Origin of the sequence: Pseudoalteromonas phenolica (genome assembly GCF_044788725.1) — a bacterium.
Taxonomy (GTDB): Bacteria; Pseudomonadota; Gammaproteobacteria; order Enterobacterales; family Alteromonadaceae; genus Pseudoalteromonas; species Pseudoalteromonas phenolica_C.
In genome coordinates this window covers 346,029-402,982 of sequence record NZ_CP173161.1, presented here as the reverse complement: position 1 = coordinate 402,982, position 56,954 = coordinate 346,029, and the positions used below count along the sequence as shown (strand labels likewise).

Below are 56,954 nucleotides of genomic sequence, written 5' to 3'. Positions count from 1 at the left end.
GCGTTAGCATTTTCGATTACCTGTCTGAATTCAGTTTTACGATTGCGTACTAACTCTTTGGCATGCACGACGCTTTCAACAAAATCAATTACCTGCGCTTGTAATTTCACACGGTTTAATTTGTTGATACGTACAATGCCACCTGGGCTTAATACATTCACTTCAATCAACTTACCGCCAATGACGTCGATACCAGTAAAATAAAGGCCATCGCGAACCAGTTTAGGGCCAATGTACTTACACAGCTTTTTCTCTTGCTCTGTCAGTTTATGTTTCACAACTCGGCCACCCGCATGCACGTTTGAACGAAGATCACCTGTTGCTGGCACACGCTTCATAGCACCAATTGGTTCGCCGTTGAGCATCATAATGCGTACATCGCCTTCTTCTGCACCTTCAACGTAATCTTGTAAAATAACGTAGTTCTCACCTTTACCATGCTCATCACCGCCGATATAAAAATCGAGTAGCGATCTAAAGCTTTGACGTGCGGACTTTTCAATGACAATTACACCGCGACCGCCAAACCCATCAAGTGGCTTTAAGATCATGCGATCGCTGTCAGACTCATCAAAAATACGCTCTAAGTATTCGCGGTTTTTTGATACGTGTGTTGCCGGAATAAACTCGCTCTCAGTATCTTGGAAAGACGCCGTATAGATTTTATTGTTCGCTATACGTAAACCATCTAAGTCATTCATAATGAAAGTATCACCGCGCACTGAGTCTAAGAAATTCAGTGCTAAGGTATCTAGCGGTGGGTTGGCACGCATGATAATGGCATCAAAACCAGCAAGCGGCAGTTGAGTACGCTTTAAATCGGCATTTTTGTAAAAACTCACGACATTGTCAGAACACTTTGTTTTACGAGTAAATACATCACAGAATGCACTCGCCACACTGTCGCGAATAGTCAGGTTATTCACCGTTGACATGGCAACAGTATGACCGCGCTTAACACACTCATGTATTAAACGAAGTGTGGTATCTGTCTCAGGCTCAACACGATCCCAAGGGTACATAATAAAACAAATTTTCATGGCTATATGTCTTTAAGATTTTAAATACCTATCCTCCTAACTCGATATTATTAAGGACAGGTATATCAGTAATAGAAATAAAATTAGCCAGTCGAAACTGGCTAATTGGCAATCAGATATAAAGATTGGGTCGTATGATTAATCAGCTAAACTGAAGTCATTCCCCATGTCTTGCACAGTTCGGCCGCTGCTTCTTGAGAAGCTGTGACCCACTTTGCTTTTATCGATTGCTTTTAAGTATTTTTTCCAAAGCTTGGCAGCATGTAAGGTGCTCTCACCTTCGTCTTTCACCTGCGCTACAAATAATTGCTCTTCTTCATTTTCAGGTTGCAAGGTCTCATTCGCCAGTGCACTTAACGTATGGCCGTAGCTTTCTAAAAACTCAGCCTCTTTCAACGTAAAATGACCGCTTCTTGATAACCCGTGTGAAAATGAGTGGTCGCCATAAAACAGTGTTTTACCTTTACGAATCGTCGTATTCATATGTTCCCCTAAGTGGTTTGCCATATAACGGTTAAATAAAGTTAGATACAACTGATTAATCTATACCCAGCTTTTATGAACAAATTATTGCCAAGAGCAAAGAAAGCTCTTATTTGCGGAATGTATGTAAAAATCAACGAGAAGAAAAACAAAAAATATTTGTCGTGAAGATAATATTTATTTAAATTGAGGCCATTATGAGAAGAGAGCCATGACACATGGATATTAGAGTTTTTAAAACTTTTATTGCGGTTGCAGAAAATCGCCATTTTGGACGCGCGGCAGAAACATTATATATCACCCAAGCCGCTGTTAGCGCAAGAATAAAACAGCTTGAGGAGTTTTATAATACCTCTTTATTTATTCGTGAAAAAAATAACCTTCGCCTCACCCCTGCAGGTGAAGCTCTATTGTCACATGCACATTTGATGGTGAGTCAGATGGCGCAATCAAAAATCTCGCTCTCTATTGCAGCCATGCAGAAAAATACTTTCAGTGTCGCTGCTACACCCAATGTGTGGGATGCCTTCTTTAGCTCTCGCATCAAAGATATGTTATCGCTTTTTGGTGATTTGGTGGTCGCAGCCGATCTCTCTGTGCGCGAAGCGATCCAAAGAAAGTTAGAAGACCGCTCCCTGGATGTGGGCTTACTTACCGATCCGATCAAAGACAGCGACTTTTGCAATGAATTAATTGGTCATTTTGATTTATCACTGGTCGGCAGTCGTGCTGAGTTTGATGCCGAGGTAGAAGATTATGTATTGGTGGATTGGGGCATTACCTTTCAAAAAGAGCACGCTTTACACCATAAAGTCACGCCAACCTTTAAAACTTCTGCGGCTATGATTGCACTAGAAGTGCTACAAACTCAGGGAGGGTTTGCTTATTTACCCTACCCGCTGGTTCAAGAACTCATTGAAAGCGGCGAGTTATTTGAAATAGAAACACCACTACAAATTAAGCGACCGATTTATTTGGTGTACCGTAAAAACAACCCTCAAGAGCAATTGATTTCAGAATTTAAGGCGTTGTTTTCTAAGCTTCAGTAACGAAAATGGCTACTGAGATAAATTTACAACAATCTTGTGATAAATTTGTGAATAATTAGCCATAGTTTCGCGATAACTGTCTTGCACACTAGGTTTGTGTTTAACAAAACTAAAAGAGCAAGACATGAACAAAGCAACAAGTGCACTCATCGCAGGACTAACCTTAATGGCTGGCGGTACAGCAATGGCCGCCGATGTAGAAGTAAAAATTACCAACCTCACACAAGGTATTTATTTCACCCCGCTCCTTGTCGCCGCACACAGCAGTGACGCGCACCTTTATCAAGTTGGCAATAAAGCCTCTGAGCCATTACAAGCAATGGCTGAAGGCGGTGATATTTCAGGTCTTGCCGATGTATTGTCAGGCATCAATGCAAGCACCGCTGCAAACCCTGCTGAGGGCTTATTAGCACCGACCGCATCCACTATGGCCATGGTTGAAAGCTCAGATACCAATTCAACCCTGTCTATTGTCGCCATGATGTTACCAACTAACGATGGCTTTGTGGGTCTGGATGCATGGCCTATTCCAACAAAAGCTGGCACATATCATATTTACCTAAATGCCTATGATGCAGGCACAGAAGCAAACAACGAGCTGGTTGTTGATGGCTCTGGCGCGCCTGGCTCATTGGGTATTCCTGCCTCTCCGGGCATGGCACCGGGTACGCAAGGCAGTGGCGTAACCAATGAAGAAACTAACATGATGGTGCATATTCACCGCGGTAATTTAGGTGATGACGAGGCAACAGGTGGTAAAAGCGATTTACACAACACAGTACACCGTTGGTTGAACCCAGTAGCGAAAGTGACGGTAACAGTAAAGTAAGGGGCCTAACATGAAAGCACTCAAATTATGTGCGCCTGTATTTGCAGGCCTATTACTGGCAGGTTGTGGCAGTGACAACAATGATGTGATGTTAGAAACACCTATGCCAACGCCACCAGCTACAGAAGAAATTATGCTAAAAGTGACAGCGGTTAACCTCACTAACGGACAGCCACTTTCGCCAATCGGTATTGCACTACATAAAAAAGGACAATTTTGGCAAATCGGTGAATCTGCCAGCGCCGAATTAGAAACTTTAGCTGAAGGCGGGGATAATTCAGGGCTACTCGGATTAGATGTCGTCATGATGTCGAGTTCAGCAGATGCCCCACTTGCGCCTGGCGCAAGTCAAGAGTTAATGCTCACTACTGAAAGCCTTGAAGGCTATAAATTGTCTGTAATCACCATGATGGTGAATACAAATGATGGTTTTACCGGTCTTAATGCTATGGACGTATCAAACCTAGCAGAAGGCGACAGTATTTCTATGCGTACCCATGCGTATGATGCAGGTACCGAAGCGAATACCGAAGCACAAGGGACTATTCCTGGCCCTGCAGATGGTGGAGAAGGCTTCAATAGTGCCCGAGAAACCATGGATAAGGTCGCGATGCATCCTGGCGTTGTCGGTAATGATGACGGGCTCTCTAGCTCAGTGTTAGATAGCACGCATAAATTCGATAACCCACTGATGATGGTCACAATAACAAGAATGAAATAAGCCCTACATGCCCATTACACGGCGTGTAATGGGCATTGCAAAGTAAATAACAGCCTATTAAAGGCATGATTTACTTTAAGAGGGTTGAAATATGCAGCATAAAGTATTGGTCGTTGAAGACGACCTCGATATTGCAGGGTTAGTTCAAGTGCATTTAAAAGAATTAGCACTGGATGTTGAGCACGTAAGCGATGGGGAAAGCGCCATGGCAAAATTAATGCAAGACCATTTCGACATCGTACTACTCGATATTATGTTGCCTGGCATGGACGGTCTTAGTGTTTGCCGAGAGATCAAATCTCTATTTCCTCATATCAGCGTGGTATTACTAACCTCTAAAAGCAGTGAGATGGACAGAGTGATTGGTCTAGAGATCGGCGCCGATGACTATATTTGTAAACCTTTTAGCTATCGAGAATTCCAAGCAAGGATCAAAGCGCAGATCCGCCATATTAAATTGCTCAAAATGCAGCAACAGCCAACCGATACAATCGCAACAGCGCCAACTGCCTTGATGTTAGGCGCGCTGCAAATCGATACTGGAGGTCACGAAGTCTTTATCAATGATCAACTTATTGACCTCACAGCAACCGAATTTGATCTGATCCACTTCTTTGCCAAACACCCCAATCAAGTATTTTCACGTGCCCAATTACTCGAATCAGTTTGGGGCTATGACCACTCAGGTTACGAACATACCGTTAATTCACACATAAACCGTCTACGCAGTAAGTTAGGTAACTTATGCCAACAAGACATCATAGAAACAGTGTGGGGCGTGGGTTACAAACTTAACGCCAAATCATTGCAACAGGCATCATTATGATCCAATCTCTTTATCAGCGCCTCAGTCTGACCATTTCAACGGTGCTTTTCATCATACTCATTTCGTTTGTGACTTGGACACAATGTGTGTCTGAAGTGTCTCGATCTCAAGCTGAGCAAAAACTACATTTAGGCCTTGCGGAACACCTCGCCAATGACAACCCCTTGCTAAAACAAGGCGTTTACGACTATAAGGCCCTTGAAAGCCTATTTCATACCTTAATGGTACTGGGCCCGTCTTTTGAGTTTTACTTTGTCGATCCCAGCGGCAAATTAGTCACCTACTCCGCTAAACCTGGTGATATTAAAAAGCAAAGTGTCGATTTACGCCCTCTGTTACAGCTAATAGAAGAGCCACACAACTTACCGATTTTTGGCGATGATCCGCGCAGTTTTGATCAACAAAAAATCTTCTCTGTTGCACCGGTTTATAACAACGACACGCTTCAGGGGTATTTATATGTGATTATCGGCTCTTCAGCCTATGACTCTATTTTTACCCAGATCAGCAGTTCAGATCACTTGTTTCAACACTCGGCTGGTTTGTTGATCTTAGTGATCATTTTACTATTCGTAGCGGTACTACTCTTTCGCTATATAACCTCGCCTCTTAAGCAACTGGGTGACTTTATTCACAAAGCAGAAGAGGCGAAATTTGATTTAACTGAGTTGACTATGCCACAGTGGTCAAACTCTGATAACGAAGTCCACCAGCTTGGCAACAGTGTTAATCAAATGCTGGTGACCATTAATCAGCAGATGGCACAACTCACAGAACTCGACTCGCAACGTCGTCAATTATTGGCCCACCTCTCTCATGATTTGCGTACTCCGCTTGCTTCATTGCAAGGTTACTTAGAGTTAATTGAAAAACAGCATGCTAAGCCTGAGCAACAGATGCATTACCTGCAAGTTGCGCTCAAGAATTGCACCCAATTGAAAAGCTTGATCGACCAAATATTCGAGCTTGCACACCTTGAATCAGGTCATGCCAATGTACAATTTGAAGTGTTTAATTTAGGTGAATTGATTTATGACATTTTGGCAAAGTTCGCACTAAAAACTGAGCAAGCCAACATTACTTTAACTGTGCAGCCCAAAACCTTTGATGCCCAAGTTTACTCTGACATCGCTAAATTAGAGCGGGTGCTAACGAACTTGATTGATAACGCCATTCGACATACGCCGTCTGGAGGAAACATCACCATTGAAGTCAGCGAACACAATAAACAATATACGTTAGCTGTGCGAGATACCGGACTGGGTATCAATGCCAAAGAGCTGCCTTATATCTTTGAAGCCCGTTACAAAGCAAGCAACAGTCAGGGCTGTAAAAAGACCCATGCGGGTCTAGGGTTGGCGATAACCTCTCGGCTTATTCGTTTGTTAAAATCAGAGATCAAGGTTGATAGCGAATTAGGCAAAGGCACTGAATTTACCTTTGCTGTGCGTAAAGCCACAGATGCACTTAATTAGCCTGAACCTGGATTGATTTAATTAAACAACTTTCTTAGCTCGCTGGGCGTCATACCCGTCCAGCGTTTAAAGTTACGGCGAAAGTTTGTCACATCTGCATAATCTAGTTGTTGCGCAACCTGTTCATTTGAACAACCCCGCTCACTTATATGGATCACCGCTTGCTGCTTTTGCAGCTGATCTTTCAATACTTGCAAACTGGTATTGTGGGCTTTCAACTTCCTTTTCAAAGTTGCAACACTCACCCCTAATCGCTCACTAAGCTCAGTTGCAGATTGCTTGGGGTTCAGAGCAAGCAATGAACAAACATACTGTAAAAACCCGACATTATTTGCTGAATATTTTGATTGTTGTAAATAGAAACCACGCATAGTAGTTAGCGCCAAAGTCTGCGGCCGATATAAATAAGAGGTGGGAATACTCACCATAAAACAAGGCTGAGAAAAGTGATATTGCAGCTTTAAATGCGCTTGATACTGCTCTACATGCTCAGGCTGAATATAGGGTAGTTTAACCGTGATCTGACTTACCATATCAAAGCGCCATCGACATAATTGATCAATCGAAGCAACTAGAAACTCTGACATAAACTGCATACAAGACTCTGAAACTTGGGCTATCGCTGGGTTAATAACAAAATGACGAGCATGTGCACTAGAGTAACTTTGGAAAAACATGAGTGGCCAAATTTGCGCTTGTCTGACTTGTAAAACTCGACTCATATCAAACAGGTTGCGGCAATTCAACAGAGCTTGAAATGCCGCATTCGGTTGGCTAAATAACCAATGCTGCGCTAATAAAAAACTCACACCATCGTGGCGCAAATACTTATGTACATTGTCAAAAATTTGTGCGACTTGCAGAAAGCTCACTTGCTTATTGGAGTGATGAAGATCTTCGTAAAACAGACGACTACCTTTAAGCAATTTATGGCTACTCACCCCTCTTTGCGCAGCTATTTCAATCAACGGTAATAACATTGCTTGCATCGCTAAACAGGGGCTATTATTTTCAAACACGTGTTTCATGCAGCCACCGCTTTGAGGGCATTTAAGCTTTGATTCAAACGCTGTAATAAGTTCGCTTGATCGTCATCTTTACGCGCTGCCATACATTGCCATTGCACACCTTCAAACCCCAACGCGCTGTTTTGATTATCATAAGGGATATGACTGGCAACCATGTTCGCCACCTGTTCGATCACGGCGTGTGCCTCCACTAAGTCAGTATTAGGCAACAACACAATAAACCTATCAGAGGCATAACGACAGGCCAGATCGGACTCCCGCAAGTTGAGCGTTATGATCTGACCAATATCTGAGAGCAAACTGTTACCTCTTACCCCGCCATGTTTGCGATTAAAATCACCAAACCCTTTGATATCAAGTAACGCCATACAAAATCCAGTATCGCTGTCTCGATACGCTTGTAACTCGCGCGCTACCTGTTTTTTCATATAATCAGCACGGTATAAACCAGTGATAAAGTCTGTTAAGCCATGCTCTCGGTAAAAACGCTCTTTCTTTTGCAAAAGATGATTTAATACCTGTTGCTCGTGATACCAGTAATACATCGCCAGGCTCATTAGCCCCATCCCTAAAGTCGCAGGTAACGCCTCTAAACTCGTTAACCAGTCATATTCAAGATCAAAGCGATAAAATTCATCTAAGAAGTCGAGCAACAAAGAAATGTGCAAGGCACTCAAGCCAAAAAATAATAAGTTAGTTACCTTACCTTTGGGCCGAGTCAAAAGGGTCGCGAGCAACCAAATCAATGTCATCGCAGCTATTCCCCCCTCACCAAAGCAATCGATCCAGTCAATTTCACTGCTTGGTTTAGTCTGACCCAAGATACTCACCATACAAATTGCAGAAATAATCAACAGGCCTAACAACAATAACAGCCGAGTGTGGAGCTTAATAAACGAATAGGTCATAAAGATAAATACATAAAAAGAAAGTCATACCATGCTACAGCGACATGGTTTTTATCATAGGGTCACTTTAGCTCAGTAAAGGCGTGAAAATTATGACAACCCTCACCTTTTTTTGTGGTTTTCATCAGGTTTTACCTGCCAAAACTAGAATTTAGGGGGTCATATTGGCTCAATTTAACAAAAAACACCGACTAAAAACCTCGATTTTAGCGAATTTGAACTACTTTGCTTTTGCTCTGACATATTTCTTTCATCTGAATTCTCTAGCTTTGCCTGCGTTATCACATAAGTAGCAAAACAGATAACAAACTCGACTCCCTGTGCAAACTGAGAAAACAGCAATGAAAACACATAAACCGTCTAGATTTACTCGTTCTAAAATCGCATTAGCGACCACTTGTGCATTATTAAGTTCACACGCTTTTGCCAATACCCTTGAAGGCCGTATTACCGATGCCAATAATTCGGTGTACTTTGAAGGGGCCAAGATCAGCATAAAAGAATTAAACCGCACCATTAGCTCTGAGCGCGATGGTCGATTTCGCTTAACAAACCTGCCTGCTGGTCAATATACCTTGGTCGTGGATTATCTAGGCGCGAAAAGTGTCGAACGTCAAATCACCATCAAAGAGAATGAAGTACTCACTCAACGTATTGCACTTGAGAACCAAGACGCCTACATCGAAGATGTCATTGTGGTGGGTCAACGCGCAGGACAAGCTGGCGCGCTTAATCGCCAGAAAAATGCCATGGGCGTAAAGTCTATTGTCAGCAGCGATTCTATAGGCCAGCTTCCCGACCAAAATGCGGCTGAAGCGTTACAGCGTTTACCCGGTATGTTTATTCAGCGGGACCAAGGCGAAGGCCGATTTGTTGGCATTCGTGGTATCGATCCCAGCTTGAACAATGTCACCATCAATGGCGCAAATGTGCCCTCAACTGAATCTGGCGTTCGTAGTGTCGCCATGGATGTGATCCCAAGTGAGCTGGTGCAAAGCCTTGAAGTCAGTAAAACCGTTACCCCAGATATGGATGCCAGTGCCATAGGTGGCAGCATCGAAGTAAAAAGCTTAAGTGCCTTTGACCGTGAAGGTCAAAGCTACAGCGTGAGTGCACAAGCCACTTACAACGAACAAGTTGAAGCCACCAGCCCTAAGCTCTCTGCCAGCTTTACCGACGTTTATACCCTTAACAAACAGTTTGATCTGGGTATAGCCACAGCCCTATCTTGGTCTGAACGAGAATTTGGCTCGCACAATATGGAGACCGATGGTGGCTGGCAAATGCTCGAGCTTGAAACCGACAATGGTGAAGAAGTAGAACTATTTGGTGCTGAAGAAATTGAACAACGCCACTATAAAATTAAACGAGAACGACTAGGCGCAGCCCTAAACCTTGATTTGCACAGCAATGATTTCAGCAAATACTACCTGCGCACACTGTATAGTGAGTTTTCTGATGATGAGTTCCGTCTACGTAATGAATATAAGTTTGATAAAGGCGAATTAGTTTCTGGTCAGTTTAACAACACAAGCGCACAATTTAGTGGCGCAGAAATGGATCGTGACACCAAAGACAGATATGAGTCGCAAACCATTTTGTCATTAGTAACAGGTGCCGAACACCAACTAAGCGATTGGTTTGTGGAGTATAGCGTGGGGTATTCGAAGTCTTCTGAAGAAGAGCCCAATCGCATTGATGCCGATTTTGCGGGAGAAGACTTTACACTCGGCTACAGCCACTTAGGCCAAGCCCCTGCCCTGACACAATCAGCCAATGCCCACCTGCTAGAAAACTTCGAATTAGATGAGTTAGTTTGGGAAAACAACAATACCGAAGATGAAAGCCTGAGTTTAAAGCTCGATCTAAGCAAAGACTTTACCTTAGCTGGCTACAACACCCAGCTCAAATTTGGGGCCAAATATGCGCAACGTGAGAAATTCAATGATGTGCGCACGACAGTGTTCGATGGTGGTTTTAACGATGCCACAGCTGCGCAATTTGCAGCATCATCACCTGATTGGTCACTCAGTACTTTTGGCCCGGGTTTATCGCGCTCTGAGATTGCGCGCTTTGTCGCGACCAACCGCACTGAGTTTGACGTTAATCAATTAGATTCTGATATCGAGACAAAAGGTAGAAGCTTCACTAGCAACGAAGATATTTTTGCCGCTTACGCCATGTTCACTATCGATATGGGCGCTTGGCAAGTGATCACTGGTATGCGCTATGAAGCGACTGATTACCGCACATCAGGTAACAAAGTTGAGCTAATTAAAGACGAAGTAAACGATGATGAGTGTGTTGAGATTAACACTTGGGCAGTTGATAAAGACTACAGTCATTTATTACCGAATTTAACTGTGCGCTACGATATTAATGACAAACTCGTGACGCGATTTGCCTACACCAGCACCCTAGCAAGACCGGGCTTCTCAGATTCTGCGGCATTTCAAATCATTGAATCAGAAACCACCGAAGAAGACGGCCAGATTGAAACCGAGCGTAAGGCTGAAGTCGGTAATCCGCATTTAGACCCATATGAATCGACAAACCTAGATTGGTCAATTGAATACTACCCGGGCCATATTGGCGTAATTTCAGCCGGTGTTTTCTACAAAGACATAGATAACTTTATCGCCACAGAAGAAGTGCAAGATAACGGGCAATGGGATGGCTTTAAAGAAGTGATGCAAGCAGTCAATGGGGGGGAGGCCAGCCTCTCAGGTGTTGAACTTGCTTATACAAAGAACTTCAAAAATGGCCTTATGCTGTCAGCAAACGGGACTTTTATTGATGCCGACGACAAGCTACCCAACCAGTCTGACACCGTTGCGAATTTAATGTTCGGCTATGAAAGCGATCACTTTAGTACGCGTTTAAGCGCAAGCTATAAAAGCAAAAGCTTCTCTCATGAAGATAACGATGCCCGCGTGATGCAAGACGCACACACTCAGTTAGATTTTAGCGCCAAGTACTATTTTAATGACCAAACGCAGATCTACTTCAATGCGGTCAACTTAACCGATGAGCCTTACTACCTTTACCACGGCCAGAGCCAATACAACTATCAATACGAAACCTATGGTCGCTCATTTGAGCTGGGCTTCACGCTGACATCGTTCTAATTTGTAACTTTATGGAGCCGCAAGTGAAAGCTTGCGGTCACACTATGAAAAAATCACAGTTAACTTCTCTCATTAGCGCTACTGTACTTGCTGCAGGATGTAGCTCTATTGCTTTACAAGCCAAAGACCAACAACAGAACATCGCCTTCTTGGCTTTCGGTGATGGCGGCTACCATGTCGATTACCCAAAACAGAAGCACATTGATAAACCGAAAACAAAAGAGGAGTTTATCGCCGCTGAAAAAGCCGACTGGCTTGCTGAGCATCGCCCGATTGACGAATTTGGCCATGCACCTATTTATGTTTATCCCGGTACAAATATAGCCACAGAGCAAGGTGGTGCGTTACCTGTCGGCAAAGCCATGGCTGAATTTTGTAAAACCGCAGAGTGCCTGTTTGGCATTCAGTTGGGCGACAACATTTATCCCGATGGCGCTGATGCAAAGGATGGTAAAGACGATCAACAACGTATGAACGATCTGATCAAAGCACCATTACAGCCTCTATTTGATCAAGAACCGGATCTTGTAGTTTACTCTGCGCTCGGTAATCACGATTGGAAAACCTCTCGTAAAGGCGTTGCACTGCAAACAGAATGGATGAAAACACAACCTAACTTTTACATGGCTGAGCGCGGCTATTACAGCTATAAAAAAGGCTCACCGGGTAATGATGTGGAGTTTTTTGTGCTCGACACCAATATGTTGCTGTCGGGTCAACACTACTATGAGGTACCACTGTTACCCGATGGCTCAGAGCAAGGACTCGCCTCTGCGCTGGCTTCTGGTGCTGCCAGCGTGGAAGACATTGAAAAACATGAAGCGCCTGTAAATGGAGAAGATCACAAGCAGCTTGCTTGGCTTGCCGAAGGATTAAAGAATTCAACAGCTAAATGGAGAATTGTCTACGGCCACCATATTTTATGGTCCATCGGCGGCACCAAGTACGATGAAGGCCATGTCTTACGACGCTTGATTTTGCCTGAATTGTGTCAGTATGCCGATGCTTATATTGCAGGTCATGAGCACGACTTAGAGCTTCTGACCGATGATTGCTCACGCGTACTACCGGGTAATAGCAAACCTAAGCTACCACTTATCATCAGCGGTGCAGCCTCAAAGATGCGTGGCACACATACCCCCTTTGCTGAGCAACAGGAGAAACGTTATCCAGAATATGATTTAGTTTGGTCGAAGAGTTTTACCTGGGGCTTTGCCCACATAGAACTAGATAATCAGGCGGATGAACTGAAAGTACAATTTTATTCAACACCCATTAATGGCAGTGGCAAACCAATAAAAGAGCAAGGTTTTAGCTTCAAGCATCGTAGTGACTAAGCGCAAACATTGACCTCTGCTAATCTCCACAGAGGTCAAATATAAGCTATTTAGACGCATCATGGTAAATCAGTAACTTGGGCTCACTCTGAACAACTTGTTTGATGGCTATGTCTAATTGCTGCAAGAGGGCTTGAGGCACTTGTTTATTACATGCAAAGCCTAGTTTTGAATTTAATAGTGGCATGAGTAAACGATAGTTTTTCGGGTTGATATTAGCGCGCTTAAACTGAAACCGTGCGATAGCATCGCCATAAGCAATCAAATCAACCCGCTTATGATCTATCATCTGCACCAACTCTAAGCCTGTTTTTAAATACACAAACTGAGATTCTGAAATACCATAGGCAAGCAATGCTTGATGACCAATATCGTTTTTAACAACCCCATAGGTTAAAGACTTATCTTGCTTTAATTGCGAAATGCTAATGTCCGTTTCTTTATGAGCTATTACTGCTACCGTGTTGGGAATGACCAAACCCACAAAGTTGAATAATTTGTTGCGCCTCTCTGTAAATGTCATAGAAAACACGCAAGTATTCGCTTGCTGTTGCACACTTTTATACACTCGAGGCCAAGGCGCGAGTACGATTTGCGATTCATCTAAATACCAATCTAGGTGTTGATACGCTGAGCGAAGCACGTTCAAAGCTAAGCCATGCAACTGACCTTGGTTTTGATAATTAAAAGGCGGGTAATCTTCGGTATACCACTGAATATTAGGTGTAGAGAGTTGTAAGCTTGTAGACAACATTAGTGTATTGAGCATTAAGCCTAACATGCACCTTTCTCTAAAAATTTAACCATGAGAAAAGTATAGGACATGCATCTAAATAAAGGGCAAAGATCCTGAATTTTCATGCATTCACTGCCACTTCATTGCTCATCCAAATAAATGCGGAGATTAACGTTTAATCACCTCACCTCTCATTGGTGCCAGCTTGGCGAGTAGCAAATTTTGCTCACGGTAACTGACCCCAGCATCTTCCATAGCTAATACCAATAGCTCTACCACACGATTAAAATCTGCTTCATTGATATTCATACCAGTGTGAATATCAACCATAGAGTCTCCGGTATATTCACATGGACCACCGCTGATATCGCACATGTGAGTAATAAAGCCTGCACGGAAGTGACTGACACTCGATTTAGCAAAATACGGTAAGATCGTTTTATCTTTTGCAATACGCTTAATAAACGCATCAACAATGCGCTCTATTCCCTGCTCAGAACCAAGTTGCTGATATAAGCTAGCTTTAGGCTGTGAAGCACATCCGCTCAGAACAATCAGCAACACTGCGCTGATGATTAAAAACACTTTGCTCATTATTAAAAGTATCCTGTCACTGATAAATACCAACCTGTTTGTTTTGGTAATGCTGCAATCGCGCCTAAATCAATATATGCCGCCGTCACACTAACATGCTTATTGGGAAACCAAGCCACAAACACATCGCGCCAATTGCTTTCTTGCAAGTCAAGGTTATCTGGCTTCTGGCGATATTCAACGCCCACCGCTAAATGCTGGTTAAGCAAAACAGCCGACGATAACTCAAGCTGTACACTGCGATCATGGTTGGCCGAGCCAAAGCCAAGTAATCCCATTTCGTTTGCAGACGTACTGCGTGCCGTCGCATTCCATAACAGGTTATATCCAAATGCCGCGCCTAAATGTAATTTACTGGCAGAAAGATAATAGTCATAACCTGATGTATCAGCTGCGCCCAGCGCATTGGCAACCGCTGGAGTATCAAGCTTTTTATATTGCACACCAAATGTCAGTTGCGGCCATTGACTATAAACCAAGTCGCCATAGAGTCTGACCTTAGCGCCAGTAATACTCTGTGAAAGCTCGGTATTCAGCGGGTTAACCTTAAAATCTTGCTCTGCGTAACTTAACTCAAGCCTATCGAAAAAGTTTGCTTGCGCGCCACACACATTCAAGGAGAAATCATCAACATCGGCTTTAGTGCAAAACCCCGATATTGCCCATTCGTCTTCTGTAGCATAGCCCGCTAATTGTGCCCAAGGGACTAAACCGCCCCCCGCAGATCCCTCAACTTGTGACACGCCGGGCGTGCCGAGCAACTTACCACTCGCTTGCGATGCAAAACTCACCGAAAGACAGGCAAGTAACAGTGTACTCGCTACCGTTATTTTCATAACTTATCCCCTTGAGCTAAGTCAGAAAATAGATTCTCGAAGCTATCTCTTTTCTCTGGCGGGTTCACTTCAAGTGTAATCTCAATATTGCCATCAACCAACTTTAGGTCATCGAGTTTGATTGTACGCAGACGATCAACACCAATTTTTGCTCTCGCGTGCCAAACGGTGATCGCCTCAAGTTGCTCTTTGGCATATGGCATAGTCACCAAGCCTAACTCAGAGCTTTTTATTGCAGGCTTATCATCATAAACATAAATGTAGCCCACCATTGAATCATGAATATTACAGCCAAGTACCACAATGCCCGATTTTGAAAAGTCTAACGGCGCTTTTGGTTGGCCGTGGTAGAGCCTCAACTCAAATGTTTTAGCTTCAGAAAAAGAATACACATGATGGCGGATATCATCACTATTAGGAAAACTTACCTGAGCTCCTTTTGGAACAACGAGTACATGAGGTAAGAACGCCTTACTCACTTGATCCATAATATAAGGAGTTGGACTTACAGATGTAGCAGAAGGCGCACCTTTAAATACAAAACTAACCACAGCATCTGCAAGTGGCTGATTAAGTTGGTCAACAACCTTAATGGTGGTTTGCGCTGATGCAAAAACGCAAGTGAATAGCAAAAACGCAGAAATAATTAGACGGGTCATAATGTGTGCTTATAGCGCAAGAATAATAAAAGGTTAGAAGCTTATAGATAGAAAGTCTATAAAAGTGTGTTGAACCACAATAATAAAGAACTGTTCGATTATAAGATATTACCTGAAATTCCCCTCGGGATAGTCTTTTCTTTTGGGTACGAATGGTATATTTTATGCTCGATTTACAACAATATGGATAATTCTTATGGAAGAAATAAACCTATCCGCTCAATCCGAGCAAAAAACACATCAAGTGCTATTCACTGGTAATGCGAAAGACTACTTTGGCATTTGGATAGTCAACATCTTACTGAGTATTGTCACGCTTGGTATCTATTCGGCTTGGGCAACGGTAAGAACAAAGCAATACTTCTATGGTCACACATCAATTGACGGCCATCGCTTCAATTATCTAGCAACACCAATGCAGATCCTTAAAGGACGAATGATTGCTTTTGCTATTTTTGCATTATATGCCATCGTAACGACTTATAGCCCAGCTGTGGCACTGGTATTTTTTGTAATTTGGGCCGCAGCCATTCCTTGGTTAATCAATCAAAGTTTACGTTTTAATTTAAGAATGACGAGTCATCGCAATGTTCGCTTTGGTTTTAAAGGTGGCTACCTAGATGCATTAACCCACTTTGTATTACTACCAATTGTCGGTGCATTAACGCTTTATATTGCGATGCCTTGGGTAATGAAAAAAATCGACACTTATATTCACAATAATATTGAATACGGCAATAAAGCCTTAAAAGTCGAGCTTTCAACTGGTAGCTATTACGGTGCAGTACTAAGGTGTATTGTTGTTGCGATTGGTTTTGGTGTGCTTAGTGCGATTATTACTGGCATTACTGGCGGTTTTGGTAACCCTGAATCACTTGGGTTAACTATGGTATTCATCTCTCTGGGCTTTAACTTCTTAGCGATTAGCCTACTTGCGGGTATTTACCAAAGTAAGATCCGTAACCATATTTTTGCGAATGCGCAACTTGATGATGTTGCTACATTTGAATCAAAGTTAGATGCTGTTAATTACTCACTGCTTCTAGCGACCAATGCATTAGCCATTATTTTCACACTAGGTCTCGCCTTCCCTTGGACAAAAGTACGCAAAGCGAAAATGCTCGCAGCAGCAACCACAGTGACTTTATCTGAAAATGCAGAACAAGTGATGGAAGTATATAGAGAGTCACAATCTTCACTCGCTGAAGAAGCGGCAAACGTATTTGACGTAGATATTTCTCTAACTTAAGCATATGAAGATATTTGGTACTTTATATCCGGCAGGTAGCAGCAAAGCTGTTACCTGCTCAGCTTCGGTATTTGACTCAAAGTTGATGTTGAATCATGAGGATGGCGAGCAAAAAAGCTACGACTTTGCGAGTGCGATTTTAGGAGAACCTATTTTAGGCCAATCTCAAGAAATCACATTCAGTGATGGTAGCCGCTTTTTACCAGCAGACGTTAAATTTCGCTGGCCAACTGAGCGTAAGCGTTTAAAACTGGTTGAAAAGTTAGAGCAAAATCTATTCGCCGTACTTGGCGCCATCGTTCTTAGCCCTATTCTAATCTACGGAATTATGTTCAAGGTAGTTCCTGCATTTGCAGTGCAAACCTATGACTTAGTACCCGATTCAGTGGTGCAAGAAATGGGTGAGCAATCTATGTATGCCATAGAGCAAGCCGTGCTTGAACCGACCACTTTGTCAGCGCAAGAACAGCAAACAGTGACTCAGCTTTGGGACGATAGTTTACAAAAGCTGTCTCTATCCAGAGATCAGTTTAAGTTGAGCTTCTATCAGTCTGATTTCTTTGGCGCAAACGCCTTTGCGCTCCCGCATGGTCAGATTGTAGTGACCGATGACCTTGTAAAAAGCATGCAAGATCACCCTCTAGCACTACAAGCCGTTTTACTTCATGAAATCGGTCATGTTGAAAAACAACATAGTATTCGTATGGCAGCGCAGGCTGCTGCTGGTGCTATTGCATTTGCCATGATCTTCGGCGATTTAGAAGGTTTTGCCGAAGTAGTGTTGGGTACAGGTTCAACAATTTTGCAGCAGCGTTTTTCGCAAGATATGGAAAAAGAGGCGGACGAATTCGCCCTGCAGCATATGAAGCAACACGGTATCGACCCCAAAGAGTTTGCCAAAGCATTAGAGATTATCGTTGAGCAAGCAGGCATTGAGCTTGAGAATGACGAGGAAGGTGCATGGAATAAGTACTTATCTACTCACCCAAGTATTAAATCTCGCATTGACTATGCCAACGCTTTCTAAGACACACAATGAAATGCCACCCAAAACGCGGTGGCATTTTTACTTCATTCACCGTAATTATTCGTCACTAACCCCAAACATATAATTAGTTATTTGTAATTAATTACCCTTATGGTAGGGTCACGTTATCAAGCATTTATTGGCTTTGTTGCCTGCCTTTGAGTTCTCATATGCTAACTACGCTCCTGTATGACTACTTTTTTATTTCTCCTGACAGTATTCTGATTTACGGTAATTACAATGATTGGCTAGTAATTCTTTCTATTTTCATTGCTATATTTGCATCATTTATGGGGCTACAAGTTGCCTCCCAAGTAACGACAAAAACCACCCCATTTAGACGTCACAGTATGCTACTAATTGGTAGCATTGCGCTCGGCGGTGGCATATGGAGTATGCACTTTATTGGTATGCTGGCTTTTGACCTCTGCACCAATGTTGAATACAACGGTCCGCTGACCTTTTTCTCTATGCTACCCGGGGTGTTTGCCTCTTGGGTTGCATTGAACTTTTTGACCAAAAACCATAAAGGATTTTTACCGCTTTTAATTGGCGGCGTATTAGTTGGCGCCGGTATAGGCGCCATGCACTATACAGGCATGGCGGCGATGGAAATGGCCCCATTGCTACGCTACGACCCACTGTTTTTTGCACTGTCTATTGTCGTTGCGGTAACACTGGCAATGCTGTCATTGTGGATCCACTTCGGCCTTTCATCGTTACGTAAAAAGGGCTTCAAGCGACCTTTCCCTGAACTACTGGCTAGCATTGTAATGGGTTGTGCAATCACAGGTATGCACTACACAGGCATGGCTGCGGCTAGATTTGTTAAGCCGCCGGGCTTAGAACTGAGCGAGCAGACCTCTGAAATATCAATGTATCTGGCTTTAGGAATTTCAATTACCACCATAGTGATTATTTGCTTAGTGCTTGGCCTAAATATGATCTTAAGATACAAAGACGTATACCGTGTTGCATCAGAAAGTGAACACCGTCTGAGAGCCATGATGGAAACCGCCGTTGATGGCATTGTCAGTATCGATAGCACTGGTATTATTCTCAATATAAACCAAGCAACCGAAAAACTGTTTGGTTGGCAAGCCGATGAACTAATTGGTAAAAACGTCAATATTCTTGTTCCTGCACCGTTTCATGGTGAACATGACGGCTATTTAAAACGCTACTTAGAAACCGGTGAAGCCAACATTATAGGTAAAGGAAGAGAAGTCAGTGCAGTGCATAAAAATGGTGAGCCTGTCGCTATTCGTCTTGCTATTGGCCATGTGAAGCTAAGTAGTGGAGATATTTTCGTCGCATTTATCTCTGACATTCGCCCTCGTCTTAAAATGGAGCAAGCGCTTCGCGAAAACGAAGAGAAATTCCGCTCTTTGATCACCAACATCCCGGGGATCGCTTATCGCTGTAAAGATACGCCTGATTGGCCAATGATCTATATCAGCAATGCCGTTGAATCAATCACGGGCTACACTGCTGACGAGTTTTTACTACCTGACCCTAAAGTAAGCTTTACCGAACTTTACCATCCAGAAGATAAAGAGAAGATCATCGACAATTTATCATTCGATGGGCCTTTTAAACTTGAATATCGCATCATAAACCGCAACGGCGAAGTACGCTGGATGATGGAGCAAGGCACACACATTAAAGATCTTGATCGCAATGAAACTTGGATCGATGGCTTTATTATGGACATCACCGAGCGAAAAGAAATGGAACAAGCTCTGCGACAAGCAAAAGAACGTGCCGAGCAAGCTGCATCTGCGCGCGCTAACTTCATGGCAAATATGAGCCATGAAATTCGTACCCCGATGAATGCCATCATCGGCTTTAGTGACATTCTCATCGAGAGTAATACTCAGCCAGAGCAACAGCATCACTTAAAAACCATCAACAACTCAGCTAAATCACTATTGCATTTACTCAATGATATTCTCGATAGCGCCAAGTTAGATAAAGGCAAACTTGAGCTTGAAAAGCGTAACTTTTCATTGATCCAAGAAGTAGATGAAGTGATATCCACACTCTGGCTGCAAGCGCGCAATAAAGGACTGCAACTCATTGTTGAAGTGTCTCCTGAACTCAAAAGCGCTTATTGCGGGTCGCCTGAACGTATTCGCCAAGTACTCACAAATCTGATCAGTAACGCCATTAAGTTTACTGAGCAAGGGACCGTCAAAGTGTCGGTGACACCTCAGCAAAACAACCTGATTGACTTTGTTATTTCAGATACCGGTATTGGCATGAATGAGCGCCAATTGAGTAAAGTGTTTGATGCCTTTACTCAAGCGGATGCCTCAATGAGCCGTCGCTTCGGCGGCACAGGCTTAGGCACCACAATCAGTAAACAATTAGTTGAGCTAATGGGCGGTACTATTTCAGCACAAAGTATTGAAGGTATGGGTTCAAAGTTTAGTTTTAGCCTACCGCTTGAAGTGATGAACAACCTAGAGGTTGAGCAAGAGCAAGATCGCGCAAATCTACCTCCAATGCACATCTTGGTTGTTGATGATATTCAACAAAATATTGAGTTACTCACCTTATTGCTTGAACGAGAAGGTCATCACGTCGTGACTGCTCGAGATGGTCAACAAGCGCTGATCAGGATGGGAAGTGAAGAGCACCTAGACTTAGTGATCATGGACGTACAAATGCCTATAAAAGATGGCTTAACCGCAGCCAAAGAGCGCCGCGAATTCGAACACCAAGGCCAATTACCAAGGCTACCCATAATCGCCTTCACAGCCAGCGTACTTGAAGATGATAAACTAGCAGCGCAGCAAGCAGGTATGGATGGCTTTGCCAAAAAGCCGGTTGACCTTGACGCCCTATTTAAAGAAATTGCCCGCGTACTGAACATTGAATCTGTCCCGCAAACCTCAGCTATCATAGACAACTCACAAGGCAAGTTAATTGATGAGCGAAAAGGCATAGCCTTATGGGGAAGCAAGGACGATTTCTATAAGCAATTACAGCAGTTTATAGATCAATACCAAGCAGATTTAACACAATTACATAGACTCTTTGAGCAACAACAGTGGCCAAGCTTACAGTCTGAAGTACACAAACTGAAAGGTATTTGCGGCAACTTATCACTTACCAAGCTTATGCGTCAGTTAGAAAAATTAGAAACCTTACTGCATACTGATCCAAAGCAAGCACAAGAGACTATTAATGACATTACAGAGTCAACCTCTCAGCTCATAGATGAGGTAGAAGCTCAGCGACAGCAAACCGATTTAACGCCCCAAAGCGATGCCCAAAGCAATACGGCAGAGCTACATGAGGCGTTACTGGCGCTAAAAACCACTGCAGAACAAAATGAAATAGATGAAGCCTTGTTACACGCTTTAGCAGAGCATCAAGCGAGTGCTTATGGTTCTGATATCGAAGCAATTATTACGGCAATTAACGATTTTGAATTTGCCCAAGCCGTGCAGCTAACCGAGCAGTTAATTAAAAGGGTTTCTTAAATTATGGCGATGCAAGACACAAGACCACTGATATTAGTGGTCGATGACGAACCAGCAAACCTGCGAGTATTAAAGCAGATCTTACAAGATAACTACCGCCTCGCATTCGCTAAAAGCGGTGAAGAGGCTTTACGCTTAACCGCCAGCAAACAACCTAACCTGATATTACTCGATATCATGATGCCTGATATGACAGGGTTAGAGGTGTGTAAAACCCTAAAGTCCTCACCACTAACCAGCGCGATACCAGTTATTTTTGTCACTGCGCTAAACCACGAAACCGACGAGGCCCAAGGCTTTGAACTCGGCGCTGTAGATTATATTACTAAGCCCGTTTCAAGCGCGGTTGTAAAAGCGCGAGTAGCCACCCACCTTTCATTAGTCAGAGCCGAAGAACTCAAAGAAACACGCCTACAAATAATTCAACGCTTAGGTCGAGCCGCAGAGTATAAAGACAACGAAACGGGCATGCACGTCATGCGTATGAGTCATTACGCCAAAGTCATTGCGCTCGCTTATGGTTTTGATGAAGCGCGCGCAGATCTATTACTACACACCGCACCAATGCATGACATCGGTAAGATTGGCATACCAGATCACATCTTATTAAAACCCGGCAGGCTTACTCCAGAAGAATACGAGGTAATGCAAGCACACCCACAGATTGGCGCAGATATTTTAGGGGAAGACGAATCTGAGCTTATTTCGTTGGCAAAAGTAGTTGCCCTCACCCACCACGAAAAATGGGATGGCAGCGGTTATCCAAATGGACTCAAAGGTGATGATATTCCAATTGAAGGTCGCATTGTCGCGATCAGTGATGTATTTGATGCCCTAACCAGCAAACGCCCTTATAAAGAAGCTTGGAGCATAGAAAAAACACTCGCGTTTTTAGATGAACAAAGCGGACAACACTTCGATCCAAAACTGGTGGAAATATTTAAACAACAGCTAGATAAAATTTTAGAAATCAAAGAAAAGTATCAAGAAGAATAAAGAAAACCCAACCGTAAATATTTAAATCTTAAACATTTACGGTTGGGTGTGAGTCAGCCTATAAGCCGGGTTCTGTCCCTCTTGCGAGGTGATAATCATTCGTCTAGGCCTAGCATTGCTACTAGGCTCAAGCAACCTACCCGGTTCCGATGTGGGCCACACCATAAGGAACCCTATTTGGTCTTGCTCCGGGTGGAGTTTACCTTGCAACCAACTGTTACCAGTGGCCCGGTGCGCTCTTACCGCACCCTTTCACCCTTACCAACCGAAGTTGGCGGTCTCCTCTCTGCTGCACTTGTCGTAGGCTCACGCCCCCCAGCCGTTAGCTGGCACCCTGCCCTGTGGAGCCCGGACTTTCCTCCCCCTGATCATTTTCGTCACAGGCAGCGATTATCCGGCTGACTCAGGCGGGCGATTATACGCAAGATGCAGTAAAATCACACGCTTTTTTAAGATTATACCAATCCTTAATAATACTTAATCAATTTGAGGGACTAAAACTGACGTTAGCTTCGTTGAAAATTTCTCATTTAGAACAACTAAATAACAAAATTTTCGCCTTGCTATCGACACGTTTTACTTGCCTCAAAATAGATCACTTAATTAAAAGGACTGGTATTAATCGTCTTTATCGGCAATCACCGCTTTGTAAAGCGCATTTTTCTTAAGGCCAAAGTACTCAGCAACAACCCCACAGGCTTTTTTCAATGGCATTTCAGATTCTAAAAGACTCAACATTTTACGAGCTTCGGCTGGTATTTCATCTTGCTGTTTGGCTTTACCAGGCAGCATTAATACTAGCTCGCCACGCTGCTTCTCAGGCTCATTGGTTAAGTATTCAATTAACTCGCGCACAGAGCCACTAAAAAAAGTTTCGTATGTTTTAGTCAGCTCTTTCGCAAATACCACTTGTTGCTCTGCGCCTAATGCTGTTTGCATATCTTCGAGGCTAGCCATGATGCGGTGTGTACTTTCGTACATGATACTGGTAATACCGCTTTCAAACGCATCAACAAAGAACTGCTGACGGGCTTGGCTTTTCGCTGGGGTAAAACCAATAAACTGGAATCTATCTGTCGGTAGCCCAGAACAACATAACGCAGTGATAGCCGCACATGCACCAGGGACAGGCGTTACCGCTGCACCTTCATTGCGGCATAAGTTAACAACCGCATAACCAGGGTCGCTAATCAGTGGAGTGCCCGCATCTGACACTAATGCAATATCAAGCCCTTCATTTAGCCAGTCTAAAATCTGTTGAGCTTTTTGTTTTTCGTTGTGGTCATGCAAAGCAAAGGTTTTGGCCTTGATATTAAAGTGGCTCAACAACTTACCCGTGTGACGCGTATCTTCAGCGGCAATTAAGTCAACTTCTGCTAAGGTTGTTAAAGCACGCTCACTGATATCGGCCAAGTTCCCGATTGGCGTTGCGACCACGTAAAGGGTACCAATTTTGTCTGTATTCTGTGCTTTTGTCATTGAGCTCTCCAGTTTCAGTCAGTAAGATATCCCTTTGAAGAATATTTATCGTTAGGAAGTTGCGGTGCGACTGAAAGTAATTTGTCTTGTAATAGGTATATTGTCGGGTTTATCGGCCTGTAGTACAACCGAAAAATCTTCTTCTCAACCTCTTGTTGTGCAGAATAAGCCACAAACTCAAGCACCAGAAGTACTTGATGCCGAGGGGCTTTTAAACAAAGCACGTACTAAAGAGGGAGCATCTCGAATTCAGCTACTTTACAGTGCTCGAGAGAGTGCGATAACAGAGCAGAACTGGCCTATTCTGGAGCAAGCTTGTCTAGCATTAGAGCGCAATGAAAGCGTCGACTATGTACAGAATAAGCTTTACATCGCACTAGCAAGAACTGAGCAAAATAACTACGGTACAGCTCTAAATATTCTTAAAGCCCTCACATCAAGGCTATCGCTGCCCGAACATAAAGCATGGCACCAATATTTAATGGGTCGTATTTATGCTTCTCAAGGGATGCCTAAAAAAGCTTTAACTTATTATTTTCAAGCAGCTGATATCAGTTTCGCCGACAACATCAGCGTTGCCAATTTAAATGATGAAATTTGGCAAGCTCTGCAACAACTTTCTTCATATGCACTTGAGCGCTTTGACAAAGGCACTGTGATCCAAAGAGGCTGGATTAAGCTTGCGAAGTACCAACAAATTTATATTGGCTCTGGCGTGCAACTTCACCAAGCTCTTAATAACTGGCAGCGCAGATTCGTTAACCACCCTGCCACTTACATTTTACCGAAAAAAGTACAAAACTCAGTTAGTCTTGCACCTTACCATGCTAAACGTATCGCGGTGTTATTACCACAAAGTGGCAGTAGTAAACGCCTAGGTAGCGCCCTTAAAAATGGTTTTCTAGCGGCCATGGATCATAGCGAAATTGAAGAGATTACTTTCATTGATGAACAATTAGGTCTTGAAGATATAGAGAAGCAACTTGCCGCGCAGCCATTTGACTTCATCATTGGCCCGCTATTAAAAGACAACATTGAAAAAGTCAGCACCAGCAGTGCAATTCAAAGTACCCCCACCCTACATTTAAATAATAGTGACACCGCGAATTTGAGTCCTGAGCAATACTTTTTTGCTCTAAACCCTGAACACGAAGTAGAGCAAGCAATGGTGCATTTTTTGGCGCAGCAATACCAAAAGCCTATGCTGCTTGCACCGGATACCTTGTCAGGATTAAGACTGGTTAATCATTTTAAAAATCAATGGCAAAAATACAGCCTAATCGAACCTGAAGTTGGCTTGTATACCGACAGTAAAGACATGGCCAAAGTCGTGGCGAATTTATTAGAAGTTGATGCATCAAAGAGCCGTATTAAAACGGTGAAAAGTCTATTTAGAAAAGAAGTTGAAAGTGAAACCCGCTCAAGAATGGATATTGATGTCATTTATATCCTAGGTGATGCTATCGAGACTCGTTTGTTAAAACCATACTTAGATGTGAATGTCAGTACTTTCGCTGACCGCATCCCACTGTATGCCAGCTCAAGAAGTTACTCGAAGCGCATGGACCATACCGATAAAGGCGATTTAGAAGGACTGTATTTTACCGAGCAACCTTGGATGCTAAATAAGTCTGTTGATAGCTTTAATTTGCGAACTCAATATAACCAGCTTTGGCCTGAGCAAGCCGATATAGAGCAGCGTCTGTTTGCTATGGCATTTGACGCAGTTCAACTTATTCCAGAATTAAAACAGCTTTCAAAAATACCAGGTAAAGCTTATTCAGGGTTAACAGGACGATTAAGCATTAAAGACAATAACATCGTAGAAAGACGTTTAGAATGGGCTCAGTATAAGCAAAAACAGATCCAGCTTGTGCAGCTTAATGAGCAGCAACCAACGCCGTTGTTTATGCAAAACCAAAACCGTTTTCAAGATAATTTGAGAGACTAATAAACTAAAAACTGTAAAGGACAACAGAGTGCTAAAAGGATTATTTGCCAATACTCGCGCCAAAGGGATGCATTATGAGCAACTCGCGGAGCAATATTTACAAGCACAAGGATTGCTTGCTGTATCTCGAAATTATAATTGCAAGTATGGTGAAATAGATCTCATTATGCGAGAACAAAACACACTTGTATTTGTCGAAGTAAAGTATCGTAAAAATAATCGCTTTGGTGGTGCTATTTCGGCCCTAAGCCAGAGTAAAATACAAAAGCTGCGTCGTAGTATTTATCATTACTTAGAGTGCAACAAGCTACAAAATAGCCTAGTACGGATAGACTTTATTGCTATCGAAGGACTAAGTTCAGATAACATTAAGTGGATAAAAAATATATCTTAGTTATGCAAGAATCTATAAAAACCATTTTCACAGAAAGTATTCAAGCGCAAATTGCAGCAGGTGAAGTTTTACCCGACGTTCTAGAAGCTGCGGCCATGACCATAGTTCAAGGCCTTATCAACGGCAATAAAGTTATCAGTTGTGGTGAATCTAGCTGCAATATGCTGGCAGAGCACTTTGCTGGGCTCTTAGTGAATCATTATGAAACCGAGCGACCTTGCTTGCCCGCGATTTCACTTTCACAAAATCATATTCATTTGGATATGCATCAAAACGACCATGATAATGACAAATTTTCACGCCAAGTGCGTGCCTTTGCTCAGCAAGGCGATTTGCTTGTCGTTTTTGCTATCGACGGTAATGAGAAAAACATTATTTCTGCGGTAGAAGCAGCGCTTACTAAAGACATGAAAGTCATTGCGTTAGTGGGTGATGAAGGGGGAGAATTAATTGGCTTGCTTGGTCCAAACGATGTAGAAATTCTAACCCCGAGTAAGCGCCCTAGCCGAATTTTAGAATCACACCTATTTAATATTCACTGCTTGAGTCAGTTAATCGATAACACTTTATTCCCTCAGGATGATCAATAATGCCGTATAAACACCTTGCTGTTCTAGCTATTCTAATACTTCTTCAAGGTTGTGCTGCTGCAGTTGTAGCTGGCACTGCTGGGGCTGTGTCTGCTGCCAATGATAGACGCACGATTGGCTCTCAAATCGACGATAATAACATTGAAATTAAAGCTACTTTAGCACTGAAAAAAGTACCAACATTAAGCGATAAAGCCAATATCAGCGTTGTCAGTGTCAATGGCACCATTTTACTAGTAGGTCAGGTACCATCACGTGATTTACTCTCTCAAGCTGAGCAAGCTGTTAGAAACTCAGTGTCAGTGAAGAACATCCATAACCAGTTACGCATTGGTACTCGCATCGGCATTACCACTCAAACCCACGATACTTGGCTAACTTCAAAAGTTAAAACTAAGCTGTTAACCGCAGAAACCATTACCGGTAACAATATCAAGGTCGTGACTGAGAATAGTGAAGTGTTCTTAATGGGTTTAGTATCAGAAACTGAAGCGGATATGGCAGTTGAAATCGCTCGTCATGTCAACGGTGTAAAAAGAGTCGTAAAAGCTTTTGAATACCTTTAGTGCAAAGGGTTAATGACAAGTGCGTAGCACTTCATTTCCTTTGCGCAAGAGTGGTGTAAAAGGTTACCGACTGCGAACGAAGTGAGTACGGTTCTTTTACGCAAGGTGAATTGATTTCGTGATGAAGTCACGCTAAACACCATAACATGTATCCCTAATGTATGATTCAGAACTTTGTAATCAGCATGTATCTACCTTTTACTGTTCCATTGGCTCTCTCACTACTCCAGACCTCAACATTTTTTATAATGGCTCATTTCACCTTGCGCAAACAGCGCGTGCTTCGCACGCTAGTTTGCACCGAAATAAAAAACCCGCCGAAGCGGGTTTTCAAATAACAATAAGCTGTTTTAAAGCAATTATTTAATAACGCGAAGATGAGCGCCTTTTTTCTTTTCAGGCTCTTTTGGCTTTTCTTCAGTGGCTTCAACAACCTCTTCAGGTTCAACCTGCTGCTCTTCTTCATACTCAGGAAAAGTTTCTTGAGTAAATACGGTGCCTTCACCGTTTTCACGCGCATATATTGCCAGTACAGCACCCATTGGTACGTAAACCTGCATAGGTTGACCAGAAAAGCGCGCATTGAAGCTGAGCTGCTGGTTATCCATATCAAAGTGAGTCACGGCACTAGGGCTGATGTTTAAGACGATTTGACCATCTTGTACAAACTGCATTGGCACTTGAACTGCTGGATACTCAGCATTCACAACCAAATGTGGTGTGCAGTCGTTATCAACAATCCAGTCGTAAAACGCTCTTAGCAAATATGGGCGATTAGGCGTCATTATGCTCTAATCTCACGCTCTGCTTCTGTTAAAGAAGCTTGGAATGAGTCACGCTCGAATAAACGAAGCATGTATTCTTTAAGCTCTTTAGCACCCGCACCATTAAGGTCGATACCCAGCTCAGGTAAACGCCATAGTAACGGCGCTAAGTAGCAATCTACTAAGCTAAACTCTTCACTCATGAAGTAAGGCGCCTCAGTGAAGATAGGTGCAATTGCTAATAATGCTTCAGTTAACTCTTTACGAGCTTGGTCAGCATCACTACCACCTTGCTTAATCTTTGCAGCTAATGTGTACCAATCGGTTTCGATACGGTGCATCATTAAGCGGCTGCGACCACGCATTACCGGGTAAACTGGCATTAATGGTGGATGCGGGAAACGCTCATCTAAATATTCCATGATGATGTTCGCTTCATATAAGCCCAATTCACGATCGATCAACGTCGGTACTGTGCCATATGGGTTAATTTCGTGAAGCGCTTCAGGCAGGTTATCTTTTTCTGCTAAGTGAATATCTACACTCACACCTTTTTCAGCTAAAACGATACGTACTTGATGGCTGTACATACAGTTTGCACCAGAGAAAAGTGTCATTACAGGGCGCTTATTGGCAGCTACGGCCATGCCTACCTCCATTAAAATTACAATAAGTAATAAATCATTATAAACAGCAATAGGGGCGAGTGCCCCTATTACAAAATTACTTTAAAAATGCGTCACCTTATTAGTGAACATCTCTCCAGTACTCTTTCTTCAAGAAGAAGGCTAAGATGAATAGGATCACTAGGAAACCTAATACTTTGTAGCCCATAGCCTCTGATTTTAAGCGAGTTGGTTCACCAACATAAGCCAAGAAGTTTGTTAAGTCACGCACTGCATGGTCATATTCGTCAGAGCTTAGCTCACCCGAACCATCCGTTGTGATTTCAACTACTTTCTTAACTTTAACACCGTGCTCTTCAACTTCTTCAAAACGTGCAGTTGGCACACCTTGAAGTTCTTGAAGTACGTGTGGCATACCCACCGATGGGAATACTGAGTTGTTTACACCAAACGGACGGCTTTCATCAACATAGAAAGACTTCAGGTAAGTGTAAATCCAATCAGCACCACGTACACGTGCAACTAGTGTTAAATCTGGCGGTGGAGCACCGAACCATGTTGCCGCATCATCAATCTTGATTGCGTTTTTGATGTGGCTACCAACTTTTGAATCATCAAAAATTAGTGTTTCTTTACCAATCTCAACCGGAATACCGATATCACGGAAAGTACGCTCATAACGCTGGTACTGCATCTGGTGACAACCAAGGCAGTAGTTCATGAACAACTTTGCGCCACGCTGTAAAGAAGCGTTATCTGTCAAGTCATGGTTAGACTCTAGTAGTGGTACCGAAGGACCCGCTGCCATTGCAAAAGTAGGCAGCAATGCGAATAAACCAACAATTAGCTTCTTCATCATTTCGTTAACCTCTCAGGCAATGGTTTTGTTTTCTCATTCTTCGAGTATACGAATAGTAGTACGAAGAACATGAAGTAAGTCACAGTTGTAATTTGCGATAAGATTGTTTTGAAATCTGTCTGTGGTGTAGCACCAACCCAACCTAAGATAACAAACGTCACAACAAACTGAGCAATATTCAACTTGTGCATACCACAACGGTAACGAATTGAGCGAACTTTACCACGGTCAATCCAAGGTAGTAACGCAAGTACTACGATTGACGCACCCATCGCTACAACACCCATTAGCTTATCAGGGATAGCACGTAGGATTGCGTAGAATGGCGTGAAATACCAAACCGGGAAAATATGCTCTGGTGTTTTCAGCGGGTTAGCCGCTTCAAAGTTTGGTGCTTCTAAGAAGAAACCACCCATCTCTGGTGCGAAGAAAACAACCCAACAGAAGAAAATTAAGAAACCAGCAACACCTAAGATATCTTTTACTGTGTAGTAAGGGTGGAACGGGATAGCATCCACAATATCTTTTTTGTTTGTGTAGTATTCATGGAACTTGAACTTAGGCTTGTCTTCTTCAGCCACAGAACCTTTCTTACGCTTGATTTCAACACCATCTGGGTTGTTTGAGCCCACTTCGTGAAGCGCAACAATGTGTAAGAAAACTAAGATTACTAGTACTAGAGGAAGTGCGATTACGTGTAGTGCAAAGAAGCGGTTAAGCGTTGCACCAGAGATAACGTAGTCACCACGGATCCAAAGTGTTAGGTCATCACCGATTACTGGAATTGCACCGAATAGAGAAATGATTACCTGAGCACCCCAGAATGACATCTGGCCCCAAGGTAATAAGTAACCCATGAATGCTTCAGCCATCAATGCTAAGAAAATTAGCATACCGAACAGCCATAGTAATTCACGCGGCTTTTGATAAGAGCCGTATATCATGCCTCGGAACATGTGCAAATAGACAACCACGAAGAATGCCGATGCACCTGTTGAATGCAGATAACGAAGTAACCAACCGTATTCAACATCACGCATGATGTATTCAACTGATGCGAATGCGCCTTCAGCTGATGGTACGAAGTTCATCGTTAACCAAATACCAGTTAGGATTTGGTTTACTAGTACTAAGATTGCTAATGAACCAAATAAGTACCAGAAGTTAAAGTTTTTTGGCGCAGGGTATTGCGCGATGTGCATGTTCCAAACACGCGTCATTGGGATACGATCATCAATCCAGTTGATCACATTACCAACAACACCTGTTGAAGCGTTATCTTGTTTACCAGCCATTATGCAACCTCTTCTTCACCAACCAAGATGGTTGTATCATCAATAAAGGTATACGGAGGAACTTCTAAGTTTAGTGGTGCAGGAACAGCTTGGAATACACGGCCTGCCATGTCGAACTTAGAACCGTGACACGGACAGAAGAAACCATCTTCAGTACCTTCAACTTTCTCACCAAAACCACCATTAAGGAAACTTGGTGAACACCCTAGGTGAGTACAAATACCAACCGCCACGAAAATTTCAGGGCGCTTAGAACGGTATTCATTCTTCGCTGAGTCTAATTGTTGAGGCTCTTCAGATTGAGGATCACGAAGTTGACCTTCATGAGCTTTCATCTGCTCAAGCATTTTTGGCGTACGATAGATAACCCATACAGGCTTACCTCGCCACTCAACACGAATTAATTGTCCAGGCTCAAGTTTGCTGATATCTACTTCTACAGGCGCACCTGCAGATTTAGCTCGCTCACTTGGATTCCAAGACGCAATAAAAGGAACAGCAGCTCCAGCCGCACCAACACCACCTACAACAGAGGTAGCTATGGTCAAAAAGCGACGTCGGCTGTTGTCTACAGGCGCATTGCTCATCCACTTATCTCCACTATGATCCTCAACACTTGCTATATTGAGAACATCAGTTACAGCAGGTTAAATTAAGAAACTACAAAATAGACGCGATCATAAATAATTCCCTTGATTAAAACAAGGTTATTACCTTAATCGAGACTAATAAAGCATGGATTTTACTACCCATTTTAGTCGTAGTCTCGAAAGCTAGTTAGCTATGATAACGTTTTTATAACCACAATATACTGACTAAGATCAACCCCATCTATGAGGAGACGAGGGTACCCAAAAAAAGGTCTCAAACCTTACTCACTTTACTTGCCACGCAATTGTAGCAAAAAAAAGCGCTGATTTATCATCAGATCTTCACTAATTACAATAAATATTGAAAATAATAGGTAAACAATAAGTCGAACAAGAAAAGTGCGGGATAAGTTTGTAGTTAAAACAGAAATTATTGGGCTATAAAAACAAAAAACCCAGCATAAGCTGGGTTTTTGAATTCTTGTAAACGTAAAAAATTAACGCTTCGAGAATTGAGTGTTCTTACGTGCTTTCTTAAGACCCACTTTCTTACGCTCAACTTTACGAGCGTCGCGAGTAACAAAGCCAGCTTTACGTAGAGAAGGACGTAGTGACTCGTCAAACTCCATAAGCGCACGAGTGATACCGTGACGGATAGCACCAGCTTGACCAGTTGAACCACCACCTTGAACAGTGATGTAAAGGTCAAACTTTTCAGTCATTTCAACTAGCTCTAGAGGCTGACGAACAACCATGCGAGAAGTTTCACGACCGAAGTATTCTTCGATAGAACGTTGATTAATTACGATGTTGCCAGTACCTGGGCGTAAGAATACGCGAGCACTTGAACTTTTACGACGACCTGTACCGTAGTATTGATTTGCCATGAGTTAGCTCCTTAAATGTCCAGTACTTGAGGCTGTTGAGCTGCGTGAGCGTGCTCAGAACCTGCGTATACTTTTAGTTTACGGTACATTTCACGACCTAGAGGGCCTTTTGGTAACATACCTTTAACTGCTTTTTCGATAATCATTTCAGGCTTTTTAGCTTGAAGCTTTTCGAAGTTAATAGACTTTAAGCCACCTGGGAAGCCAGTGTGAGCGTAGTACATTTTGTCCTGAGTCTTGTTACCAGTAACAGTAACTTTCTCAGCGTTGATTACGATGATGTAATCACCAGTGTCAACATGAGGTGTGTACTCAGCTTTATGCTTACCGCGTAGGCGACGAGCGATTTCAGTAGCGATGCGACCTAAAGTTTTACCTTCAGCGTCAACTACGTACCAGTCACGTTTTACAGTTTCTGGTTTAGCAACAAACGTTTTCATTAAATAAAATCCAATGTTTCAAATTAAAACCACAGGTAACAAGAAGTTACCGCTTTACTATGAGTGCTTGAACCCCTTCGAGTTTAAGACTTTAATGCCGCTCAAATCGGTGGCTAAGCCGACGAGGGCTATAGAACGCAACGTGGCAGGCCGCGGATTATAGCAACACAGAAGAGGCTTTTCCAGTGTGCGACTGTTTTTTCTACAAAAAAATTAGTCGCGTTGATTTGAGCGAAAATTTATACCAATCAGCGTAAGCAATTTGCGTATTATTTGCCGAATTAACTACTGATTGGTATTCATTTAGGCGAGATGTTCTCTTGCGAGGTATTCGTGCGACTGCATCTCTTGTAAACGGCTAATGCAGCGCCTAAATTCAAAATTAAGCGTGCCGTCTGTATATAATTCTGTGATTGGTGCTGCGGCTGAGATAATTAACGTTACGTTACGCTCATAAAATTCGTCAACCAAAGCGATAAAACGTCTAGCGGCATCATCATTTTGCTGCCCCATCTGTTTTACGTTCGATAAAATCACGGTGTTATAAATACGGCTTATTTCCATATAGTCTACTTGCGAACGCGCCGTTTCACAAATTTGCGTGAAATCGAACATCACAATGCTATCGGCAACCTTACGGGTTTTTATCAGACGCCCTTCTATTTCGATGGCCTCATCAAGTTTACCAGGCTCAGGCGACAGCTTGTCAAAATACTCAAACAGATTTTTATCAGCTTGCGCGTCAAGTGGGCTGTGAAAAATCTCGGCCTGCTCTAATGTTCTTAAGCGATAATCAATGCCAGAATCAACGTTCACCACTTCAGTGTTTTCTTTAACCAATGCAATGGCAGGTAAGAAACGCGCACGTTGCAGACCATTTCGATATAACTCATCAGGAACAATATTAGAGGTCGCGACTAAAATAATGTCACGGGCAAACAATGCCTGCATAAGACCACCGAGTAACATGGCATCAGTAATATCTTGTACAAAAAACTCATCAAAACAAATAATGTCGGTTTCTTTTTTGAAAATATCAGCCACGGTTTCTAGTGGATCTTTGACTTCTTTTAGTTTTTTTAGCTCATCGTGAACACGGTGCATGAAACGGTGGAAATGCACACGCATTTTTCTTTCGGTCGGTAAAGCCTCATAAAAGGTATCAACCAAATAAGTTTTACCTCGCCCTACACCGCCCCAAAAATACAAACCTGTGATTTTTTGCTTTGGCTGTCGATTGAATAAACGAGAAAAGAAACCTTGAGGCTGCTCAGGTTGATTTACGATATCATCGTACAAGCGCTGCAAATGCTTCACCGCATTTTCTTGAGCTGCGTCATATTGAAAGTCATCTCTTTGTAGATCTTGCTGATATTTTTCCCAAGGTGTCATCATTTTTCACAAACTAAGCGTTTTTATTTGAGCCATATATTAACACGCATCAAAACTCCGCGTATATTTAGCTGATAGTTTGAATTATATTTTTTATTACGCAGCCGAATAATTGCCTACACTTATAGAGCGCGTATTTTTAAGGAGACTCTCTATGACAACATTTGCTTGGTTAGGATTGATTGTAGTTGTTGCTATCGCTGCATTTTTCTTAGGTTCAATGTTCACCAAGAAACAACTTAAGCACGACGATTTAGAACAGCAAGTACAACAGGCTAAGCACGAGTTAGAGCAATATCGCCAAGAGGTTGCTGATCACCTTGCAAGCACCAAGAAGTTAATGACTAAAATGCAAGACAGTTACTCTCAACTTTTAAGCCATGTAGAAGAAACAGACAAAGCACTGCTTACCGTTAAACCTGCTATGCCTGAAGAGCCTTTCTTCTCAAAAGAGACCACTGAGCAACTACAAGCGTCTCTGCAAAGCCGCCCAGAACGTCGTCGCGAAGCAAAAAACGATACATTGTCAGCTCAGCCTAGCGATTATGCCGAAGGTGAAACGGGTATTTTCTCAGGTGAAAGTTCAGAAATTGAACATTCAAAAGCCTCTTGATGAACTTTTTTTAGACCCCATAGTCAGTAAGTACAGTTACCAAAAATGACGAGCCGGTAAGTAAGCCGAAAATTTACTTACCTATCATCAATGATATATGTCTACTTTTTTTAAATGCATAAAGAGTAGGCGTTATTACTTTTCGGAGTACTTATTGACTATGAAATTTAAACTATCGTTATTATCAGCTGCAATTTTTTCAACTGCCCTTTTTCTTTCTCCAACCGCAGTTGAGGCTAAACTTCCCGTTGCTGTTGACGGTCAATCATTGCCAACCCTAGCCCCTATGCTTGAACGCGTGACACCTGGTGTTGTCAGTATTCAAGTATCTGGCGCAAAAGAAGTCCGTCGTAGAGTCGACCCATTCGACTACTTTTTTGGCAACCCTCAACCTCGTAACCAAAAACGCCCATTCAGTGGCCTTGGATCTGGCGTCATTATAGATGCGGATGAAGGATACGTAGTAACAAACAGCCATGTTATCGATGAAGCTGACAAAATTATTGTTACTTTGAAAGATGGCCGTGAGTTTGATGCCAAGCTGGTTGGTCGCGATAAAGAATCAGATATTGCGCTGCTCGAAATTGATGCTGAGAACCTGACCGAAGTAAAACTGGCAAACTCTGACAAACTTCGTGTTGGTGACTTCTCGGTTGCTATCGGCAACCCATTTGGTTTAAGTCATACAGTGACATCAGGTATTGTCAGTGCGCTTGGTCGTAGCGGCTTAAACATCGAAGGCTATGAAGACTTTATTCAAACTGATGCGGCAATTAACCAAGGTAACTCAGGTGGTGCCTTAGTTAATCTAAACGGTGAGCTAATCGGCATTAACACTGCAATTCTTGGCGCTTCGGGCGGTAATGTCGGAATCGGTTTTGCTATCCCTTCAAATATGATGAAAAACCTCGTTGATCAAATTATCGAATTTGGTCAAGTTCGTCGTGGTTCTTTAGGTATTATTGGCCGTACACTAGATGCCGGACTTGCTAAAGCACAAGATTTAGAAGTCAAACAAGGTGCTTTCGTGATGCAAGTTGTAAAAGATTCAGCGGCAAGTGAGGCGGGGATCAAAGCCAACGACGTTATCGTGAGCTTAAACGATGATGACATCCAAAGCTTTGAAGAGTTACGCGGTAAAATTGCCACGATAGGTGAAGGCCGCACAATCGAACTCGGCGTATTCCGTGATGGTAAAAAGCGCAAGATTGAAGTAACGCTTAAAGGCCAAGGCGAACTGCAAGCGCAAGCAGATAAGGTTCACCCGATGCTACGCGGGGCCGTGCTTGAAAGCGGCGAGCGAAATGGCAATCAAGGTGTCATTATTTCTAGCATTGAAGAGCGTTCGCCAGCAGCGCGAGTCGGTTTAGAAGAAGGCGATGTGATCATGCAGGTTAATCGCCAACGCGTTAAAAACATACGCGAAATGAGCGATATGATTGAAGATATTCAAGGCAATATTGTGTTGGGTATTAAGCGCGGACGAGACTCTGTCTTCATTCTGATTCAATAATCTATACTCAAATCATCTAAATAAAATGCAGCGCCATATTGTCGCTGCATTTTTATTTGTGCCATCATTACTACTATTCTGCTTTAAGTAGGATAAAATAACCGATTGTTGTGTAATGAATAAAAATGAGCGATGGCGTGCTAAAACTAGTTAAATTTATTCTTCCCCCTCTTTTTGTCGGTCTTGGGATCGCATTCTTGGTCGTCTGGTTTTCGCCAAATTTAAAGAGCGTTGCTTTGCCTAAGCTCGCCATGCCTAGCCATTACACGAGTAGTCACATGAGCTTTGCTGATTCTGTGGCTAAGGCTTCACCTGCCGTCGTGACAATTTTTTCTGAAAGTATTTCATCTGTGCCTCGTTACCAAAGACGTAACACGACTCAAGAGCTTGGCTCTGGCGTAATTATGTCGAGTGACGGGTACATTTTAACCAACTACCACGTGGTAAACGACGCCGATCAGATCATGGTCATTCTTACCGATGGCAGACGTTTTTATGACGTGCAAGTTATCGGTTTTGATACCATCACCGATCTCGCTTTACTAAAAATTCCAGGCCAGCACCTACCAGTGATCCCTACCAACGATGAGTTTATTCCTCGCGTTGGTGATGTAGTTTTAGCGATTGGTAACCCACTTAACTTAGGCCAAACTATTACCCAAGGGGTTATAAGTGCTACAGGTAAGCAAACGCTTACTGATAGTCAATATAATAATTTGCTGCAAATGGATGCAGCCGTAAATGTCGGTAACTCGGGAGGCGCCTTAGTAAACTCGAATGGTATTCTCGTTGGTATTACCTCTGCGCAATTTAGAACTCGCTTAAACATCGACATACAAGGGATCTCTTTCGCCGTGCCTTATCAATTAGCTAAGCAAGTAATGCAGCGACTCATTGCGGATGGTCGAGTGGTTCGTGGCTATTTAGGGTTTAGAGGTACCGCCGTTGATAGCTCAGGTAATGAGGTGACTGACTTATATACTCCGATTGTTGGCTTGTTGATCAGCGAGCTTGATCCGCTTGGCCCTGCGTGGCAGGCCGGTATGCAAGACAGAGATATTATTGTGAAGGTTGCTGGACAGTCCATTTCTAATCCGCAAAAAACACTGCAATTTATTGGTAATACCAAGCCAGGTACAGCCCTTGAATTTGAAGTGTTAAGAAATGGCGAGCATCGCACTATTACTTTGACCGTTGCTGAGCTAGAAATTAACACCAATTAATACCAATCCTCAGTCAGCCAGCGCAAGCCAAATTAGATAACCTGATCTCAAGTTAGATACAAAAAAGCGACCGCTTCAAGTAGGTCGCTTTTTTCTTTTTATATAAACAAACAGTATTAATTGTGGCGGCGTTTAATATTCGCACCCAACTTACTTAGCTTGTCTTCGATACGCTGGTAACCTCTATCAACATGATAGATGCGGTCAACCACAGTCTCGCCTTGCGCGACAATACCGGTCAAAATTAAGCTGGCTGATGCACGTAAATCAGTCGCCATGACTTGTGCACCCGATAGCTTCTCAGTATCACCACAAATCGCAGTATTGCCCTCTAAGCGAATGTTTGCGCCCATACGTTGTAATTCAGGCACATGCATAAAGCGATTCTCAAAGATCGTTTCTGTGATTGTTGCACTGCCATTTGCTACCACATTCATAGCAGTAAACTGCGCCTGCATGTCGGTTGGAAAACCCGGGTGAGGCATGGTTTTAATGTTCACCGCCTTTAACTCGCGTTGACGCATATCGATGTAAATACTGTCTTGTTGTACTTCAACCAAAGCATTAGCATCACGCAGCTTTTCTAGGACAGGTTCTAAGCTATGATGATCTGTGTTCTTACATAACACCTCACCTTTTGCCATTGCCGCTGCAACTAGGAAAGTACCCGTTTCAATGCGATCTGGTAAGATCTTGTGCTCACACCCTGATAGTTGCTCAACCCCTTCGATTTCAATGCGATGAGTACCTGCACCTGAGATTTTTGCGCCCATAGCGACTAAACACTCTGCAAGGTTAACGATTTCTGGTTCACGCGCAGCGTTTTCTAACACCGTTTTACCATCGGCAAGTGTCGCAGCCATCAATAAGTTTTCAGTAGCACCAACACTCACGGTTTCCATGTAGATATCAGCACCATGCAGTCGACCCGAAGACGTCGCATTGATGTAACCATTTTCTACAGCAATGGTTGCGCCCATTTTTTCAAGGCCTCGAATGTGTAAATCTACCGGGCGCGCACCGATGGCACAGCCTCCTGGCAATGACACTTGAGCTTGCCCAAAACGCGCCAACAAAGGTCCTAGCGCTAGCACTGAAGCACGCATTTGCTTAACTAGCTCATAAGGTGCAAGCACTTTATCAACAGTACTTCCGTCGACTTCAAGCTTATCACCATGCCATTTAACTTCTGCGCCAAGGGTTTTTAATAATGCTTCGGTAGTACCTATGTCACGTAACTGAGGCACGTTCGAAAAAGTGCTTTTGCCATTACCTAATAAGGCTGCAAAAAGAATTGGAAGAGCGGCATTTTTTGCGCCCGAAATTGTGACTTCACCAGCTAGGGTGGTGCCACCTTGGATAACAAACTGATCCATTGTGGCTCCGTTATTGAGGAAGGATGAATTTACGTTCTCTTTGCCATTCTGTTGGCGTGAAGGCTTTAATGCTTAAAGCATGGATTGTTCCGTCTTTGATCACATCCATTAAAGGACCGTAAACTAGCTGTTGCTTCTTAACTCGACTCGCCCCGTCAAAACATTCACCAACCGCAATCACCTCATAGTGACTACCATTGGCTTTAACTATGACTTCTTCTAGTGACAATGCTTCTTGTAATACTGCTTCGACTTGGTTTGTTTCCATTAGATTCACTCAAATAAGTTAGATACCTGACCCAACTCCATCAATTTATGTAGTTGTTCAGGTATATTTTTTAGCTCAAGGCGTTTGCCTTGGCGTTGCAAAAGACCTAAAGAGTGAATTAACCAAGCTAAGCCCGCTGTGTCAACCCTAGAGACCTCAGAAAGGTCAAAATATAGGACTGACTGCGTACTTTGTAGCTGTTGGTTAAGAAGGCGTTCATCTATTAAGCTATTTCGGGTTAATTCTCCCTTAATAGCAATCACACCTTCTTGCTGCGGCGAAAATTGCAGATTAGTTGCCATTGTCACCTCTAAACTGAACAGGTAAACGACTCTTCTTATCTAAAAGCTCGATTACATACTCAATGCCTTGCTGACGAAGCACACCATGCAATTCTGTTTGCTTTGCATCTAGTAATGAAATGCCTTCAGCCATCATGTCGTAAGCGCGCCACTCATTGTCTTTGCCTTTACGCACCTTGAAGTCGATTTTAATGTCCGGCTTGCCTGGTTCAACAATACGAGTTTTTACTACCGCAACGTCGTCGCCTTCAAAATCTCGCGCTTCACCAAACTCTACTTTCTGGTTTTTATACTGGGTAAACACACCTGCATAAGTCGCCACTAAGTAACGCTGAAACACATCAATGAATGTTTTAATATTCTCAACCGCCTGCTTTTTTTCTGCTGCATCCGTCATAGTGCGTACTTTTTGAATATAACTACCTAGTACACGATATGCGGCATATTTGTAATCGACGTAAGGCATCAACTCTTGCTCAACGATAACGCGTAAATGCTCTTTATCAGTAGAGATAATACCTTGGTCTTTAGCTACGCGTTTAAAGGTGTTGTCAGCAACTTGCTCAACCATTTTATATGGGTCACTCAAATCCACTTGCGGTGCAGCCATCACCTGGGCAGACATAATAAAGCCTGCCGCTGCCATTAATAACGTTTTAAACATGATTATTCCCCACCTTGGTTAAACAGGAATTGGCCAATTAGCTCTTCAAGAACCAGTGCTGATTTTGTATCCGTCAGCATGTCGCCATCTTTTAGTGCAACGCTTTCTACACCAAATAAATCATCTAATTCAGAGCCTGCATTATTTGCAACCTCATTACCTAAACAGCTTTGTTTTGCTGATTCAGCCGCAATAACCGGTGAAAGGCCGAGGTACTGCTCACCTAAAATACCTGATGTTAAAATAGAGACCGTGGTTGTATCAGAAAACTGACATTCATAACTTGCATCAATACTCATATTCACAACAGGTAAAAACTCTTGCGGGTGAATATAAATGCTTTCCACTCGACCAATTACAACACCACCCACTTTAATCGGCGCGCGTGTTTTTAAAGAGCCTATATTTTCAAACTTAGCGCTAAGCGTGTAAGTGTCCCCGCTACCGCTGATCCCTGAGTTTGCGACTTTAAGTGCCAAAATAGCGAATGCTGCTACGCCAAGTGCGACAAATAAGCCAACTAAAATTTCTATTTTCCGTGTATTCATAATTTCTCAAAACCCTTAACTTGAAAACATCACCGCTGTTAATAAAAAGTCGAAACCTAAAACGACCAGCGACGAATGAACAACTGTTTCTGTGGTCGCTTTACTGATCCCTTCTGATGTAGGAACACAGTCGTACCCTTTATAAAGCGCAATCCATGTCACGATCAGTGCAAAAACAAAGCTCTTGATCATGCCATTTAAAATATCTTGTTGGAACGACACTTGAGACTGCATGATTGACCAGAAACTGCCTGAATCGACACCTAACCAGTCAACGCCCACTAAGTGCGCACCAATAATTGCAACTGCTGAGAAAATAAGAGCCAACAGCGGCATACTAATAAAACCAGCCCAAAAACGAGGGGCGACAACCCTTTTCAGTGGATCAATTGCCATCATTTCTAAACTTGATAGCTGCTCGGTTGCTTTCATCAAACCAATTTCGGCGGTTAACGCACTACCTGCACGGCCAGCAAATAGTAAAGCCGTAACAACCGGGCCAAGTTCTCGAAGTAAACTAAGCGCAACCAGCGGACCTAAACTGTCTTCAGCACCGTAACCCACTAGCACCGTGTAACCTTGTAGCGCTAAAACCATCCCGATGAATAACCCTGACACCATGATGATCAATAATGATTGATGCCCCACCATGTAAAGCTGCTTAATTAACAGTGGTGTGCCTTTTTTAAAGTTAGGCATACTAAGCAACGCGCCAAGCAACATACGGGTCGCACGGCCCAAAGAGGCAAATCGGCTCAGTGTTTTATGGCCTAATGCTTGTAAAAAATCCATTATTGCGGGTCTCCTAGTAACAGTTCATCTTCATAAGGCGCAGCTTTGAAGTGGAAAGGCACAGGGCCGTCAGATAAACCTTTTAAGAATTGCTGTACCAGTGGCGAGCTATGTTGCAACATCTGCTCCGGTGTGCCAGTACCAATCACGCCTTGCTCAGCAATAATCACCACATGGTCGGCAATACTCAGTACTTCTGTTACATCGTGCGTTACGATTAAAGAAGACAAACCTAACACTTGATTCAACGACTTTATCAAACGCACCAATACCCCCATTGAGATAGGGTCTTGTCCTGCAAACGGTTCATCGTACATGATGAGTTCTGGGTCGAGAGCTATTGAGCGCGCTAGTGCAGCACGTCTGGCCATACCGCCCGATAACTCTGAAGGCATTAAATCTCTCGCACCACGAAGACCAACAGCTTGAAGCTTCATAAGAACGACCAAGCGAATTAGCTCTTCGCTTAATTGCGTGTGTTCTCTTAATGGGAAAGCAATGTTATCGAACACTGACATATCTGTGAAAAGCGCACCACTTTGAAAAAGCATGCTCATTTTTGTGCGAGCTTCATAAAGCTGGGCACGAGTCATACTCGGCACACTCTCACCTTCAAACGTGATATCGCCGCTATCCGGTTTCAACTGACCGCCGATAAGACGCAACATGGTCGTTTTACCAATGCCACTCGGCCCCATAATTGCGGTGATCTTCCCCTTTGGTACCGAAAAACTCATGTTTTTATAGATGGTCCTATCACCTCTGGAGAAAGTTACATCCTTGATTTCAATAATTGATTGCGACAAGTCGCGCTCCACATTCTGGTTCACCAATTCATATATCATACTTTTTTTTGGTTTTAGTGTGAAAAGGGAATTCGTAAAATTTTGTAAGTAGCATACTCACTAAACGAATAAAGCGTTTTACCTAGCGTTTTGTTTATACTTTTTTTTATGCTTTTGATACTATTTGCCGCAATTTTGTTTTCGTTGTTGGCATATTCTTTTTATGGTTTTATCTTTCATCATTTTGATACTTGGTTTTGCCGCGTTAGTATGGAGTGCGGACCGTTTTGTATTTGGCGCTGCTGCATTAGCTAAAAACTTTGGTGTTCCTACGTTAATTGTAGGCTTAACCATTGTCGCAATGGGTTCATCGGCGCCTGAAATGATGGTTGCAGCGCAAGCTGCATTTGCAGATAAAACCGATACTGCTGTTGGTAATGCCATTGGTTCAAACATTGCCAATATTTTATTGGTATTAGGTATTACCGCACTACTACGCCCGCTTTCAGTGGGATCCGGCATTCTAAAACGTGAAATGCCATTGTTAGTTGTGGTTTCGTTAGGTGCTTGGTTTATTGTCAGTGATAACCACTTTAGCCGCACAGAAGGTATTGTACTATTTGCGGGATTCATCACATTCCTCGCATCTTTACTTATCTTAACAAAACGCTCAGGCAATCAAGACGATGACCCTCTAGTTGCAGAAGCCTGCGACGAAGTACCAAATGACATTCCAACAAGTAAAGCATTATTCTGGTTAGTAATCGGTATGGTATTACTACCAATCAGCTCTGGTTATCTAATCGATGCTGCTGTTGATATTGCCAAATATTTTGGTATGAGTGACTTATTAATCGGCCTGACAATCATTGCGGTTGGTACCAGTCTTCCTGAACTCGCAGCCTGTATTGCTGGCGTACTTAAAAACGAAGACGATCTAGCAATGGGTAATATCATTGGCTCTAATATCTTCAATATCCTCGCCGTGCTTTCTATTGCAGGTATGTTGAATCCAGCTGACATTGACGCCAACATCGCACAACGAGACATTTATATTATGCTTGGTGCCACGGTGGCGCTTATTGCTATGAGCTTAAGTTTAAAAGGCACTCGCCGTATCAATCGCGTTGAAGGTGGTTTATTACTAGCCGCGTTTATCGGATACATGTATTACATTATTTAGTCGTAGGAATACTCATGTCTGCTGAACAATTTACCAAAACCGCACTAAATGTTATTGATATTGAAAAACAGGCCATTGAAGAGATTGCACAATATATCAATACTGATTTCAGTGCTGCCTGCCAAACTATATTTGATTGCTCAGGCCGAACCATTGTTATCGGCATGGGTAAATCGGGCCATATCGGCAATAAAATAGCAGCAACGCTCGCCAGCACAGGTACACCCGCCTTTTTTGTACACCCGGGAGAAGCAAGCCATGGCGACCTAGGTATGATCACCAAAGATGATGTCGTATTACTCATCTCAAATTCAGGTGAAACAAGCGAAGTCGTTAATATTATTCCAGTTATTAAGCGTATTGGTGCAAAAACCATTGCCATGACAGGCAACCCTAGCTCATCAATGGCTAACCTTTCTGATATACATTTGTGCATTGCGGTGTCAAAAGAGGCATGCCCACTGGGTTTAGCACCAACAGCAAGCACAACGGCGACACTCGTTATGGGTGATGCTCTTGCCGTCGCACTGCTCGAAGCTCGCGGTTTTACCGCTGATGACTTCGCGCTTTCTCATCCTGGTGGTTCACTCGGTCGACGTTTATTACTCACTTTAGATGACATAATGCATCAAGGCGAGCACATGCCGATCATCGAAACGGGCAAACTCATTAAAGATGCCCTGTTTGAGATTTCTAGCAAAGGCTTAGGCATGACAGCGATAGTCGATAAGCAAGGCATTTTAGCTGGTATTTTTACTGATGGGGACTTACGTCGTATTATCGAACAAAAACTCGATTTACACAGTGCTAAGATTGATGATGCAATGACTGTTAAATGCACAACGGCTAAAGCCGATATGCTCGCAGCAGAGGCATTAAACATCATGGAAACCAAACGTATTAACGGTCTGATTGTGGTCGATGAAACGAACCGCCCAATTGGTGCTCTGAATATGCAAGACTTATTAAAAGCAGGAGTCATTTAAATGCAGTTTGCCGATTTATACCAGCCAATCAATGAAGATGTGGTGACTAGAGCAAAACAAATTAAGCTGCTTATTTGCGATATTGACGGGGTGTTTTCTGATGGCCGTATTTACTTAGGGAATAGCGGCGAAGAGCTTAAAGCTTTTAACACCAAAGATGGCTTTGGCATAAAAGCACTCATCAACTCAGGCGTTGAAGTTGCCGTGATCACTGGTCGCCATTCACAAATCGTTCAGCAGCGTATGACTAGCTTAACAGTTAAGCATATTTACCAAGGGCAAGAAGATAAGGTGCAAGCTTACGAGGAATTAAAAGCCAATCTCAATTTAAGCGATGCAGAGATTGCTTATATTGGCGATGATGGTCCAGACTTACCGGTTATGGAACAAGTTGGCTTTGCTGTCGCCGTGAACGACGCACACCCTATTATTCGTAACCTTTCTCATTATACCACTTTGCTTCCTGGTGGGTTCGGTGCCGTGAGAGAGTTGACCGACTTAATTATGCTTTGCCAAGGGCATACACTAGGTACATCGGGAACAAGCGCATGACGGTGAGCCGTGTCGTATTATTGATTGTATTTGCACTAACCATGTATTGGTTATGGTCACCCTATTTAAATCAATCAGCAAAGCAGAACGCCACACAAGAAGACATCATCGCGACACCCGATTATGTTGCAACGGATTTAAAGCAAACCAAGTATGCCGAAACAGGGCAACGTAGTTACCTAGTTGAAGCTAATAAAATGGAGCTTTATCAACAGCTAGGGTTTAGCCATTTTACAGCGCCTACATTCACCTTATTTAATGGCCCCCAAAATTGGCAATTGACCGCCAACGAAGCCACTTTATATGAAAATAACATGTTGATCCTAGAAGGTAATGTAAAGGCCTTTAACCTCACAGAAGGTGCTATGATCAGCCAAATTAACGCAGACCATATTCAAGTAGATATAGGCAAGCGCACTATGCGCTCAGATCTACCCGTTGAAATTGTGGGCCCTCATTTAAACATTACAGGGCAAGGTCTTAATGCCGACCTCAATACCGATATTATTGAGCTCATTAACCATACGCGAACCATATACTATGACCAATAAACTACTACTTTCTTTATTATTGCTTAGCTTTTCTCACATTAGCCTAGCGGAGACTAATCCAGCCTCACAGGTATCTATCAAAGCAGGTAAACAACAAGCACAGCTAAAAACCAATATTGGTATTTTTGAAGAAAATGTTGAGATCATTCATGGCAATCGAGAGATCTACGCTGACCGATTAGAAGTTCATCAACGAGAAGAACTTGGCGAAAACAAGCAACTGCTAGTAGCTACTGGCAAACCAGCCCGCTTTATCGAAAAACAACCTGATGGCACAGTACTCAGCGCCAGCGCAGAAGAAGTCAGATATGATGTTGCAAATCGTTTATTGACGATTAAAGGCAAGGCTGAAATAAATCAAGCTGGTCAAATTATCAAAGCTGAAGCAATTATTTACGACATCGAAAAGCAATTGATCAGTGCTGAGCAAAATGAGCAAAACAAGCAGCGTGTTCATACTATATTGGTGCCAGAAAAAAAATCACCAAAGTCCAATTCTGAGCAAGGTCAATAACCATGAGTGTGTTAACAGCAACTGCCCTAGCTAAAAGCTACAAAGGCCGTCAGGTTGTAAAGAATGTCAGCCTCAGTGTTGAAGCCGGTAGCATTGTCGGCCTACTCGGCCCTAATGGCGCCGGTAAAACCACTAGTTTCTACATGATTGTTGGCTTAGTACCCAGTGATAAAGGCTCAGTTACCATAGACAATGAAGACATTACGCTTCTACCTATGCACAGTCGAGCGCGTATGGGTATTGGTTACTTGCCGCAAGAGTCCTCTATTTTCAGGAAGTTAACGGTTTATCAAAATCTAATGGCGATTTTAGAGACTCGTAAAGATCTAAATAAAATACAAAGAGAGCAAACGCTTGACGATCTGCTAGACGAATTTAATATTCAGCACATCAGAGACAGTCAAGGTATGGCTTTATCGGGTGGTGAGCGTCGTCGCGTTGAAATTGCTCGCGCTTTAGCCGCAAATCCAAAATTTATCCTCCTTGATGAGCCTTTTGCTGGCGTTGATCCCATTTCGGTGTTAGATATAAAGAAAATTGTTGAGCATTTAAAAAATCGTGGCATCGGTGTTTTGATCACAGATCATAATGTAAGAGAAACCCTTGATGTTTGTGAAAAAGCTTACATTGTTTCACATGGTGAATTAATCGCTTCAGGCACCCCTGAATCAGTTTTAGCAGACCAAACTGTGCGTGATGTCTACCTAGGTGAACAATTCCGTCTATAGTTAAAGCAAGACATTATCCAAATAACAAAAAGGATTGTTAGAATTACATGAGGCAATCGCTACAGCTGCGCATGGGGCAGCAACTAACCATGACACCACAATTGCAACAAGCCATTCGTTTGCTGCAATTGAGCACGCTTGATCTACAACAAGAGATCCAAGAAGCGCTTGATAGCAACCCTTTACTTGAAGTTGATGAATCTGAACAAGAGTCTGGTCCTGATAGTAACGAATCTGACAAATCAGCTAAAGATTCTGAGCAGAACGAACAACTTGGTGATTCAACGCAAGATGGTCATGGAGATGAACCTGTCAGTGATTACGAGCTTGATTCTGACGCGGCTCTAAGCAAAGACACTGTAAGCGATGAGCTTGCTATGGATGTTACTTGGGATGAATACATGAGTGCCGCACCCAGCTCTAGCAGTGGCCCCATGCCTGAAGACGAAACCATCTACCAAGGTGAAACAACCGAAACGCTACATGAATACCTGATGTGGCAGTTAGAGCTGACGCCATTTAGCCCAACCGATAAAGCCATTGCGGTTGCGATAGTCGAAGCGGTAGATGATGCAGGGTTGCTTACTATCAGCACTGAAGACATTGTCGAAAGTATGAATGAAGGCAACGACGAAGAACTCATTGAGTTAGATGAAGTTGAAGCCGTTCTAAAACGCATTCAATTATTTGACCCTGTCGGTATTGCAGCCCGCTCATTACAAGAATGCTTATGTATTCAGCTCAACCAATTTGATGCCAATACACCATACATTGCTGAAACAAAAATGATCCTGAGCGAGCACATCGACCTGCTGGCAAATCGCGATTACCGTACCATCATGAAAAAGACTAAGCTCAAAGAGCCTGAGTTAAAAGAAGTGATGACGCTCATTCATAGTCTGAATCCAAAACCTGCTGCCAGCATTATTCGTGAAGAGTCAGAGTACGTTATTCCAGATGTTTCAGTTAAGAAAGTAAAAGGTCGCTGGGTTGTAGAGCTAAATCCAGAATGTATGCCTAAAATAAGAGTAAACGATCATTACGCAGCGATGTCTCGCTCAGTTAAATCGAGCAGTGACAGTCAATTTATTCGTTCTCATTTACAAGAAGCAAAATGGTTTATTAAAAGCTTAGAAAGCCGTAATGACACTTTAATGAAAGTTACTAATTGCATTGTGCAACAACAACAGGCATTCTTTGAACATGGACCTGAAGCAATGAAGCCGATGGTTTTGAATGATGTTGCTGAGATGGTTGAGATGCACGAGTCCACCATTTCTCGTGTCACCACTCAGAAGTACATGCATACCCCACGTGGTATTTTTGAGTTGAAATATTTCTTCTCAAGCCACGTTAGCACTGAAAACGGAGGTGAATGCTCATCCACAGCGATTAGAGCATTGATCAAAAAGCTAATAGCTGCAGAAAACACAGCTAAGCCATTGAGCGATAGCAAAATTGCAGATATATTGGCAGAACAGGGAATCAAAGTGGCACGCCGTACAATTGCAAAATACCGCGAGTCACTCTCTATTCCACCGTCAAATCAGCGTAAAAGTCTGATTTAAGACGTAAACCAAGAGAAGGAAAATGCTTATGCAACTAAATTTAACTGGTCGTCACGTAGAAATCACAGATTCATTAAGAGACTATGTAAACTCGAAGTTTGCAAAGCTAGAAAGGCATTTTGATCACATTAATAACGTTCACGTGATCTTAGATGTTGAGAAGCTGGTACAAAAAGCTGAAGCAACCGTTCACTTAAATGGTGGTGAAATTTTCGCTTCAGATGAACACTCAGATATGTACGCAGCCATTGATAAACTCGTTGATAAACTCGATCGTCAAGTTATCAAACACAAAGAGAAATTAACTCGACACTAATCATGAAACTTAGCTCGATTATCAACAAGGACTGCAGTAAAGCTGCGGTCCTTTTTAATAGCAAAAAACGTGCGCTAGAGTACATCAGTGAATTAGCAAGCGAACACCTTCCTGAGCACAACGCCCACGAGATTTTAGACGCATTCCTGACTAGAGAGAAACTAGGCAGCACAGGTATCGGCAAAGGCATTGCCATACCTCATGGGCGCCTAAGTGGCATCGACTCTATTTTCGCCCTTCTAGTTACAAATCAAAACGGTATTGATTTTGACGCAATAGACAACCGCCCTGTCGATATTATGTTGGCAATGCTTGTCCCTGAAGGTAATAATGCTGAACATCTAAAGACCTTAGCCGCAATTGCTGATAAACTGAACAACAAAGAGTTTTGTAAACAGCTTCGCCAAGCACAAAACGACAATGAACTTTATCAACTAATTGAGCTTCAAGATTAATTTTATAGAGAGGAATCCATGGAACTGATCATCATTAGTGGTCGCTCAGGGTCAGGTAAATCAGTTGCCTTAAGGGTATTGGAAGACCTTGGTTATTATTGTGTTGATAATATTCCGGTTAATTTACTCCCTTCTCTCGTCAGAAGTGTCTCTGACAATTACGATAAAATAGCCGTCAGTATAGATGTGCGAAACCTACCAAAAGAGCAGCAAGAATTTAACGATATTCTTGAGTACTTACCTGGTTTTGCTAACCCTACGCTATTTTATTTAGACAGCGATGATCAAGCACTGATCAAACGTTTCTCTGAGACTCGCCGCCTGCATCCTTTATCTTTAAACAATTTACCGCTCGATTTAGCCATCAAAGAAGAAAAGAAACTACTCGATGTACTAATTACACGTGCGGATGTATTGCTTGATACCACTGACTTAAGTGTTCATCAACTTGCCGAAACCATTCGCGAGCAAATACTAGGTAAAAAAGATAAACAGTTAATCATCACCTTCTTATCTTTTGGTTTTAAGCATGGTATTCCAAAGCAAGCCGATTATGTTTTCGATGCACGCTTTTTACCTAACCCGCATTGGGAGCCTGAATTAAAGCCTCTAACAGGTTTAGATCAACCGGTAAAAGATTACCTTGCTAGCCACAGCATAGTGCAAAAATTTACTTGGCAGATCCAAACCTTTGTACAAACTTGGCTTCCTCACCTTGAGCGCAATAACCGTAGCTATTTAACTATTGCGATAGGTTGTACAGGCGGACAGCATCGCTCAGTCTATTTAGCACAGACTATCGGAGAGAGTTTTGCGAAAACCCATGGTAATGTACAAATTCGTCACCGTGAACAAGATACCGATTAGTCATGAATAGAGTCGAAGACACTTTCCTAATTCAAAATAAATGTGGCCTTCATGCGCGAGCAGCGACAGTGCTTGCGCAATTAGCCCAACAATTTGATGCGCAAATAACCCTATATCAAGACGATAAAGAAGCACCTGGCGATAGCGTACTCGCACTACTTATGCTAGAGAGCAGTCATGGTAAAAAATTACGAGTTTGCTGCGAAGGTCCTGATGCCGAGCCCGCCTTAACTGCGATTGGTGAACTAATTGCACAAAAATTTCATGAAGATGAGTAACCTAGCACTTGGTAACTCTGCGAAAATTACGTTAAACTTAAGGCATTCTTTTTAGGCAAACAGAATATCTGCCTAAACCTTTATTCTCGGTGCACACCACCCAATAAACGGACTGCCTATGCCAGAAGCCTTAGAACAAGACTATACGTTGCAACAATTACAACAAGTAACTCAAGCAATAAACAATGGTCAGTTTGTTCAAGTTAGGCGTATTCTGGCCGAAACACCTCCTTGCGACACCGCATTATTACTTGAGTCATCACCTCACAAAGTACGTAAACAGCTTTGGCAACTTGTCGATCCTGATATTCAAGGTGATGTTCTAGAAGAGCTATCTGAAGACGTTCGTATCGGCATCATTAATCAGATGGAACCTGCACTCATTGCAGCAGCCACTGAAGATATGGATGACGATGACTTAGGTGAGGTGCTACGTAGTCTTCCTGACGATGTCTATCAAGATGTTGTTGATGCCATGGACTCGCAAGATCGAGCCCGTGCAACGCAAGCGCTTTCTTACCAAGAGCGCTCTGCCGGTGCCTTAATGAGCACCGACACCGTTACAATCCGCCCTGATGTTACTTTAGATGTTGTACTGCGCTATCTTCGTCTTCGTGGTGAATTACCCGATGGCACCGATGATTTATATGTCGTAGACAAAGAAAACCAATTTATTGGTGCTTTGCCAGTTGCCACTTTACTAACAAACTCTCCAGATAAAGTCGTCTCAGACTTAATGGATGAAGAAAAAGAAACCATTCCGGTCTCGATGGATGAAAGTGACGTAGCACAACTATTCGAGCGTCATAACTGGATTTCAGCGGCTGTGGTCGATGATAACTTACAACTACTCGGTCGTATCACCATCGATGACATCGTAGACGTTATTCGTGAAGACGCCGAACACAGCATGTTAAGTATGGCGGGTCTAGATGATGAAGAAGATACCTTTGCACCCGTTTTAAAAAGTAGCCAACGCCGCTCAATTTGGCTCGGCATAAACTTATTAACTGCTTTACTTGCCGCATTTGTTGCAAGCTTTTTTGAAAGCACCCTAGATATTCTCCCTATCTTAGCCGTTCTCAATGGTATTGTACCGAGTATGGGTGGTGTAGCTGGTAGCCAAACCTTAACGCTCGTTATTCGTGGTATTGCCCTTGGCCATATCAACAACACCAACCAAAAGTTTTTACTTGGTAAAGAGCTCGCCATCGGTGCACTGAATGGCGTACTTTGGTCAATTTTAATCGCAGGTGTTGTTGCTATATGGCAGTGGGACTTTGTCCTTGGTGGCGTCATTGCCTTTGCCATGTTTATGAACCTACTCGCAGCCGGTATTGCTGGTGCCAGCATCCCAATTATCTTAAAGCGTATGAATATAGATCCAGCCCTTGCTGGTAGTGTGGTACTCACCACAGTCACTGATATTGTAGGCATCTTTGCCTTCTTGGGCACCGCGACTTGGTTCTTAGTTTAGCCCGCTCCAGATACAAAAAAGCCCGCGTAACAACGCGGGCTTTTGCTTTCATTAAGGCTTAATGTTCTATTCGCCAGCAACCTGCATTGACTCAATTAAAATCGAGCCTGTTTGCACACTGCCGCGCGCTTCGATATCTCCGCCAACGGCTTGCATACCCATAAACATATCTTTTAGGTTACCTGCAATGGTGATTTCGCTCACAGGATATTGGATCTCACCCTGCTCAACCCAAAAACCTGCTGCACCTCGAGAGTAATCTCCCGTTACGGTGTTTACACCTTGGCCCATTAATTCTGTCACTAACAAGCCTGTACCCATTTCCTTAAGAACAGCCTTTAGATCATCGTGCGTCTGCTGCACTAACCAGTTATGAATACCGCCAGCATGGCCTGTGGCTGTCATACCCATTTTTCTTGCTGCGTAACTCGCGAGTAAGTAAGTTTGTAACTCACCGCCGTGAATGATTTCACGGTCAATGGTTTTCACCCCTTCACTATCAAATGGACTAGACGCTAACCCTTTTAATAAATGAGGACGCTCTGACACGTTTACTTTGCTGTTAAAGATTTGCTGACCTAAAGAGTCCAGTAAAAAACTAGATTTACGATATAAAGCGCCACCACCAATGGCCGACACTAAATGACCAAATAAACTGTTAGCAACGTCAGCTCTAAACACCACCGGCGTCTTCATGGTGGCGATTTTTCTACTATTCAAACGGGCAATGGTTGATTCTGCCGCTTCTAAGCCTACTGACTGAGCCGATTTCAAACCCGATTGCTCACGACTTAACGTATAAGCATGATCTCGCTGCATTTGCTCACCATCTTGGCCAATCACCATAGTGCTTAAGCTGTGACGTGTGCGCGGAAAGCCTGCTAAGAAGCCGTGAGTATTACCATAGACTCGCAGACCTTCATGGCTAGAAAAACTCGCACCATCAGAGTTTACAATTCGCTCATCAAATTCTAATGCTGATTTTTCTGCTTCAATACAAAACTCAACCCCCTGCTCTGGGGTTACTTCCCAAGGATGATATAAATCTAAATCGGGTGGTGACATCTCTAAGAGCGCTTTATCTGCAACACCGTTGCACGGATCATCTGAGGTGAATTTAGCAATATCAATGGCTTTTTCGACCACAGAGCGCAGTGCTTTCGGACTTAAATCTGCGGTAGATGCAGAGCCTTTATGATTACCCACATAGACACTAATCCCAAGACCACCATCTTGGTTAAATTCAATGGTCTCTACCTCACCCATGCGCGTGCTTACAGATAACCCTGACGTACTCGACATCGCCGCTTCTGCAGCCGTCGCTCCCAATTTAGTTGCGTGTGCCAATGCCTCTGATACGGCCTGTTTGACTTCATCTATTTGAGTAAAAATCGCACTTTTCGGCTCAGATTTCATACTTATGCTCTCAAAAACATCTTTAATATCTAAATGCTAACACACATATTCGACTTCGCATTATTAAGGCACAGCATTTATGGCGTATAATTGCTATAATCCGCAAAATTTTTATAGAAACTCAGCATCATGGCTAAGAAAAAGAAACCAGAAGTTATTGAAGAAGAAATTATTTACGTTTCAAAAAGCGAGCTAAAACGTGACGCGCAGCAATACCAACAGCTGGCCATCGACCTAGCTGCAATGAGTAATAAGCAACGCGAAAGACTACCGTTAAGCGATGACCTTATTGAAGCCATGGTGGTTGCTGACAAAATAAGAGCTAAGTCAGAAGCGTATCGTCGTCATATCAACTACATCAGTAAAACACTGCGTACAACGGATAATGTTGCGGATATTGAAGCGGCAATCGAACTGATGCTAAACAAAAATAATCAGGCTGATGTATTGCTCAATAAAATTGAAACTACCCGCACTAATTTAATTAACAGTGGTGACAGTTTAATCAATGAGCTGCTTGAAGAGTTCCCAGCACTTGAAAGACAAAAGCTACGCCAACTAGTTAGACAAGCAGCGAAAGAAGCCAAAGCCGAGAAACCAGCAAAAGGCTATAAGGATCTATTTCAGTATCTCAAAGAAGTTATGATGCCTTAATTGCACAACTGCTCAGCTACGGTTAGCAAACTAACCGTAGCGCCCATCTTTTTGAAAATGACTCTTTATTAAGCAATTGAACAAGATAAGTCGATTTTTTCAACTTTAAGTGGTGACAAGCCTTATAAAAATTTTTATACTGCCTGCGCTTTTTACGATTCCATTCGATTTCAAGCACTTCTAAATGGCCCTATAGCTCAGTTGGGTTTTCTTTGAAAAAAGAAAACGTCGAGGAAGCGAAGGGATATTAGCGAAGCGACCCTAAGCGTTGATTCCGAGACCGGAAAACAGCTTCAGGACGAAATATAAAAAGCAAAAATCTCAAATGGCCCTATAGCTCAGTTGGTTAGAGCACACGACTCATAATCGTTAGGTCCCTGGTTCGAGTCCAGGTGGGGCCACCATTTTCTAAAAAGTTCAAAATTAAATCACTAATTCAAACTTCATTCAGAAATCATCTCTTATACTCACGACATTTACATATTCAATGCAATAACAACACGTTAGCTTACTTAAACTTAAAGCTGAGTTTATGTTTAAGCTAATTTCTAATTCTTTGAATTTTATTTTTATCAAATCAAGATCAGGTCGAGAGTATCACGTGAAAAAATTAGCAGTAGCACTAAGTGCATTAATTTTGGTTTCTGGTTGTCAAATGTCACAACGTCAGAATGCCACCACAGGTGAGAGCGAAACAAATTCAGCGACAACAGGTGCTATTATCGGCGTTGTTTCTGGCGCTATTGTTGGTTTAGCTACAGGTAAAGATGCTGATGATCGACGCAAACGTGCACTTATTGGTGCCACAACGGGTGGCGCTGTTGGCGCAGGCATTGGCTACTACTTTGATAAGCAAGAGGCTGCACTGCGTGAAGAATTGATGAACTCAGGCGTACAAGTAAAAAGAGTGGGCGAAGATAAGCTTATACTTATTATGAAAAACGGTATTGGCTTTGAATCTAGCTCAGATAAATTAAGCTCATCGATTTATAAAACGCTTGATGGCGTTGCCAAAGTACTCGTTGAATACCCTGACACTCAGTTACTCATTGAAGGCCATACCGATAGCTCAGGTAGCGAGTCATTAAATCAGACTTTATCTGAAAAACGAGCAAACTCAGTGAAAGCATACCTACAAAGTCAAAAAGTGGCAGCGAATCGCTTGTTCACTGAGGGGTTAGGTGAGTCACTTCCTGTATGTGACAACAGTACAAAAGCAGGCCGCACTTGTAATCGACGCGTCGAAATTAGTATTTTCCCTGCGAAAAAATAGCAATAATCACGCACCTAAGCCCAGACAAACCTCTGGGCTTACCTTTAAAACCCACCTTTTAAAAGCTTCGTTTAATTTTTGCTTTTATATTTAATCCTTTTTCATAATTTAACTGTATGATTATTCTGTCGTTAAACAGGAGAAAATTATGCGCTCATTACTGCTAGTTTCACTTATTTTATTCAGTTCGCTCACTTTTGCTAAAGTAGAACAAATATCACAGCAAGCTCTGCTGATTAATCAAATGTCCGAGACTCCTCATCACATTATCGATGTAAGAAGCCCTGAAGAATTTGCTGCTGGGCATCTGAAAGGGGCACTTAACATTCCCTTCAATCAAATTGATGAGCACCAAGACTTACTTAATTCATTAAAAGGTAAAACCCTTGTGGTGTATTGTCGCTCAGGAAGGCGTGCAGGCATTTTTGAAAAAGCATTATCTAAAGAAGGCTTCAATTTATTACACCTCAGTGGCGATATGAATGCTTGGCAAGCTGAAAATTTACCGACTGTGCAATAACCGCTAACCTAAGTAAAAATGGATTTGGGCGCAGTTCCAGTTGCTCCGCCCCATCCCGTTGCTTTATCAGAATAAATCATCACGAAGACAAGACTATTTTAAAGAATGTGATAGTATTGTTTGGCAGTGTAAGGATTTTAAAGTATGAATGTTGAACAATTAGTCGATAAAGCAAAACAAGTCTGTGATAACCGTGGTGCGCGTTTTACCGCTATCCGCGAAAAGGTATTTCGCCTACTGGCAGCTAAACAAGGTGGCGTGGGCGCTTACGATTTGTTAGAAGAGCTGAAGGTATCTGAGCCGGGTGCTAAACCTGCAACGATTTATCGTGCTTTAGACTTTTTAGCTGAGCTGGGTTTTATTCATAAAATCGAAAGCACCAATGCATTTATGCTTTGCCATCATTTTGATCATATTCACCCAGTACAGTTACTAATTTGTGATAAGTGTGGTCATGTTGATGAGCTACACTCAAATTTAATTTCACACGAACTGAATAACTTAGCGTCTGAACGAGGCTTTAGAGTGAGCAATCAAACTATTGAAGCTCATGGTCAGTGTGAAAAGTGTAAAGACTAAGTGCGGTAACCAAATTAAGCCACTACACTTAAGTTAGAATTGAATAATTAAGAATCAAGGGAACATCACATGAAAGTAGAGTTCATAAACCCTTTTTTATCATCATTAATAAATGTCTTAGCAACGATGGCTCAGACAGAACTGACTCCGGGCAAACCAAAAATCAAAAAAGGTGAAGTTGCACAGGGCGATGTGTCGGGTTTAATTGGTATGGTGGGTCCGCAAACAAAGGGCTCTTTTTCAATTACCTTTGATGAACAGTTAGCGCTCACGATAATGGAGCGTATGCTTGGTGAGCGTCCTGATAATATTAATGAAGAAGTAACAGATATGGTGGGTGAGATCACCAACATGGTGACAGGCGGCGCGAAAAACTTACTCGGTGAAAAGGGTTACGATTTCGACATGGCGACTCCAATTGTCGTATCTGGCCCAGGCCACACTATCACGCACAAATGTGAAGGCGCTAAAATAATCATGCCATTTACCTCGCCTGACGGTAATGCAAATATCGAGGTGAGCTTCGATAAACTATGAGTTGGCATCAAGCTAAATTCACTCTAGCCGCGAAATCTCGCGGCTTTCACTTAATTACTGACGACATCGTTAAACAGCTTCCTGAGATCCACAATTACCAAGTTGGGCTGTTGCATTTATTTTTGCAGCATACGTCAGCGAGTCTAACTATTAATGAAAATGCTGACCCTA

The 56,954-nt window shown here is 42.7% G+C and carries 62 protein-coding genes, 1 tRNA gene and 1 other RNA gene (3 of these 64 running past the window's edge); 37 read left to right on the top strand and 27 right to left on the bottom strand.

The genetic code is table 11. From position 1 onward, the window contains the following. Positions 1-10, bottom strand: partial view of a flavohemoglobin expression-modulating QEGLA motif protein gene (locus ACH784_RS01935; RefSeq protein ID WP_404393073.1) — the beginning only. The gene continues 1,976 nt to the left of window position 1, outside the view; 10 of the gene's 1,986 nt are visible here — the first part of the coding sequence; the start codon lies at positions 8-10; its stop codon lies beyond the left edge, outside the window. Beyond that, positions 1-1,040, bottom strand: the 5' portion of a protein-coding gene (gene gshB, locus ACH784_RS01930) for a glutathione synthase (protein WP_404393071.1). It extends 7 nt beyond the left edge of the window; 1,040 of the gene's 1,047 nt are visible here — the first part of the coding sequence; it begins with the start codon at positions 1,038-1,040; the stop codon falls past the left edge of the window. The genes ACH784_RS01935 and gshB overlap by 17 nt, the downstream gene beginning before the upstream one ends. A 138-nt stretch (positions 1,041-1,178) precedes the next feature. Then, positions 1,179-1,523 carry a DUF413 domain-containing protein gene (gene maoP, locus ACH784_RS01925; RefSeq protein ID WP_404393069.1) on the bottom strand — a complete coding sequence of 115 codons (345 nt, stop codon included), beginning with the start codon at positions 1,521-1,523 and terminating at the stop codon, positions 1,179-1,181. Between the two features lie 218 nt (positions 1,524-1,741). On the opposite strand from maoP, the gene ACH784_RS01920 reads away from it, so the two are divergent. The 5 genes from ACH784_RS01920 (at position 1,742) to ACH784_RS01900 (ending at position 6,423) form a co-directional block, all read left to right on the top strand. Continuing rightward, positions 1,742-2,572 (top strand): LysR family transcriptional regulator, encoded by an 831-nt coding sequence (locus tag ACH784_RS01920; protein WP_404393067.1) that lies wholly within the window; start codon positions 1,742-1,744, stop codon positions 2,570-2,572. 124 nt (positions 2,573-2,696) lie between these two features. After that, positions 2,697-3,401: a spondin domain-containing protein gene (locus tag ACH784_RS01915; protein ID WP_404393065.1), complete on the top strand. Its 705-nt coding sequence runs from the start codon at positions 2,697-2,699 to the stop codon at positions 3,399-3,401. Positions 3,402-3,411: 10 nt separating this feature from the next. Continuing rightward, a complete protein-coding gene (locus ACH784_RS01910; RefSeq protein ID WP_404393063.1) occupies positions 3,412-4,122 on the top strand; it encodes a spondin domain-containing protein in 711 nt (236 codons plus the stop codon). 91 nt (positions 4,123-4,213) lie between these two features. Next, positions 4,214-4,948 (top strand): response regulator transcription factor, encoded by a 735-nt coding sequence (locus tag ACH784_RS01905; RefSeq protein ID WP_138566159.1) that lies wholly within the window; start codon positions 4,214-4,216, stop codon positions 4,946-4,948. Beyond that, positions 4,945-6,423 carry a sensor histidine kinase gene (locus ACH784_RS01900; protein ID WP_404393061.1) on the top strand — a complete coding sequence of 493 codons (1,479 nt, stop codon included), beginning with the start codon at positions 4,945-4,947 and terminating at the stop codon, positions 6,421-6,423. Before ACH784_RS01905 ends, ACH784_RS01900 begins: the two co-directional genes overlap by 4 nt. Before the next feature lie 17 nt (positions 6,424-6,440). Here the strand turns inward: ACH784_RS01900 and ACH784_RS01895 are convergent, their stop codons facing one another. Next, positions 6,441-7,451, bottom strand: a complete 1,011-nt coding sequence (locus ACH784_RS01895; RefSeq protein WP_404393059.1) for a helix-turn-helix domain-containing protein — start codon at positions 7,449-7,451, stop codon at positions 6,441-6,443. Further along, positions 7,448-8,359 (bottom strand): GGDEF domain-containing protein, encoded by a 912-nt coding sequence (locus ACH784_RS01890; RefSeq protein ID WP_404393057.1) that lies wholly within the window; start codon positions 8,357-8,359, stop codon positions 7,448-7,450. The genes ACH784_RS01895 and ACH784_RS01890 overlap by 4 nt, the downstream gene beginning before the upstream one ends. Positions 8,360-8,700: 341 nt before the next feature. Between ACH784_RS01890 and ACH784_RS01885 the strand changes: the two genes are divergently transcribed. Together ACH784_RS01885 and ACH784_RS01880 are read left to right on the top strand one after the other, a co-directional pair. Then, positions 8,701-11,487, top strand: a complete 2,787-nt coding sequence (locus ACH784_RS01885) for a TonB-dependent receptor (protein WP_404393055.1) — start codon at positions 8,701-8,703, stop codon at positions 11,485-11,487. A 44-nt stretch (positions 11,488-11,531) separates the two neighbouring features. Further along, positions 11,532-12,824 (top strand): metallophosphoesterase, encoded by a 1,293-nt coding sequence (locus ACH784_RS01880; RefSeq protein ID WP_404393053.1) that lies wholly within the window; start codon positions 11,532-11,534, stop codon positions 12,822-12,824. A 46-nt stretch (positions 12,825-12,870) separates the two neighbouring features. Here ACH784_RS01880 and ACH784_RS01875 read toward each other — a convergent pair whose 3' ends face one another. The 4 genes from ACH784_RS01875 to ACH784_RS01860 all read right to left on the bottom strand — a co-directional run bounded on the left by ACH784_RS01875 (position 12,871) and on the right by ACH784_RS01860 (position 15,649). Continuing rightward, positions 12,871-13,593 (bottom strand): substrate-binding periplasmic protein, encoded by a 723-nt coding sequence (locus ACH784_RS01875; protein ID WP_404393051.1) that lies wholly within the window; start codon positions 13,591-13,593, stop codon positions 12,871-12,873. A 135-nt stretch (positions 13,594-13,728) separates the two neighbouring features. Next, positions 13,729-14,154 carry a group 1 truncated hemoglobin gene (locus ACH784_RS01870; protein ID WP_404393049.1) on the bottom strand — a complete coding sequence of 142 codons (426 nt, stop codon included), beginning with the start codon at positions 14,152-14,154 and terminating at the stop codon, positions 13,729-13,731. Between the two features lie 2 nt (positions 14,155-14,156). Next, positions 14,157-14,990 carry a DUF3034 family protein gene (locus tag ACH784_RS01865; RefSeq protein WP_404393047.1) on the bottom strand — a complete coding sequence of 278 codons (834 nt, stop codon included), beginning with the start codon at positions 14,988-14,990 and terminating at the stop codon, positions 14,157-14,159. Continuing rightward, positions 14,987-15,649 carry a methylamine utilization protein gene (locus ACH784_RS01860; protein ID WP_404393045.1) on the bottom strand — a complete coding sequence of 221 codons (663 nt, stop codon included), beginning with the start codon at positions 15,647-15,649 and terminating at the stop codon, positions 14,987-14,989. Before ACH784_RS01860 ends, ACH784_RS01865 begins: the two co-directional genes overlap by 4 nt. Positions 15,650-15,845: 196 nt before the next feature. Here ACH784_RS01860 and ACH784_RS01855 point away from each other — a divergent pair, with 196 nt between their 5' ends. The 4 genes from ACH784_RS01855 to ACH784_RS01840 all read left to right on the top strand — a co-directional run bounded on the left by ACH784_RS01855 (position 15,846) and on the right by ACH784_RS01840 (position 22,412). After that, positions 15,846-16,898: a YjgN family protein gene (locus tag ACH784_RS01855; RefSeq protein ID WP_404393043.1), complete on the top strand. Its 1,053-nt coding sequence runs from the start codon at positions 15,846-15,848 to the stop codon at positions 16,896-16,898. Positions 16,899-16,902: 4 nt separating this feature from the next. Then, a complete protein-coding gene (locus ACH784_RS01850) occupies positions 16,903-17,925 on the top strand; it encodes a M48 family metallopeptidase (RefSeq protein ID WP_404393041.1) in 1,023 nt (340 codons plus the stop codon). A gap of 170 nt (positions 17,926-18,095) precedes the next feature. After that, positions 18,096-21,416 carry an MHYT domain-containing protein gene (locus ACH784_RS01845; protein WP_404393039.1) on the top strand — a complete coding sequence of 1,107 codons (3,321 nt, stop codon included), beginning with the start codon at positions 18,096-18,098 and terminating at the stop codon, positions 21,414-21,416. Between the two features lie 9 nt (positions 21,417-21,425). Further along, positions 21,426-22,412: an HD domain-containing phosphohydrolase gene (locus ACH784_RS01840; protein WP_404395154.1), complete on the top strand. Its 987-nt coding sequence runs from the start codon at positions 21,426-21,428 to the stop codon at positions 22,410-22,412. Positions 22,413-22,457: 45 nt separating this feature from the next. Here the strand turns inward: ACH784_RS01840 and rnpB are convergent. Together rnpB and rsmI are read right to left on the bottom strand one after the other, a co-directional pair. Further along, positions 22,458-22,818, bottom strand: an RNA gene (rnpB, locus tag ACH784_RS01835) — RNase P RNA component class A. Positions 22,819-23,030: 212 nt separating this feature from the next. After that, positions 23,031-23,891 (bottom strand): 16S rRNA (cytidine(1402)-2'-O)-methyltransferase, encoded by an 861-nt coding sequence (rsmI, locus tag ACH784_RS01830; RefSeq protein ID WP_404393037.1) that lies wholly within the window; start codon positions 23,889-23,891, stop codon positions 23,031-23,033. A 64-nt stretch (positions 23,892-23,955) separates the two neighbouring features. Here rsmI and ACH784_RS01825 point away from each other — a divergent pair, with 64 nt between their 5' ends. The 4 genes from ACH784_RS01825 to dolP are packed head-to-tail and all read left to right on the top strand — an operon-like array spanning position 23,956 to position 27,392. Continuing rightward, entirely contained in the window at positions 23,956-25,842 is a 1,887-nt protein-coding gene (locus ACH784_RS01825) for a penicillin-binding protein activator (protein WP_404393035.1), read from the top strand. A 28-nt stretch (positions 25,843-25,870) separates the two neighbouring features. After that, on the top strand, positions 25,871-26,236 hold the full coding sequence (locus tag ACH784_RS01820; RefSeq protein WP_404393033.1) for a YraN family protein: 366 nt from the start codon (positions 25,871-25,873) through the stop codon (positions 26,234-26,236). A 2-nt stretch (positions 26,237-26,238) separates the two neighbouring features. Next, the gene (locus ACH784_RS01815; RefSeq protein WP_404395152.1) at positions 26,239-26,826 is read left to right on the top strand and encodes an SIS domain-containing protein; all 588 of its coding nucleotides are present in this window, start codon (positions 26,239-26,241) and stop codon (positions 26,824-26,826) included. After that, complete coding sequence (gene dolP, locus ACH784_RS01810) at positions 26,826-27,392, top strand: division/outer membrane stress-associated lipid-binding lipoprotein (RefSeq protein ID WP_404393031.1); 567 nt, start codon at positions 26,826-26,828, stop codon at positions 27,390-27,392. The genes ACH784_RS01815 and dolP overlap by 1 nt, the downstream gene beginning before the upstream one ends. 359 nt (positions 27,393-27,751) lie before the next feature. On the opposite strand, the gene ACH784_RS01805 is transcribed toward dolP, so the two are convergent. The 8 genes from ACH784_RS01805 to zapE form a co-directional block, all read right to left on the bottom strand. Next, entirely contained in the window at positions 27,752-28,177 is a 426-nt protein-coding gene (locus tag ACH784_RS01805; protein WP_404393029.1) for a ClpXP protease specificity-enhancing factor, read from the bottom strand. After that, a complete protein-coding gene (sspA, locus tag ACH784_RS01800) occupies positions 28,177-28,803 on the bottom strand; it encodes a stringent starvation protein SspA (RefSeq protein WP_404393027.1) in 627 nt (208 codons plus the stop codon). The genes ACH784_RS01805 and sspA overlap by 1 nt, the downstream gene beginning before the upstream one ends. Positions 28,804-28,903: 100 nt before the next feature. Then, complete coding sequence (locus ACH784_RS01795) at positions 28,904-29,641, bottom strand: cytochrome c1 (RefSeq protein ID WP_404393025.1); 738 nt, start codon at positions 29,639-29,641, stop codon at positions 28,904-28,906. Beyond that, a complete protein-coding gene (locus tag ACH784_RS01790; protein ID WP_404393023.1) occupies positions 29,638-30,936 on the bottom strand; it encodes a cytochrome bc complex cytochrome b subunit in 1,299 nt (432 codons plus the stop codon). The genes ACH784_RS01795 and ACH784_RS01790 overlap by 4 nt, the downstream gene beginning before the upstream one ends. Further along, entirely contained in the window at positions 30,936-31,523 is a 588-nt protein-coding gene (petA, locus tag ACH784_RS01785) for a ubiquinol-cytochrome c reductase iron-sulfur subunit (RefSeq protein WP_404393020.1), read from the bottom strand. The genes ACH784_RS01790 and petA overlap by 1 nt, the downstream gene beginning before the upstream one ends. Positions 31,524-32,023: 500 nt before the next feature. Continuing rightward, the gene (gene rpsI / locus ACH784_RS01780; RefSeq protein ID WP_404393018.1) at positions 32,024-32,413 is read right to left on the bottom strand and encodes a 30S ribosomal protein S9; all 390 of its coding nucleotides are present in this window, start codon (positions 32,411-32,413) and stop codon (positions 32,024-32,026) included. A gap of 11 nt (positions 32,414-32,424) precedes the next feature. Then, on the bottom strand, positions 32,425-32,853 hold the full coding sequence (rplM, locus tag ACH784_RS01775) for a 50S ribosomal protein L13 (RefSeq protein ID WP_404393016.1): 429 nt from the start codon (positions 32,851-32,853) through the stop codon (positions 32,425-32,427). 303 nt (positions 32,854-33,156) lie between these two features. Further along, entirely contained in the window at positions 33,157-34,245 is a 1,089-nt protein-coding gene (gene zapE, locus ACH784_RS01770; RefSeq protein WP_404395150.1) for a cell division protein ZapE, read from the bottom strand. Positions 34,246-34,399: 154 nt separating this feature from the next. Here zapE and ACH784_RS01765 point away from each other — a divergent pair, with 154 nt between their 5' ends. The 3 genes from ACH784_RS01765 to ACH784_RS01755 all read left to right on the top strand — a co-directional run bounded on the left by ACH784_RS01765 (position 34,400) and on the right by ACH784_RS01755 (position 37,594). Beyond that, the gene (locus tag ACH784_RS01765; RefSeq protein ID WP_404393014.1) at positions 34,400-34,858 is read left to right on the top strand and encodes a YhcB family protein; all 459 of its coding nucleotides are present in this window, start codon (positions 34,400-34,402) and stop codon (positions 34,856-34,858) included. A 160-nt stretch (positions 34,859-35,018) separates the two neighbouring features. Then, the gene (locus tag ACH784_RS01760; RefSeq protein ID WP_404393012.1) at positions 35,019-36,371 is read left to right on the top strand and encodes a Do family serine endopeptidase; all 1,353 of its coding nucleotides are present in this window, start codon (positions 35,019-35,021) and stop codon (positions 36,369-36,371) included. 137 nt (positions 36,372-36,508) lie between these two features. Further along, complete coding sequence (locus ACH784_RS01755) at positions 36,509-37,594, top strand: trypsin-like peptidase domain-containing protein (protein ID WP_404393010.1); 1,086 nt, start codon at positions 36,509-36,511, stop codon at positions 37,592-37,594. A 116-nt stretch (positions 37,595-37,710) separates the two neighbouring features. Here ACH784_RS01755 and murA read toward each other — a convergent pair whose 3' ends face one another. From murA to ACH784_RS01720, 7 genes are read right to left on the bottom strand one after another with little or no spacing between them, the layout of a single operon-like run. Beyond that, positions 37,711-38,970, bottom strand: a complete 1,260-nt coding sequence (gene murA, locus ACH784_RS01750) for a UDP-N-acetylglucosamine 1-carboxyvinyltransferase (RefSeq protein ID WP_404393008.1) — start codon at positions 38,968-38,970, stop codon at positions 37,711-37,713. 10 nt (positions 38,971-38,980) lie between these two features. Further along, a complete protein-coding gene (ibaG, locus tag ACH784_RS01745) occupies positions 38,981-39,238 on the bottom strand; it encodes a BolA family iron metabolism protein IbaG (RefSeq protein ID WP_058028609.1) in 258 nt (85 codons plus the stop codon). A gap of 5 nt (positions 39,239-39,243) precedes the next feature. Continuing rightward, positions 39,244-39,540, bottom strand: coding sequence for a lipid asymmetry maintenance protein MlaB (locus tag ACH784_RS01740; protein WP_404393006.1), 297 nt, complete (start codon positions 39,538-39,540; stop codon positions 39,244-39,246). Then, a complete protein-coding gene (locus ACH784_RS01735) occupies positions 39,530-40,204 on the bottom strand; it encodes a phospholipid-binding protein MlaC (protein ID WP_404393004.1) in 675 nt (224 codons plus the stop codon). Before ACH784_RS01735 ends, ACH784_RS01740 begins: the two co-directional genes overlap by 11 nt. Positions 40,205-40,206: 2 nt before the next feature. Then, entirely contained in the window at positions 40,207-40,752 is a 546-nt protein-coding gene (gene mlaD, locus ACH784_RS01730; RefSeq protein WP_404393002.1) for an outer membrane lipid asymmetry maintenance protein MlaD, read from the bottom strand. 15 nt (positions 40,753-40,767) lie between these two features. After that, positions 40,768-41,547 carry a lipid asymmetry maintenance ABC transporter permease subunit MlaE gene (gene mlaE / locus ACH784_RS01725; protein WP_138566139.1) on the bottom strand — a complete coding sequence of 260 codons (780 nt, stop codon included), beginning with the start codon at positions 41,545-41,547 and terminating at the stop codon, positions 40,768-40,770. Continuing rightward, positions 41,544-42,350, bottom strand: coding sequence for an ATP-binding cassette domain-containing protein (locus ACH784_RS01720; protein ID WP_404393000.1), 807 nt, complete (start codon positions 42,348-42,350; stop codon positions 41,544-41,546). The genes mlaE and ACH784_RS01720 overlap by 4 nt, the downstream gene beginning before the upstream one ends. 202 nt (positions 42,351-42,552) lie before the next feature. Here ACH784_RS01720 and ACH784_RS01715 point away from each other — a divergent pair, with 202 nt between their 5' ends. The 12 genes from ACH784_RS01715 (at position 42,553) to mgtE (ending at position 51,804) form a co-directional block, all read left to right on the top strand. Next, the gene (locus tag ACH784_RS01715; RefSeq protein ID WP_404392998.1) at positions 42,553-43,512 is read left to right on the top strand and encodes a calcium/sodium antiporter; all 960 of its coding nucleotides are present in this window, start codon (positions 42,553-42,555) and stop codon (positions 43,510-43,512) included. A 14-nt stretch (positions 43,513-43,526) separates the two neighbouring features. After that, the gene (locus tag ACH784_RS01710; RefSeq protein WP_404392996.1) at positions 43,527-44,498 is read left to right on the top strand and encodes a KpsF/GutQ family sugar-phosphate isomerase; all 972 of its coding nucleotides are present in this window, start codon (positions 43,527-43,529) and stop codon (positions 44,496-44,498) included. Continuing rightward, positions 44,499-45,050 (top strand): 3-deoxy-manno-octulosonate-8-phosphatase KdsC, encoded by a 552-nt coding sequence (gene kdsC / locus ACH784_RS01705; protein ID WP_404392994.1) that lies wholly within the window; start codon positions 44,499-44,501, stop codon positions 45,048-45,050. Further along, positions 45,047-45,601, top strand: a complete 555-nt coding sequence (gene lptC / locus ACH784_RS01700; protein WP_404392992.1) for an LPS export ABC transporter periplasmic protein LptC — start codon at positions 45,047-45,049, stop codon at positions 45,599-45,601. The genes kdsC and lptC overlap by 4 nt, the downstream gene beginning before the upstream one ends. After that, on the top strand, positions 45,591-46,115 hold the full coding sequence (gene lptA / locus ACH784_RS01695) for a lipopolysaccharide transport periplasmic protein LptA (protein ID WP_404392990.1): 525 nt from the start codon (positions 45,591-45,593) through the stop codon (positions 46,113-46,115). The genes lptC and lptA overlap by 11 nt, the downstream gene beginning before the upstream one ends. Before the next feature lie 2 nt (positions 46,116-46,117). Further along, positions 46,118-46,843, top strand: a complete 726-nt coding sequence (gene lptB, locus ACH784_RS01690) for an LPS export ABC transporter ATP-binding protein (protein ID WP_404392988.1) — start codon at positions 46,118-46,120, stop codon at positions 46,841-46,843. A gap of 47 nt (positions 46,844-46,890) precedes the next feature. Continuing rightward, positions 46,891-48,411: an RNA polymerase factor sigma-54 gene (locus tag ACH784_RS01685; protein WP_404392986.1), complete on the top strand. Its 1,521-nt coding sequence runs from the start codon at positions 46,891-46,893 to the stop codon at positions 48,409-48,411. A gap of 28 nt (positions 48,412-48,439) precedes the next feature. Continuing rightward, entirely contained in the window at positions 48,440-48,727 is a 288-nt protein-coding gene (gene hpf, locus ACH784_RS01680) for a ribosome hibernation promoting factor (protein WP_404392984.1), read from the top strand. Positions 48,728-48,729: 2 nt separating this feature from the next. Then, entirely contained in the window at positions 48,730-49,182 is a 453-nt protein-coding gene (gene ptsN, locus ACH784_RS01675) for a PTS IIA-like nitrogen regulatory protein PtsN (protein WP_404392982.1), read from the top strand. Positions 49,183-49,200: 18 nt separating this feature from the next. Further along, complete coding sequence (gene rapZ, locus ACH784_RS01670) at positions 49,201-50,049, top strand: RNase adapter RapZ (RefSeq protein ID WP_404392980.1); 849 nt, start codon at positions 49,201-49,203, stop codon at positions 50,047-50,049. A 2-nt stretch (positions 50,050-50,051) separates the two neighbouring features. Further along, positions 50,052-50,327, top strand: a complete 276-nt coding sequence (locus ACH784_RS01665; RefSeq protein WP_404392978.1) for an HPr family phosphocarrier protein — start codon at positions 50,052-50,054, stop codon at positions 50,325-50,327. Between the two features lie 118 nt (positions 50,328-50,445). Then, the gene (gene mgtE, locus ACH784_RS01660; protein WP_404392976.1) at positions 50,446-51,804 is read left to right on the top strand and encodes a magnesium transporter; all 1,359 of its coding nucleotides are present in this window, start codon (positions 50,446-50,448) and stop codon (positions 51,802-51,804) included. 66 nt (positions 51,805-51,870) lie between these two features. Here the strand turns inward: mgtE and pmbA are convergent, their stop codons facing one another. Continuing rightward, positions 51,871-53,220 (bottom strand): metalloprotease PmbA, encoded by a 1,350-nt coding sequence (pmbA, locus tag ACH784_RS01655; protein WP_404392974.1) that lies wholly within the window; start codon positions 53,218-53,220, stop codon positions 51,871-51,873. A 129-nt stretch (positions 53,221-53,349) separates the two neighbouring features. Between pmbA and yjgA the strand changes: the two genes are divergently transcribed. The 7 genes from yjgA to ACH784_RS01620 form a co-directional block, all read left to right on the top strand. Continuing rightward, complete coding sequence (gene yjgA, locus ACH784_RS01650) at positions 53,350-53,874, top strand: ribosome biogenesis factor YjgA (RefSeq protein ID WP_404392972.1); 525 nt, start codon at positions 53,350-53,352, stop codon at positions 53,872-53,874. A 327-nt stretch (positions 53,875-54,201) separates the two neighbouring features. Next, positions 54,202-54,278 (top strand) — tRNA-Ile (locus ACH784_RS01645). A gap of 197 nt (positions 54,279-54,475) precedes the next feature. Then, the gene (locus ACH784_RS01640) at positions 54,476-55,147 is read left to right on the top strand and encodes an OmpA family protein (RefSeq protein ID WP_404392970.1); all 672 of its coding nucleotides are present in this window, start codon (positions 54,476-54,478) and stop codon (positions 55,145-55,147) included. A 148-nt stretch (positions 55,148-55,295) separates the two neighbouring features. Next, complete coding sequence (locus tag ACH784_RS01635; protein ID WP_404392968.1) at positions 55,296-55,667, top strand: rhodanese-like domain-containing protein; 372 nt, start codon at positions 55,296-55,298, stop codon at positions 55,665-55,667. Positions 55,668-55,811: 144 nt separating this feature from the next. Then, positions 55,812-56,246 carry a transcriptional repressor gene (locus ACH784_RS01630; protein WP_404392966.1) on the top strand — a complete coding sequence of 145 codons (435 nt, stop codon included), beginning with the start codon at positions 55,812-55,814 and terminating at the stop codon, positions 56,244-56,246. Between the two features lie 69 nt (positions 56,247-56,315). Next, positions 56,316-56,783: a chemotaxis protein CheX gene (locus tag ACH784_RS01625; RefSeq protein WP_404392964.1), complete on the top strand. Its 468-nt coding sequence runs from the start codon at positions 56,316-56,318 to the stop codon at positions 56,781-56,783. Then, a protein-coding gene (locus ACH784_RS01620) for a secondary thiamine-phosphate synthase enzyme YjbQ (RefSeq protein WP_404392962.1) crosses the window boundary here: on the top strand, positions 56,780-56,954 show its 5' end (the start). It continues 254 nt past the right edge of the window; 175 of the gene's 429 nt are visible here — the first part of the coding sequence; its start codon is at positions 56,780-56,782; its stop codon lies off the right edge, out of view. Before ACH784_RS01625 ends, ACH784_RS01620 begins: the two co-directional genes overlap by 4 nt.

Coding starts and splice junctions, on each gene's coding strand:
- yjgA (WP_404392972.1), top strand. CDS start 53,350: ATGGCTAAGAAAAAGAAACCAGAAGTTATTGAAGAAGAAATTATTTAC.
- ACH784_RS01850 (WP_404393041.1), top strand. CDS start 16,903: ATGAAGATATTTGGTACTTTATATCCGGCAGGTAGCAGCAAAGCTGTT.
- rsmI (WP_404393037.1), bottom strand. CDS start 23,891: ATGACAAAAGCACAGAATACAGACAAAATTGGTACCCTTTACGTGGTC.
- ACH784_RS01870 (WP_404393049.1), bottom strand. CDS start 14,154: ATGAGCAAAGTGTTTTTAATCATCAGCGCAGTGTTGCTGATTGTTCTG.
- ACH784_RS01790 (WP_404393023.1), bottom strand. CDS start 30,936: ATGGCTGGTAAACAAGATAACGCTTCAACAGGTGTTGTTGGTAATGTG.
- ACH784_RS01665 (WP_404392978.1), top strand. CDS start 50,052: ATGAATAGAGTCGAAGACACTTTCCTAATTCAAAATAAATGTGGCCTT.
- ACH784_RS01915 (WP_404393065.1), top strand. CDS start 2,697: ATGAACAAAGCAACAAGTGCACTCATCGCAGGACTAACCTTAATGGCT.
- lptC (WP_404392992.1), top strand. CDS start 45,047: ATGACGGTGAGCCGTGTCGTATTATTGATTGTATTTGCACTAACCATG.
- ACH784_RS01805 (WP_404393029.1), bottom strand. CDS start 28,177: ATGACGCCTAATCGCCCATATTTGCTAAGAGCGTTTTACGACTGGATT.
- kdsC (WP_404392994.1), top strand. CDS start 44,499: ATGCAGTTTGCCGATTTATACCAGCCAATCAATGAAGATGTGGTGACT.
- ACH784_RS01860 (WP_404393045.1), bottom strand. CDS start 15,649: ATGACCCGTCTAATTATTTCTGCGTTTTTGCTATTCACTTGCGTTTTT.
- ACH784_RS01840 (WP_404395154.1), top strand. CDS start 21,426: ATGCAAGACACAAGACCACTGATATTAGTGGTCGATGACGAACCAGCA.
- pmbA (WP_404392974.1), bottom strand. CDS start 53,220: ATGAAATCTGAGCCGAAAAGTGCGATTTTTACTCAAATAGATGAAGTC.
- ibaG (WP_058028609.1), bottom strand. CDS start 39,238: ATGGAAACAAACCAAGTCGAAGCAGTATTACAAGAAGCATTGTCACTA.
- ACH784_RS01890 (WP_404393057.1), bottom strand. CDS start 8,359: ATGACCTATTCGTTTATTAAGCTCCACACTCGGCTGTTATTGTTGTTA.
- dolP (WP_404393031.1), top strand. CDS start 26,826: ATGCCGTATAAACACCTTGCTGTTCTAGCTATTCTAATACTTCTTCAA.
- mgtE (WP_404392976.1), top strand. CDS start 50,446: ATGCCAGAAGCCTTAGAACAAGACTATACGTTGCAACAATTACAACAA.
- sspA (WP_404393027.1), bottom strand. CDS start 28,803: ATGGCCGTAGCTGCCAATAAGCGCCCTGTAATGACACTTTTCTCTGGT.
- ACH784_RS01740 (WP_404393006.1), bottom strand. CDS start 39,540: ATGGCAACTAATCTGCAATTTTCGCCGCAGCAAGAAGGTGTGATTGCT.
- ACH784_RS01710 (WP_404392996.1), top strand. CDS start 43,527: ATGTCTGCTGAACAATTTACCAAAACCGCACTAAATGTTATTGATATT.
- rplM (WP_404393016.1), bottom strand. CDS start 32,853: ATGAAAACGTTTGTTGCTAAACCAGAAACTGTAAAACGTGACTGGTAC.
- ACH784_RS01900 (WP_404393061.1), top strand. CDS start 4,945: ATGATCCAATCTCTTTATCAGCGCCTCAGTCTGACCATTTCAACGGTG.
- ACH784_RS01905 (WP_138566159.1), top strand. CDS start 4,214: ATGCAGCATAAAGTATTGGTCGTTGAAGACGACCTCGATATTGCAGGG.
- ptsN (WP_404392982.1), top strand. CDS start 48,730: ATGAAACTTAGCTCGATTATCAACAAGGACTGCAGTAAAGCTGCGGTC.
- ACH784_RS01635 (WP_404392968.1), top strand. CDS start 55,296: ATGCGCTCATTACTGCTAGTTTCACTTATTTTATTCAGTTCGCTCACT.
- lptA (WP_404392990.1), top strand. CDS start 45,591: ATGACCAATAAACTACTACTTTCTTTATTATTGCTTAGCTTTTCTCAC.
- rpsI (WP_404393018.1), bottom strand. CDS start 32,413: ATGGCAAATCAATACTACGGTACAGGTCGTCGTAAAAGTTCAAGTGCT.
- murA (WP_404393008.1), bottom strand. CDS start 38,970: ATGGATCAGTTTGTTATCCAAGGTGGCACCACCCTAGCTGGTGAAGTC.
- hpf (WP_404392984.1), top strand. CDS start 48,440: ATGCAACTAAATTTAACTGGTCGTCACGTAGAAATCACAGATTCATTA.
- maoP (WP_404393069.1), bottom strand. CDS start 1,523: ATGAATACGACGATTCGTAAAGGTAAAACACTGTTTTATGGCGACCAC.
- ACH784_RS01815 (WP_404395152.1), top strand. CDS start 26,239: ATGCAAGAATCTATAAAAACCATTTTCACAGAAAGTATTCAAGCGCAA.
- ACH784_RS01845 (WP_404393039.1), top strand. CDS start 18,096: ATGCTAACTACGCTCCTGTATGACTACTTTTTTATTTCTCCTGACAGT.
- ACH784_RS01630 (WP_404392966.1), top strand. CDS start 55,812: ATGAATGTTGAACAATTAGTCGATAAAGCAAAACAAGTCTGTGATAAC.
- ACH784_RS01765 (WP_404393014.1), top strand. CDS start 34,400: ATGACAACATTTGCTTGGTTAGGATTGATTGTAGTTGTTGCTATCGCT.
- mlaD (WP_404393002.1), bottom strand. CDS start 40,752: ATGAATACACGGAAAATAGAAATTTTAGTTGGCTTATTTGTCGCACTT.
- ACH784_RS01625 (WP_404392964.1), top strand. CDS start 56,316: ATGAAAGTAGAGTTCATAAACCCTTTTTTATCATCATTAATAAATGTC.
- ACH784_RS01920 (WP_404393067.1), top strand. CDS start 1,742: ATGGATATTAGAGTTTTTAAAACTTTTATTGCGGTTGCAGAAAATCGC.
- ACH784_RS01895 (WP_404393059.1), bottom strand. CDS start 7,451: ATGAAACACGTGTTTGAAAATAATAGCCCCTGTTTAGCGATGCAAGCA.
- ACH784_RS01880 (WP_404393053.1), top strand. CDS start 11,532: ATGAAAAAATCACAGTTAACTTCTCTCATTAGCGCTACTGTACTTGCT.
- ACH784_RS01855 (WP_404393043.1), top strand. CDS start 15,846: ATGGAAGAAATAAACCTATCCGCTCAATCCGAGCAAAAAACACATCAA.
- petA (WP_404393020.1), bottom strand. CDS start 31,523: ATGAGCAATGCGCCTGTAGACAACAGCCGACGTCGCTTTTTGACCATA.
- lptB (WP_404392988.1), top strand. CDS start 46,118: ATGAGTGTGTTAACAGCAACTGCCCTAGCTAAAAGCTACAAAGGCCGT.
- ACH784_RS01685 (WP_404392986.1), top strand. CDS start 46,891: ATGAGGCAATCGCTACAGCTGCGCATGGGGCAGCAACTAACCATGACA.
- ACH784_RS01865 (WP_404393047.1), bottom strand. CDS start 14,990: ATGAAAATAACGGTAGCGAGTACACTGTTACTTGCCTGTCTTTCGGTG.
- ACH784_RS01910 (WP_404393063.1), top strand. CDS start 3,412: ATGAAAGCACTCAAATTATGTGCGCCTGTATTTGCAGGCCTATTACTG.
- ACH784_RS01875 (WP_404393051.1), bottom strand. CDS start 13,593: ATGCTCAATACACTAATGTTGTCTACAAGCTTACAACTCTCTACACCT.
- ACH784_RS01760 (WP_404393012.1), top strand. CDS start 35,019: ATGAAATTTAAACTATCGTTATTATCAGCTGCAATTTTTTCAACTGCC.
- ACH784_RS01715 (WP_404392998.1), top strand. CDS start 42,553: ATGGTTTTATCTTTCATCATTTTGATACTTGGTTTTGCCGCGTTAGTA.
- zapE (WP_404395150.1), bottom strand. CDS start 34,245: ATGACACCTTGGGAAAAATATCAGCAAGATCTACAAAGAGATGACTTT.
- rapZ (WP_404392980.1), top strand. CDS start 49,201: ATGGAACTGATCATCATTAGTGGTCGCTCAGGGTCAGGTAAATCAGTT.
- ACH784_RS01735 (WP_404393004.1), bottom strand. CDS start 40,204: ATGTTTAAAACGTTATTAATGGCAGCGGCAGGCTTTATTATGTCTGCC.
- ACH784_RS01795 (WP_404393025.1), bottom strand. CDS start 29,641: ATGATGAAGAAGCTAATTGTTGGTTTATTCGCATTGCTGCCTACTTTT.
- ACH784_RS01885 (WP_404393055.1), top strand. CDS start 8,701: ATGAAAACACATAAACCGTCTAGATTTACTCGTTCTAAAATCGCATTA.